Consider the following 52,743-nt stretch of genomic DNA (forward strand, 5'->3'; position numbering starts at 1 on the left):
GGCTGCCGCCATGCCCGCGCGCACCGCCTGGGTGGCGAAAAACTGGTGGTCGAGATTGAGCGCCAAAATGCGGCGCCAATAGTCGGGTTCGACGGAATTGAAATCGTGCCGGTCGTCCTTGCCCGCATTGTTGACGAGCACGCGGACTGGCCCCTCCTCCGTCTCGATTGCCGCGAGCGTCTGGCGCAGGGCGTCGATGTCGGTCAGGTCGCAAGCATGAAATCGCGCGCCGGTTCCGTCGGCCACAACCTGCCCTGCGTCCCTGTCGATATCGAGAAAATCGACGCTGGCTCCTTGAACCCGAAAGGCGCGGACCATTTCGGCCCCGATGCCCGAGGCGCCGCCCGTAATCACGACATGGCGGCCCGAAAGGCTTTCGTAGCGCACGGTTTCATAAGTCATTTCAAGCCTCCGGATCGAAGGGGAGCCTGGGCAGGCCGGGGATTTCAACACGCATTGCGAACACTCCGCCCGATTCCGGATGATCGGCAAGTTGCGCGTCGCTGCAACCGTCACGGGCCGAGGTTACGAACAGGGTTCGCATGTCCGAACCGCCGAAGCACGGCATGGTAGGCGATTGCGCCGGGATGGGGTAGCTGGCGAGCAGTTCGCCGCTGGGCGCGTAGCGATTGACGCGCGCGCCCTGATAGAGCGCCGACCAATAGCAGCCTTCGGCATCGACCGCGGCCCCATCAGGGCGGCCGGTATCGGTTTCCGAGGGTTCGAGCTGGACGAAGACGCGCCTGCCGGTGATTTCGCCCTCGTCGGGGTCGTAATCGTAAGCGTAAACGACAAAGCGCGGCGTATCGGAATGATAGAGCGTGCGGCCATCGGGCGAGAAGGCCAGCCCGTTCGAGGTCATCAGCTCATCGACAAAAAGGGACAGACCGCGCCGGTCGAAGCGGTAGAGCGCGGCGCGGCCTTTCTGGTCCGGATCGATGGTGCCCACCAGCAACCGTCCCCGAGGATCGGTGGCGCCATCATTGAACCGGCTTCCCTCATGGGCCTCCGGGTTGGCGGCGAGCAATTGCCGCGCTCCCTTTTCATCCATGCGCCAGATGCCGCTGCGCTGGGCGGCGACGATCGATCCATTGGTGGAGGGTGCAAAGCAGCCGAGCTCTTCAGACAGTTCGAGCGTTTCGAGCGCGCCCGTTTGCGGATCGAAGCGGTGGAGGCGCTTGCCCGCGATATCGGTAAAGCGCAGTGTGCCCCGCCCGGCCTCCCAGACCGGCCCTTCGCCCAGCCGGGCGCGCAGATCGCATACGCATTGGAACGGGCTGTCCATGGATCAATAGGCCGATTGCGAAGGCGCGGCGGGAGTCGCCTTGCGCAATTGGGCCAGCCATTCGGCAGCGCGGCCCGTCATCATGCCCATGTCTGAGGCAATAGCGGCGAAGGAATAGCCATAGTCGATAAACCGTGCCACCATCTCCGGGTTTGGCCCGACGATCCCGATGGGCTTGCCGGCTTTCCGGGCTGTTTTTGCAGCGTAGGCGATCAAATCCTGCACTTCGCTGTGGCCGATATCGCCGATGTGGCCCATGGCCGCCGAAAGGTCTCCCGGACCGACAAAGAGCGCGTCGACCCCATCGACGGCGGCGATCGCATCGAGATTGGCAATCGCCTCGGGCGTTTCGAGTTGCAGGATGGAACAGGCGCGCTCATGGGCATTGGCCAGATAGCCCGGCAGGGTGCCGAAACGCGAGCCGCGATGGACGGCGGCGACCCCACGCACGCCATGGGGCGGATATCGCATATAGGAGACGGCACGCTCTGCCTCTTCGGCCGTTTGGATGAAAGGCAGCATCAGGGTTTCCACGCCGGCATCCATGGCCCGCTTGACCAGCACCTGATCGCTCCAGGCGAGGCGCACGACGGGGACCGAGGGCGTGCAGCCGATGGCGCGCAGGATATGGGCGAGATCGGAAAATTCGATGGTGACGTGCTCCATGTCGACCACCAGGAAATCGAACCCCGCGTGCCCCAGTGCTTCGGCGGTGTTGGGTGCGCCGGCCATGAGCCAGGTGCCCAGCGGGGTCTTGTCGGTCATGAGGCTGGTGAAGGTTTTCATAGCGCGTCTTTCAATAGATGACCGGATCGGGGACCAGGGCAGTGCCTTCGAGGAAGTCGAAATCGCAGCCCTTGTCGGCCTGGCTGACATGGCGCTGGTAAAGAGCGGCGAAGGAGCGCTCGTAAAGCGGCGCGTGCGGCGTCCATTCGGCGCGACGCCGGTCGAGTTCGGCGGCGTCCACTTCCATGTCGAGCTTGCCGGCGGGGATATCGATCGAAACGATATCGCCGGTTTTGAGCAGGGCCAGCGGCCCGCCGATGGCGGCTTCGGGGGCGACGTGCAGGATGCAGGTGCCGTAATGGGTGCCCGACATGCGGCCGTCGCAAATGCGCACCATGTCGCGCACGCCCTGGCGCAGCAGTTTTTTGGGGATGGGAAGATTGCCCCATTCGGGCATTCCCGGCGCGCCGACGGGGCCGGCATTGCGCAGGACGATCACCCAATCCTCGGTGATATCGAGATCGGGGTCGTCGAGCGTGCGGTTCATCTCGGCGGGGTCGTCGAAAACGATGGCCGGACCGCTGTGGCGCAGGAATTTGGGATCAGCGGTCGACGATTTCATCACCGCGCCATCGGGCGCCAGATTGCCGCGCAGGAGTTGCAGCGTCTTGCCCCGTTCGAGCGGGACGACGGGATTGGCCTCGTCGCGGATGATTTCATCGTCCCAGCATTCGGCGTCCGCGATGGCCTCGCCCAGCGTCCGACCCGAAACGGTGGGCCGGTCGAGCGTCAGATGGGAGGCGAATTTACCCATCAGGGCAAGGATGCCGCCAGCGAAGTAGAAATCCTCCATAAGGTACTGGCCGGAGGGGAAAAGGTTGGCCGCGACTGGTACGCGCCCGGCGACGGCCGAAAGATCGTCCAAGGTCAGCTCCACACCGGCGCGGCCCGCCATGGCGATCAGATGGATGGCGGCGTTGGTCGATCCGCCCATCGCCATATAGGCGACCGCGCCGTTGAGGAAACTTTCGCGGTTGAGGATCGTCGAGGGGCGCAGATCTTCCCACACCATTTCGCAAATGCGAACGCCGCAGGCCGACGCCATGCGGACGTGGCCGGAATCGACGGCGGGAATGGAACTCGCGCCTGGCAAGGTCAGGCCCATGATATCGACGATGGACGTCATGGTGGAGGCCGTGCCCATGGTGTTACATGTGCCGAACGAGCGCGTCATGCGGCTTTCCAGATCCACCCAATCCTCCGCCGTTATCGTTCCGGCGCGCAATTCGTCCCAATATTTCTTGGTATGGGTGCCTGCCCCCGTTTTCTGGCCGCGCCATTGTCCGTTCGACATCGGGCCAGCTGGGCAGAAGATCAGCGGCAAATCCATGGAGATGGCGCCCATCAGCAGGCCGGGCGTGGACTTGTCGCAGCCGCCCAAGAGCACTACGCCATCGAGCGGGTGCGAGCGCAAAATCTCCTCGGTCTCCATGGCCAGCATGTTGCGGTAGAGCATGGTCGTGGGCTTGACCATCACTTCGCCCACCGAGAGCGCGGGCAGTTCGACCGGATAACCGCCGGCCTGCCAGACGCCGCGCTTTACCGCCTCTGCCCTATCGCGCAGATGCGCATGGCACGGGCTCATGTCGCTCCAGGTGTTGACGATGCCGATCACGGGGCGGCCCATGAATTCCTCGCGGCGCATGCCCATCTGCTGGGTGCGCTGACGGTGCGCGAAGCCGCGCATATCCTCGGACGCGAACCAGCGCTGGGAACGCAGCTCGGCCAAGGACTTGCGCGGCGTCTCACGGCTCATCGTTTTGTGCCTGTCTCCGGTTGCGGCAATTGTGTGCCGTCGCGTATAAATAATAGCGCTACGAAATTGGCATGGTAATGCTGAGCTTGCAAGGTTGAACGGCGGAGAACGAAATTTGGCCAGATCGGAGACGCCTCGCAGGCGCCGCAAGATACAGGGTGTGACGATGATGGACGTCGCCGAAAAGGCCGGCGTTTCCCCCTCCACCGTATCGCTGTTCCTGCGCAACCCCGATGCAGTATCGGCCAAGGCGAGCGAGGCCGTGAGGGCAGCGGTCCGCGAACTCAACTACGTTCCCAATATGATGGCGGGCGGGTTGGCGGCGGCGAATTCGCGGGTGGTCGGCGTTATCGTGCCTTCGGTGCGAAACGCATTTTTTGCCGAAACGGTCGCGGCATTGCAATTCGAGCTTGGGCGCGCCGGACTGCAGATCCTGCTCGGTCACACCGAATATGACCGGGTCGCCGAAGAGGCGCTGGTGCGTACCACATTGTCCTGGGCGCCTGCGGCGTTGGTTATCGCCGGGACGGATCACAGCGCTGCGACGCGTGGCTTGCTTGGCGCCTCGCCGGTTCCCATCGTCCAGATATGGGAGCTTGGAGGCGAAGCGCCTGTCGATATGGCAGTGGGGTTCGATCACCGGGCGGTCGGCGCGGCCACCGCTCGTCACCTGGCATCACGCGGCAGGCGTTCGCTGGTCTTTTTGAGCGGGCGTAGCCATGAGGACAAGCGGGCAGCCAGCCGGGCCGAGGGATTTCTGGCAGCGGCGAAAGAAATGGGTTTGCCAGCCCGCCATTTCGACCACCCTGCCCCGGCCACGAGCGAGTTGGGAGGTATTCTCTTCAACCGCGTCGTTTCGGAACTGGGCGGCCAAGAGGCGGTGGGAATCGGGTGCTCGAACGATGCGATCGGGCTTGGTGTGATCTTCGAAGCGCAACGGCAGTCGAAATCCATTCCCGGCGATTATGCGGTAATGGGTTTTGGCGATCTCGAATTCGCCGCGTCGTGCAATCCGCCTCTCTCGACCGTCCGCCCGTTCGGCGATCTCATTGGCAGCGAGACGGCCCGGCTGATCGCAGCCAGGCGCAACGGGTCGGACGAGCTTGCGGGAACGACCGTCGACACCGGCTTCGGGATCGTGCAGCGGCAGACGACTTGAGCGCCGCTAGAGCGGTTTTTTCAGCCAGCGGGCGAGGACGCCCACGATCCCCTCGCGGAACAGCAGGACGGCGATGACGAAGGTTGCGCCCTGCAGCACGGTCACCCAGGCGCCGAAGCTGGCAAAGTAGTTTTGCATGGTGACGATGATTGCCGCGCCGATAATGGGACCGAAGACCGTATGCATGCCTCCCAGAAGCGCCATCAGCACCACCTCGCCCGACATGGCCCAATGCACGTCGGTCAGCGATGCGAGCTGGAAAACCAGGGCCTTTGTGGCACCGGCGGTTCCCGCAAGCGTTGCCGAAATGACGAACACCGCGAGCTTGTAGCGATTGACCTGATAGCCGAGCGAAACCGAGCGCGCCTCGTTTTCGCGGATCGCCTTGAGCACCTGCCCGAAGGGGGAGTGGATGATCCGATAGATGAGGAACAGGCAGGCAAAGACGACAACGAAGACAAAGACGTAAAGCGCGGAATCGCGCGACAGGTCGATCAGCCCGAAAAGGTGGTTGCGCGGCACGGCCTGGATACCGTCCTCGCCGCCCGTGAACGGGGCCTGGAGCGCGATGAAATAGACCATCTGGGCAAAGGCCAGCGTGACCATGGCGAAATAGATGCCCTGGCGGCGAATGGCGAGGCTGCCGATGACAAGGCCCAGAAATGCGGCAGTTGCAGCACCCAACAGCACGCACAGCTCCGGCGGGAGCCCCCAGACCTTGGCGGCGTGAGCCGAGACGTAGCTTGCCGAGCCGAAAAAGGCGGCGTGGCCGAAGCTCAATAACCCGCCATAGCCGAGCAGGAGATTGAAGGCGCAGGCGAAAAGCGCAAAACACATCACCTTCATCAGGAAAACCGGATAGAGAAAGAGCGGCGCGACGGCGAAGAAAACCAGCAAACCGGCAAAGATCGCAAGGTGCAGCCGGGGAACCCCGAGTTGGCCCGGGGTCGCTGGTTTGGCCGGTGCGCCGGTCAATGTTTGGTCGCTCATTACACAGCCCTCCCGAAAAGGCCCGTGGGCTTGACCAGCAAGACAATGGCCATGATGACGAAGATGACGACAGCCGATGCTTCCGGATAAAAGACGCGGGTCAGGCCTTCGACGATTCCCAGCCCGAAGCCGGTGAGAATGGCGCCCATGATCGAGCCCATGCCACCGATCACCACCACAGCGAAGACAACGATGATGAGATCCGCTCCCATATTGGGATTGACCGAATAGATCGGGGCGGCCAGCACGCCGGCCAATGCCGCCAGGCCGACGCCAAAGCCATAGGTCAGCGTGATGAGGCGCGGCACATTGATGCCGAAGGCTCCAACCATTGTGGGATTTTCGGTGGCGGCGCGCAGATAGGCGCCCAGCCGCGTCTTTTCGATCAGGAACCAGGTGCCGAAACAGACGACGACCGAAGCAAAGATCACCCAGCCGCGATAATTGGGCAGGAACATGAAGCCCAGATTGGTGCCACCCTGAAGCTGGGGCGGAATGGAATATGGCAGGCCGGAAACCCCGTATTGATTACGGAACAGCCCCTGGATGACGAGCGCCAGACCGAAGGTCAAAAGCAGGCCATAGAGATGGTCGAGATGATAGAGCCGCGAAATCATCAATCGCTCGATCACGATGCCGAACGCGCCCACGATCAGCGGCACGAGGATCAGCGCCCACCAATAGTCGAGCCCCAGATAGGTCAACAGCATCCAGGCGACGAACGCCCCCATCATATACTGGGCGCCATGGGCGAAATTGATGATGTTGAGCAGGCCGAAGATGACGGCCAGCCCCAGGCTGAGCATGGCGTAGAACGAACCATTGATCAGCCCGAGCAGTAATTGCCCGAACAGGGCGGCAGTCGGGATGCCGAAAATCTCGGTCATGGGCGTGTGCTTTCAAACGGCTTGAGGCTTGGAAATGCGCCGGGACCTCCGGCGCATCTCCCAGTTGGAGAACCGATCCTATTGGACCAGTTCGCATCCGCCCTGATCGAGCGGACGGAACGCCGCTTCGGCGGGGATGGTGTAGCCGAGCTCGTAATAATCCCAGGGGCCCTGCGACTGTTCGGGCGACTTGACGCGGAACAGGTACATGTCGTGGATCTTGCGCCCATCGGCCCGCACTTCCCCCTCACCGAACAGCGGATCGGAGGTGGGCATGGATTTCATGGCTTCCATGACCGGACCGGCTTCCACCGATTGGGTGGCCTCGATGGCCTTCAGGTAGTGCAGAACCGAGGAATAGACGCCGGCATGGACCATGGTGGGCATATCCCCGCCATTGCGTTCGGCGAAGCGTTCGGACCATTCGCGAGTGTTCTCGTTGAGATCCCAATAAAAGGATTCGGTCAGCACCAGCCCCTGCGACGCTTCGAGCCCGAGCGCGTGCACGTCGGAAATGAACATCAGGAGCGCGGCCAGCGACTGGCCCGACTGGGTGATGCCGAATTCGGAAGCCTGCTTGATGGCGTTGACGGTATCACCGCCCGCGTTGGCGAGCCCGATCACCTTGGCGCCCGAGGACTGGGCCTGAAGCAGGTAGGACGAAAAATCCTGTCCCGGGAAGGGGTGACGCACGGTGCCGAGAACCTCGCCGCCGGCCTCCTCGACCACGGCGGCGGTATCGGTTTCCAGCGCATGGCCGAACGCGTAATCGGCGGTCAGGAAGAACCAGGTGTCGGCGCCGGTTTCCACCATCGCGGTGCCGGTGCCGTTGGCCAACGCCCAGGTGTCATAGGTCCAGTGAATGGTGTTGGGCGAGCATTGCGCGCCGGTCAAATCGGTCGAACCCGCGCCGGAATTGATGAAAATCCTGTCCTTTTCGCGCGTCACTTCGTTGACGGCCAGCGCGGCCGAAGAGGTGGGCACGTCGAAAATGGCATGGACGCCCTCTTCGTCGTACCACTGCCGCGCGATGGTCGAGGCCACGTCGGGCTTGTTCTGGTGATCGGCCGAAATGATATCGACGTTGATGCCCTTGTCGGCGGCGCCGAAATCCTCGACCGCCATCTGGGCGGCAAGCACCGAGCCTTCTCCCGAAAGGTCGGCGTAAATGCCCGAGCGGTCGTTGAGCACGCCGATCTTGACGTCGATGGCATAGGCCGAGCCGGCCATGGCCGCGACCATCACGGCTGCCAGTATTGGTGTTGCATGTCTCATGTCATTTCCTCCCGTCATGAGCATGATGGACGCAAGGCGGAGGCCCGGCGCCCGGTTTGCGGCTACACCCCCAGATAGGCGTGCAGTTTCTCCGTATTGGCGGCGAGTTCGGCGTTGGGGATCATGTCGATCACCCTGCCCTGCTCGACGATGTAGTGCCGATCGGCCACCGAGGCGGCGAAATGGAAATTCTGCTCGACCAGAACGATGGTGAAGCCTTCGGATTTGAGGCGCGAGATCATGCGGCCGATCTGCTGCACGATCACCGGCGCAAGGCCTTCGGTCGGTTCGTCGAGAAGAAGCATCTTGGCGCCGGTGCGCAGGATGCGGGCAATGGCCAGCATCTGCTGCTCGCCGCCCGAGAGCTTGGTGCCCTGGCTCGAAAGCCGCTCCTTGAGGTTGGGAAACATCTCGTAGATCGTCGCGATGCTCAGCCCGCCGGGCCTGACGGCGGGCGGAAGCATCAGGTTTTCTTCGACCGACAGCGACGAAAAGATCGCCCGTTCCTCGGGGCAAAACGCGATGCCGGCCTTGGCGATGGTCCGCGTGGGCGCGCCGATCAATTCCCTATCCTCGAAACGCACCGATCCGCTGCGCTTGGACAGAATGCCCATGATCGCCTTGAGGGTGGTCGTCTTGCCCGCGCCGTTACGGCCCAGAAGCGTTACCACTTCACCCGGCGCCACATCGAAGGTCATACCGTGCAGCACATGGCTTTCGCCATACCAGCCTTGAAGGTCGCGGACGGCGAGAAGCGCGGGGGAAATCTGGGGCTGCGGATTAGTCATGGCCGACCCCGATATAGGCTTCGATCACACGCGGGTCCTTGGAGACGGTATCGTAACGGCCTTCGGCGAGAACCTGCCCGCGGGCCAGGACGGTTATCGTGTCCGAGAGATCGGCGACCACCGAGAGGTTGTGTTCGACCATCAGGATGGTGCGCCCCTTTGAAATGGCTTTGATGAGCCCCGAAATGCGTTCGACATCGGCCTGCGTCATGCCGGCCATCGGCTCGTCGAGCAGCAGCATTTCAGGCTCAAGCGCCAGGGTTGTGGCGATCTCGAGCGCCCGCTTGCGGCCGTAGGAGAGTTCCTGGGCGGTGTGATGGGCGAGATCGGAGAGCCCCACCTCCTCGACGCGGCGCATGGCCTCGGCGTCGAACTGGGCCAGCACTTTCTGCGTCCGCCAGAAATCGAAATTGGAGCCCCGCCGCCGCTGCAGCGCGACGCGCACATTTTCGAGCACTGTAAGCCTTGGAAAAACCGCCGAAATCTGGAACGAGCGCACCATGCCCAGCCGCGCGATTTCCGAAGCGCCCAAGGTGGTGATATCGCGACCGTTGAAGCTGATGGTGCCCGAAGTGGGCTGGAGGAATTTGGTCAGGAGGTTGAAGCAAGTCGTCTTGCCCGCGCCGTTGGGGCCGATGAGCGCGTGGATCGACCCGCGTCTTACGTCGAGATCGACATTGTTGACCGCCATGAACCCGGCGAACTGCTTGGTCATGCCCTTGGCCGAGAGAATGAAATCGCCACCGCTCATTTCGCCGTCCACCCCCCATCGATCGAAATCGCGGCTCCGGTGATCGACCGGGCGAGATCGCCCGTCAAGTAGTGAGCCATTTCGGCGATTTCTTCCGGTTGCACGAAGGCCTTGGTGGGTTGGGGGGCGAGCATGACAGTGCGGATGACGGCCTCCTCATCCATTTTGTGAGCCATTGCCTGATCGGCGATCTGGGCGGCGACCAGCGGGGTATAGACATAGCCGGGGCATATGGCATTTACAGTGATGCCCGCTTCGGCCACTTCCAGAGCCACCGTGCGGGTCAAACCCACGACGCCGTGCTTGGTGGCGACATAGGCCGATTTATACGCCGAAGCCCGCAATCCATGGGCCGAAGCGATGTTGACGATCCTGCCCCAGCCCTTTCGCTTCATTTCCGGCAAGGCGGTGCGGATGGTGTGATAGGCGCTATCGAGGCTGACGGCGATGATGCGGTGCCAATCGGCGGGCTCGAGCTCATCGACCGCCGCCACCTTCTGGATGCCGGCATTGTTGACGAGCACGTCGATGGTGCCGAACCGCTCGATCACCCTGCCGACGAGGTCCTGACTCTGAGTGTCGTCGGCGAGATCGGCATGGAAATAATGCGCGGTGCCGCCCAGAGCATCGATTTCAGCAATCACGGGAGAGGCGTCGGCGTCGCTTTCGAGCCCATTGACCGCCACGGAATGACCGGCCGACGCAAAGCGCTTCGCAATCGCCAGACCGATTCCGCTGGTTGCACCGGTGATCAGCACAACGCGAGGTTCAGCTCGTTCGGACACAGCGCCTCCATCCCTTTATCGTTCTTGGGCCGTTTTGGCCGTTTGTTGCCGATAGTCTTTCAAGGATCGTGCCAATCGGGCGGGGAAAGAAGAAAGATCAATCTTCATAAAGGATTATGGTGACGGCTGTCCCGTGTCGGGGCGGGGATAATGTCCGGACCAGTGTCCAGCAGTCCGGATGATTGTCCGGAAATCCGGACGCTTAATGCAGAACCTTGCCGATCTGTCCGGATATCTCTACGCTTTAGCTGGGAGGAGATACGCCATGGACACCGAAGCTCTCGCTACGGCGAGCACGCCGCCGGCCCTGGTGTCGGCGGCCATGGGCGCTTTCGACATGCTGCGCGAATATTTCGAAGGCGCCATCATGGTCGATGCGGAGGCCCGGATCATCTGGCTGGACGGGCGCTATCGCCGTCTGCTCAAGCTCACTGATGATTTCGATCCCGTCGGACGGCCGGTCGAGGAGATACTGCCCCATTCGCAATTGCGAGACGTGGTCAAGACCGGACGCCCTATCCTGCTCGACCTCATGCAGTTCGGCGACCGCCAGTTCGTCGTCTGCCGCATTCCGCTCAAGGATGAGCAAGGCGTGGTCAAGGGTGCCATCGGGTTCGTTTTTTACGACAATGTCGATTATCTGGCGCCGATTCTGAAAAAGCTCGAACAGTTGCAGCGCCAGCTTTCGCGCGCCCAGGCGGCGCTGACGCGCGAGCGGCAATCGAAATATTCGCTTGCCAGTTTCGTGGGCACCAGCGAGATCGTGCAGGATCTTAAATCGCAGATCCGGCGCTTTGCGTTGCGCGACGGCCCGGTGCTCATCATGGGGGAGACGGGTACGGGCAAGGAGCTTCTCGCCCACGCTATCCACCAGGCCTCGGATCGCGCCGAGGGGCCGTTTGTGGCGGTGAACATGGCGGCAATTCCCGAAACGCTGCTGGAGGCGGAGTTTTTCGGCGTGGCGCCGGGGGCCTACACGGGGGCGGAAAAAAAGCCGCGCAAGGGCAAGTTCGAACTCGCCCATGGGGGTACGCTGTTCCTCGACGAAATCGGCGACATGCCGCTCTCGATCCAGGCCAAGTTCCTGCGCGTGCTGCAGGAAGGGGAGATCGAGGCGCTGGGATCGAATGCGGTCAAGAAGGTCGACGTACGGATCATCGCGGCGACCTCGCAGGACCTCGAAGCGCTGATGGAAGAACGGCAATTCCGCTCCGATCTTTATTACCGCATCGCGGTGCTCACCGTGAACGTGCCGCCGCTGCGCGAGAGGCTAACCGATATCGGGGTGATTTGCGAACGGCTGCTCGAGACCATTCCACGCGCCGAGGACATGGCCGATTGGACAATCGATGACGAGGCCGTCGCGCTTTTGGCCAGCCACGATTGGCCGGGCAATGTCCGTGAATTGCGCAATGCGCTCGAGCGGGCTGCCGCGATCGCGCCGACCGAATTGCTCGATGCCGACACCATCGCCCGCGCCATGCCGCGAATGCTCGTGCGGGCATCGCGCGCCAGCGTCGAGCTTCCCGACCTCGCCGACGCGCGGGCCAGGGCCGAGCGCGACGCGATGGTCGACGCGCTCAAGCGTGCCGGCGGCAAGAAAACCACAGCGGCGCGTCTTCTGGGCGTCTCGCGCAGCCAGTTCTACGAGAAGCTTAAGCGCTATGCGCTGACGTGAAACTCAGGGATTTATGGGAATGCTGGCTGGGGCGGCAGGATTCGAACCTGCGAATGTCGGTACCAAAAACCGATGCCTTACCACTTGGCGACGCCCCAAAAGCGGGTTGGTTCCTACACTGTTTGACCCCACGCCGCAACACTGTCGAACAGGCTTGAACAGGTGCGCGGCGCACTATATAAGGCCCCGAAACGGCGACGAACGCGGCAATCGGAATTTTCCGGCAGCGCTTATCGCGACGATTATCGGAGTATAGCGCAGCCTGGTAGCGCACCTCGTTCGGGACGAGGGGGTCGGGTGTTCGAATCACCCTACTCCGACCAACAAAACCGGGGGTTTCGGCCCCCGGTTCTTTTTTCCACCGACAGGGTTACCGACAGGGTTAGGCTCCAGGACATGGAACCGAACGTGAACGAAGTGTGGCTTCCTTACCACCCCTTGGGAACGTTCGGCGACTTGAGATGCACGGTCATCGGTCGCTCGCCGCAGTCGTTGCAGCGGAAACGCCCCAGGAAATAATCCCGATTGCGGACGATGGAAAAGTTCTCCCCAAAAATCTCGATCAGCTTCGGAATGGAGAGATCGAGGCTATGGCCGCACGAGCAGAACAGCGTCAGGCCATAGCCGTAGTCGAGATGATCCTTGAGCGTGGATATCGTGACCATGATCCGTCCTCAGAAGGAGAACGAATTAAGAACATAACATCCGAAGAGTCAATTCGGATTGATCTACCATACCGGCTCTACAGGCCGGCCAGACGCCGCATGACCCTCAGAGCAGCGATCATCTTGCCGCGTTCGATTTCGGAAAGCGCACCCTCATAGATGGCGTGGCTCTCGTCGGAGAGCGCCTCAGCGGTCGCTTCTGCGATTTTCAAATGCTCTCCATCCCCGGTCAGATAACGCTGCTGAAGGTGATAATAGATGCGTTTTTCAGGAGTGTCGGCATCCGCCAGTGTGATCGTCTCTGATTCCTTGAGGACTGGCAGAGCACCGCCGTCAATCACGAGGATCGTGTAGCCGCCGTCATGGACAGCGGTCACCTTCGTCGTGCCGAAATAGACGCTTTCGCCATCCTTGAGGTTAATTTTTAGCGCCATATCTACCCCCGAAAAAGAAAAGGCGGCCCTTCTGGACCGCCTTCCCGATTAGATGATTTGGTCGTCTTAGAACAGACGGAGCACGGCCTGGTCGGACTGCGAAGCCATCGACAGAGCGGTTGAGGACAGCTGCTGGCGGGTCTGCAGGGCCAGCAGGTTGGCGGCTTCCTCATTGGCATCGGCCAGGGTGAGGTTGGACGCGCCGGTCTGCAGCGTGTTGATCATGTTCTTGGAGAAGTTCTGGCGGTTTTCAACGATCGAGAGCGAAGAACCGAAGGCCGAAGCCTGCGAACGGACTGTGTTGATGGCCGATTTCACCTGAGCGAGGAAACCATCGATGCCTTCGTCGCTATCAAGCTCGGCGGCCGACATGTTGGTGTCGATGCCCAGCGTGGCCGAGTTGATCGAAACGCCGTTTTCGCCATCGATGCGCGACTGGATTTCGAGGTCCGACGTACCGGTTTCGTTGAAGGTGATCTTGAGATTGTCACCACGAAGCAGGTTGATACCGTTGAACGAGGCGTCGTCGGCCAGCTTGTCGAGCTGATCGCGCAGTTCGTTGTACTGGGTGGCCAGGTCGGCGCGGACATCGTTACCGCCGATTTTGGCAGTATTCGTCGTTCCGCCTGTAACGCCGGCCGAGCTGGATGCACCGGTGATTTCCAGGTCCTGCGTGGACAGGTTCTCGATACGGAGCTTGCCGTTGTCATTGGAAGCCCTGATGCTCTCCGAGAGAACCGCATCGCCGTTTATGGCGCTGACGATATCGTCAGCCGTATAGGCAGTGCCGGTAATAGTGGCAACGCTTAAGTCGACATCGGATGTGGTGCCGGTGGTGGCGGACACCACCGTAATCGTGCCACTCGCGTTAGTAGCCGTAGCTCCGCTGAGCTTGGCGTTCAGGAGTGCGGTGAATTCATCCGCATCATCGATCATGTTATCGTTGTTGCCAATGGCGAGCACATCGTCTTGAGTAATTTCGATGCTCTGAGCAACACCATCGATGGTTGCGGTAAACGCTATTTTTGCACCGCTGTTCACCTCGACGGCCTCGGTGGCCCCCCAAGTAATATCGGCCGAGCCAGCGGTGGCAGGGGGGCCGGCTGTGCCCGCAGTGCCGTCGATTGCGGTATCCATGCCGAGCGCTGCGTCTGTCAACGTGGTATTTCCGACGGCAACAGTTGCCGTGGAATTCCCGAATGCGCCCTTGGTGAAGGAAAGTTCGCCCGTGGCCGTGGAGGAAACGTCGAAGGACGCAGTCTCGAACGACTTGTCCTGGCGCGCCTGGCGGAGCGTGGACTGCATGGATTCGAGGGTCTTGGTGATCGCCGTCAGGCCATTGTCGGCGGCTTCCAGGGTCTGGATGCCGTTGGCCATGTCGTCGAGCAGGGCGTTCATATCGCCCGCGCGGCTGTTCAGCGAGGAGGCGGTGAAGAAGTTGACGGGATTGTCCAGAGCCGAGTTGACCTTCTTGCCGGTGGCAAGGCGGTTCTGAGTGGACGCCATCATCTCGGCGGTGTTCTGGAGGGAGAGCAGGTTCGAACGAACCGCTTTGGAAAGCGTGATATCGGACATTATGGCACCTTGTTCTTAGGGCACTGGAAAAGCTCGGGCTTCTGCCGAGGTCAGGCGACTATGCCGGGCATGCTCTAACAAGCCGTAAATAAGGCGCTGCAAATTTGAGGATTGCCTGCGGCCTCTCAGCTTCGGACCAGTCGGACATGGAGTGACCGAAGAGTAGCAGGAACCTTGGCGACGACCGCTCGTTCTCCTCATGAAGGAGGAGATTGCCATGCCGATCGACCACCACGTCGCCGCTGAACGCCGGAAGGAAATCGAAGGCGGCACCGACCCATTCGTCGTCGTAGCAGGACTGATAGCGGCAATCCTTCTGGGCTCGTGGCTTTTGTGGATGAACGGCCACGAAGAAATCAGCAACATGCAGCAAATTTACGGGGCGGAGCGGCCCATTGGCGAACATGAGAAGCCAGAGCTGCTATTCAGTTTTTGGACAGTGTCGGATACGGAATAAGTCGCCAGGCGGCTGCCCCCTTTTGAAGCAAATGCAATGGAATTGCGCTACCTGCCGCAAACCACTTCACCCTCATACGCTCAACCATATCTCTCGCTCGCGATTCCTCCCACCAGAGGCAGCACATGGAGGAACTGATGCTCAGCGCATATCGCATCGCGATGGAAAAAGTCGAACAGGCCCGGGCCATAATCTCAGGCGAAGTCTGGCACGATGACGAAATAGCACTGCTGTTTGATCTGGCCGAAGAGCGGCTGCAAGAACTCTATCACGGGATGGGGCGCAAAGGCGCGCCGGAGAACGTTGTGCGCTTGCACGCCGCCAGCAGCGGCCGTTGACACGCTCAGCAGCTTCCCGTTGCGCCGTCACGGCCCTCCGCTCCACTTCTGCACGATAACGTCCCAAGCCCATACGACCACGCCCGCAATCGACGCCCCGGCAAAACCAGCCATGGTGATCACTGTCACCCCGGCCACCTTCCAGCGCCGGACCTCATTGATGGTCGGCATCACCTCGTCGGTGAGCTTGGTATCGAATGCGTCCAGCCGTTCTCGGACCTGCGCGTCGATCCCGGCGCTGATCTTGATGTCGGTCTCAATCGCCCCCACCCGCTCATAAAGCGCCTTGCGGCTTTCGCTCGAGGCAACGTTCTGTTCTTTGAGAAGCTGGTGGATGGCCGCGAGTTGGTCATCGATGCCGTCAAGGCGGCCTTCGACCCGCCCCAGATCGCGTTGCGTTGAATCGTCAGCCATGTCGCCCCGTCGAAGTCAGAGAAGAGATCGGCCGCAGCGGAGCGCGGCCGGCGGAGATCAGCGGCGTGGGATATGCGTCTGTTTAATGCCGGTTTCCCGCTCGTTGAGGGCAAGGGCTTCCGCTTCGGTTAGCACCGGCACCTCAACCCGCGTACCGCGCTCTGTGACCGCCTGCGGCTTCACCGTGGCACGCCACGAGCGCCACTGGCTCAGAGCCCAGACAATGAAGCCGACAGCGCCGCCGAGCGTGATCTCCTGCCACCGTCCCTGGAGCACAGTCAGGATGATGCCCTGGGTGACAGGGTCGAGACTGGCAAACAGCGCCAAGAGCGAGCCGAGCGTGCCTCCGATCCAGCCGCCCCAGTCCCAGATGCGCCGGGCCAGCCAGCCCAGCTTGGCGTTGGTTTTGATGGCCGTGAGAATGGCGGTGATCATGGTGTTTCCTTTTAGGTGCACAAAGAAAAAGCCCCCGCAACGGCGAGGGCTTAGTGGATTGGAGGGTGAGGTCTGGTTGGATTAGCGGGCGGCGAGGAACACAGCCACGGCCACCACGACAACGAGGATGATGACCACGATCACAACGGCAATCGCATCGGTCTCATCCGTGGGGGCCGGGATCGGATCAGAAGGCTGCTGCACTCCCCTGCCCCAGCCGGCAGCAACCAGAGCGGCGTGGAAGGCCCGATGATACCTGGCCACCTTGGCATCGGTGCCGTCCTGCCCGTTGACGATGCGACGTGGGTTCTTCGCGGGAGCCGCATCGAGGGCGGAGGGGAACACATAGTCCGACAGCTTCTTGCCCGTGAACAGCCCATCCCTCATCCCGACCACGGCAATGGATGCGCCGATGTTGCGATCCAGCGCCAGATCACGATCCTTGACCAGGTCCACGCCAATGCACTTGCCGAGCTTGTCGTAGTTGGCCCGGTGGGTGATTTGCAGCGGGCCACGACCGAACCAGCCATCGCGCCAGTACGGCTTTTTCACCCACGGCAGCTGCCCCTTTGCGAAGGCGGCATCAAGGCGCGAGATTACCGTCGCATCGGACGGGCTCTTATCCTTGTGGTGCGGCATCACCGTTTCTTTGATCGGGCACATATAGGTGCCGGTCTCGTGGGCGACCTGCGCCAACACGTTGGCCATGTGGTGCGCATCAACCAGCCCATAGCGCTTGCCGGCGTCAAGCAGCGCGTTCATGCCGTCGACCTGATCCTGTGTCAGCTTCTGTGCGAACACGGTTCCCCGCACGGCGTCAAAGAAGGCGGCGTTCATAGTTCACCTGTGGGTCGAAAGCCTAGAAGGGCCGCCGCATAGAACGGCATTGGAAAACGGCGCACGAGCGCTTCATGCGAGGCGAGTTCAAGCGCCGCGCGTGCGGTTAAGGCCATCGTGGCCTCCTTTTGTCTAGTTGAGTGGAACAGTCTCGAACCGCTATTGATGTCGTGCTCGTCTCAAAGCGGGTGAGCCACCGGCCTGTTCGTGCCCAGCAACTCGTCATGGCCGGTGGCGCCTCATATAGACCTTGGTCCACTGGACACCCGATCGGCCTCTATGCAGCAATGGTGCCCTGGCCTTTGTCACTTTTGGCCAGTTTCACCCTGTCGGGAGATACGGAGGCCCGGCGTAAACCGGGCCTCTTTTCCCAGAACAAGAAAGGCCAGACACGCGTTATCCTGCGCGGAAGTTTGGTACGCCAATCACCGTGAGCCGTCTGCTAAATGCCCCCAAGCCAAGCAGGTGGCTCTTGCATTTCCTGCCGCTGTTGGATTGTCAGATGTGAAACGGAACCGAGGTCGTCGCCGGGCGTTCATCCGGTGCAACTATCGCGGTTGCGTCATACCCGAGCCGCTCACCTGAGCGTCCCCCGCTGGTGGGCGGCTTCTTCTCGGCTAGTTCGACCGCTCGCCCCATGGCATAATGGGGCCACAACTGCCTCCAAGCGTTGTAGAGCCGCCTGTGGGTCCTCAAGCTCCAGCAGGCGGCTCATCTCATCAGCCCCTTGCCCTCCCCATCGAAATGGACAATGGTGATTGCGCGGGTGCGGCACGTGCGCCACACCGCACGTGACAGGGACCTCGTCAGCGCCGCCCCGCAACCTCATCGTCTAAGATGGAATTTTGCGCCCCCGCTGGACGGAGGGGCGGGATCGTGGTGTCATCAGCCCATTGATTGGGGGATTACATGGACATTCTGAGCTTCTTGATGGGCATTCCCGTGGGCGGGCTTCTGGCCGTGATCACGCTGGCGCTGTTGCACAATAACCGGGATTAGCGACAACCCTGAGTTGCGCTCGTCATATTGCGCCCTTAACGTCCGGACGGATCATCGAGGGACGCAATGAAATACCTACTGCTCGCGACATTGGCTGCCACTTGCCTTGCTGCATGTGGGCCGACCAGCAACGTGAACCACTCCGTTGGCTCGCTGCAATTCAATGGCGAGACCGAGCCCTACCCGGAAGATTATGCCGAAGTCGCCGCGCAAATGGTGCGTGGGCGCGATGCCGTTGCCCCGCTCACAGTTTCCGAACCGCAGACGATGCGCGGTGAAGGGCCGTTCTCGCCCAAGCGCTGGTTTGTCTGCGTGAGAGGTGTCAAGCCGGTGGGGAACCCCACTCGGGCTCCATTGCAACGCCAGTTTGAGGATTGGGTAGCCCCGCCGGCGAGCACCGGAAACTATGATGTGATCCTGGTGTTCCGCGACAAGTTGCGGCCGGCCGTAGTTGAGGGGCACGACGCAAGGCTGTGCCGGTTTGTCGAGTTTAATCCGCTTCCGACCGAACTTTGACTAAATTAGAGCCATATAACGCTTTTGCTTGTCACTCACCAAGCGCCAAACAAGACGGATACAATGACGTTTGCCGCCGAATTGCTGACTACGAGACCAAAAGCCCTGAAATTTGGCAGAGACGTTCGCATCCTCGCGTGGGTCACGCTCTGCCTCGTTGTCTTTACCGTCTCTATGTTCCTGAACCAAGCATATGTAGACGGCGACCAGAAGCATTACCGAGCCTTCTACCAAGCGATCGCTGGACTCAATCTTAAAGATGCCTACCTTCTGCAGGGCAGTATGCTTAATAGCGGGGAGCCGCTATATGCTGGTTTCATGTGGGTTGGCGCACATCTTGGAATAAATAAAGATGTCTACGTATCAATTGCCAATGTGGTTCTAGCGCTAACCATGGTAAAAGCGTTGCACCGGTGGGGCGCATCGGTGCTCGTTATATCGCTGTTCTTGGGTAACTTCTACTTGCTCGTGCTTATGACAGGCGCGGAGCGCCTAAAGTTCAGCTACATCCTCTTATTCGCCGCCGCTGCATCGTCCGGTAGGTGGCGATATCCCTTTCTGACCTTAGCGCCCCTCGCCCATTTCCAGACGTTTTTCAACCTAGCAGCACTGGCGCCGAACATCGTTGTGCGGGGACTTCGAGCTCGCCTAAAAGCAGAGAGGTGGATGCTCAACCTATGCCTATCGGTTGTCGCCGTAGCCGGGTTGATTGTTGGAGGCTTTTATCTGGAAGGCATTCTGCTGACCAAGCTCGAGTATTACGGCACCGGCCTGCGCGGCCCCACCGCGCTTGCTCAATGGGCCATGGTCACGGTTTGGGCGGCGTTGATTGTTCGCAGAAAACAGCGCCTTTTTTTTCTGATGGTGCCCCTCGCAATTGCGACTCTGATAGTTGGGGGCGAGCGCATCAACATGATCAGCTTCGTCATGGCGTTTTATGCCATAATGACCGATGGTCGCGCGAACCATCTATTGGTGTACCCGGTGCTTGGATATTTCTGTTTCAAATCAATCAACTTCGTCCAAAACATCTTGCAGAATGGGCATGGATTTGGCTGACGATCACTATCGCCCCGAGATTGATGGCCTTCGCGGATTTGCGGTTGCGGCCATCATGCTGGCCAATGCTAAGGTTGGAGACTTCAGCGGAGGCCTGATTGGTTTCGACGTGTTTTTCGTCATCAGCGGTTTTCTGGTGACGCAATCTATTCTCCGCAATGCAGGAAGCGGCCGCTTTTCCTTCGTGAATTTCTACGCCCGCCGAGCACGCCGCACGATGCCGATGGTGTGGGCGACAGTGATTGGCGTGGTATATCTCGCCTTTTTTGTGCCGGGGACCGAACCATTCGAGCAACTTCTGGAAAGCGCAGCGGGCACCGCGCTCCTCTATAACAACTTCCTGCTGGCAACGACAGTTGGGGACGGTATGCCAGCTCTTTACGCCCCACTTGCCCATACTTGGGCAATCGCTGCGGCTGCCCAAATATACCTTGTACTGCCGTTCATCATCGTCTTTGCCTTGGCCCGCTGGCCCGACCGCATTGTCTACGTCCTGGGAGGGATGATGCTGGCCAGCCTAGCGTTAGCGGTACTATCGCCTCCTACCCCGCAAAACCTCTTCCTGCCACAGTTCCGCGCTTGGGAAATACTTGCCGGTTCGATGTGCGCACTGTTGGCGCCAAACATGCGTCCCAACACATGGTTCGCAGCTATAGGGTGCTTGCTCGTCGCTTTGTCAGTTCTCCTGATCGGGCGCCTTCCGTCGCCCTTCCTGTCTCTAGTCCCTGCCGTGGCCGGCACCGGCATCATATTGATCTTCACATGCAAGGACGAGTGGGTCGGGCGTGCCCTTTCGACGAGGCCATTGGCAATAGTGGGCACCATTAGCCTGAGTGTTTTCCTCATCCACCAGCCCGCTTACGAACTTGCCAGATTGGCATGGGGCGGAAGCGCGTCGGTGGATCAGATCGCCGTGATTTCGCTGATGGTCTTCTTCACCTCATTTGCGACCTGGCGGATCATCGAGCGCCCCTTACAGCCACCGGACCACATCGCCGCCCCCGAAGACGAGGACGACGAAGCCTGAACAAAGCTTGTCGAGCCTGATCACAACATCAACGGAACCCGGCAGCGCCGGTAAACTAGTTGCCAAAGATGACGTTTTCGACTTGCGCGCCCACTGTGGCGCGATCCCTAACCTTGGTAGCCGGTGTTGATGTAATAGCTCATTGACGGCGGGTCCGAGTACCCAATTCTGATATTGTCACCGGGACGCAGCGTGTATTCAACGTTTGTCTCGGGAGCAAGAGTCCAGGGACTTACACCAAAATTTCTGACAACCTCCGCCACCGTTCCTGCCTGAAGCACCACATGAACAGTCATCCCGGTGTTGTTGCTCCACAGGAATGGTGATGCCCCAACTGTGATACCCTGACGGGCGGGCTGTAGCGTAATGTAAGCACCTGCATCGCTGTCATAGATGTTTTTATACGTTGATGTTTGGCTTGCGTTTACCAAGCCGCCACCACCAGTATTCCAGTGGTTTACCTGCAAGTCTGTGGCGGAACAACGAACAGCACTTGCAGCAAAATCCACACGCTCAAAAAAGCCGCCCTTGACAATAGTTCCGCGCCCTTGCATCAGGAAACCTTCTGACGAATAGCAATTAATATAGTGACTGAATATCCCGCTATCGGACACGTCTCTCGTAGCGCCCAAGTTCTCAAAGCCGACACCCATAAAGGTGTTGAACCTGCAAGCTGATTGGACAATCAGCCCATATTGTGAACACGCTTCCGGGGAACCTCCGATCATTAGGTTGCCATCAGCTTGGTGGTAATTTACACCTACTGTTAATCCTTCCCAATAACAGTGCATTATGACGTTGTTTGTGGACTGCCCAATCGAAATGCCATTGCGCCGCCCCTCTGTGACGTATACTCCACCAAAAGGCACCGCTGACATCGGCTGTAAATTCGTGGATACATAAACACCTACGAAACGGTTCAGCATACAGCCCTGCAAGAATATAGCGTGCCGGTCTGTAGCAGTTCCACCTACGACAGTAACACTGCACTCCCGAACGTTGATGTCTTCCAGAACTGACCGAGATAGGCCCTGCGCACGGATACCGTGGCTGACATTTGAATGCGCTTCGATAGTTAAACCTGACCAGTGTTGATGCTGGATAAACGGGTTCACTTCCGATCCGGGGAATGCGTCCATCAGTAACGCCGCTGAACGGACACCTCCCGCACCAGCATAAGTGAGGATGGACGACATCATCCCAGAACCGACCACCTTAAACCCATCGTGGCGCAGATTGCCCAGCCCCGTGTAAAAGTAGTTGCCCTTGGGGACAAACAGCACATTTGGAAGCGTGGCTACGGTGTGGGCGATTGCAGCCAACAGCGCATCCGTATCATCCGTCCCGTACCGGACTAGCGTCTCGGTTGCCGTGATCGTCGTGCCAGCATTATCCGTGAGCGTGATGTTTTCCGCATTGGTGCAGGCGGCAATCGCCGTAACCAGATCGGCACCCGAGGCTCCCGCACCTGAGACGATAATCAGCTTGCCAACATCGTCAGCGGTGAAATCCGCCCCGACTACGGTCAGATCGGGCGAACCGGCTGAAATCGTCGCATCTGCCCAGAGACGCTTCCCGTCCCCTCTGGCTCGTTGGCCATCAGCGTTTTCAAAATCCTTGACGCTGACCATTTCGCCAAGCTTGTCGGCCAGACTGCGGGTCGCGGCATCGGCTGCCGCGAGCACGTAAGCGATCTTGGATGCCGCAATACTCTCATCCGGGATCGCGATAAGCGATGACTGCTCCGCCCAGAACTTCGCAGACCTATCGCTTACCCCATCCCCTCCAGCCTCTACGCTGATGGGGTTAGGGGATTGAGCCCATTCTTGGGCGTAGGAGGCTTGATCTTCGGCATCGCCAACCGCCTCACCCGCCCCTTTCAACGTGGCCTTCATCGCGTTGCGCAGGTTCTTCTTCTTCGGGTTCCATACGCCTGTGGTTGGATCGCCCACCGGCAACGGTGCATTCACCGGCTCCCCAGGCAGACCATCGCCTGTATAGCGTTTGAATTCGCGAAGCTCGCGGTCAACGATTTCCTGTGGCGTCTCGGCCATTGGGCACCTCAACAAGAAAAAGCCCGCTCAACGGCGGGCGGATAAACGGAATTGGCTTTGATTATTCTTCGGGCTCGGGCACCGGGATGGTAATTTCGGCCAGCGGGAAGCTCCACCCCGAAACCACGTTCTGCGGCCCCAGCCAGCGTGCCTGCGCCTGATAGGCTCCATCGGCAAGCTGCGTTTCCCGCGCCGTGGTCTGGCTCTCGGTGTCCATCGTAACCCAGTTGGCGCCCGCCCCTGCCCTGATCTGGACTTGGAGCGTCAGCCCCTCGCGTCCCGGTGCATCGACGGTGGCGAGAACCACACCCGGCGCGGGATTGGAGAGCGTCAGGTTCTGCGGGATCGGGAATTCGAGATCGGGCGAGGTATCCTGCGGAATGGGCGGGTTCTCACCCTCTTCCGCCGTGGTCCAGCTATAGGCGGCCTGATTGATCGACAGCACGTCGATCTCGACGCTCGCGAGGTCTGGCGACGGTTTGATGCCCGCGACATAAAACGCATCGTCGATCTCAAGCTCGGGCAGGATGGCCCGCACCGTCCGTTCGCCCAAGGCATTGAGGCCGGAGATATTGTGCTGCAGCTTGCCCTTCCAACGGGGATTGGCTTTGGCCTGGTGGATTTTCGCCAGTCGCCGCGCCTGGGTCGGGCTGGGCACGAAGTCCAGATCGAAGTCGGAAACAATCGGCCCGCGCTCGGCTTGGTCGGCAAGATCGATCCACGCCGTCGCCTCCATCGTCTGATAGTCGTGCTGCGGCGATGTGTACATGATCTTGAGTTCGTTGAACGCTGCGAACCGATTGTTCCCCTGGTCCATCGAGTGCCCGAGATTGTCCTTGGCCTCGAGCGTGACGGTCGGCGCATCCCACTTCCCGCCCCGGATTGCAACCTTGCCCTCTGGGGTCTGATAGAGCTCCCCGTCGCAGGTGTTGAGCATTTTGCGCAGGACAGCGTGCGGCTCTTCGGTGAGCTGATAGACGCCCCAGAGGCGATATCGCTTTTCGGTCCCACCTGCTTTGAGCGGCACCGGTTCGTCGCAGGTATTGGCGAACGCGGCAAAGCTCGGCACATCGATGTCATCGATCGTCAGCCGATAGCCGTCTGCATGGCGCAGATAATCGAGGATGCAGAGCGAGGAATTATCGCTCCAGGCTGTGTTGCCGCTGCGCGGGTCCCAGACCTTCGACAGCCGACAAAGCCCGCGAACCGGCGTGTTGTAGCTCTCGGGGAATACCTTGGAGACTTCGCTGGTCGAGCGAAATCTGACAACCGAATAGGCGATACCGCGCAACCGGTGGGCGCTGGTCCATTGCGGCCAAACACTGGTCATGAGGCTGTCCGCCGCCTGGTTCGCCGTTCCCAGATGCGAGCGGATACGCACGTTCGACGTGCTGGTGATGAATTCGCTGTTGGTCACATCGCCATTGCTGTCCAACGAAACGATCCGATCCCCGACGCGGAAATGCTCGATGGCATCGACTTCGCCGTGATGCATCATAATCACCTGGTAGAGATAGCCATCCTTGGTATCGAAGAACGCACGGGTGCCGCCGAGCAGCGCGCGGCCATACCCACGGATGCGCGGCCCAACCGACTGGTTGAGAACCGCTTGAGCCTGCGGGGTCTTCATCGAAGGCGCAGTTGCTCGGGCGAACAGCGTGTAGCCGCCGAGAAAGGCCGCGCCCAGCACGACATTGGCGAATGCCGTGGCCGCCGCCCACCCCGCCGCCGTCGCGCCAAAGATGTGCAGCCCCAGCCCTACCAGGGCCGAGGAAATCGCAGAAAAGACCGCCATCAGATTGCCTTGACCCAAGCGAGTTCGGAGACGAAAAAGCCGCGCCTCCGAAGGATTTGCGCGGCTCGCTCATTGTGTGGGGGCGTGGACATCCGGGCGATCCGGCACCCTCGCGATTTGGCCCAACGTTCATAGTGCACCAGCAGGCGCAGACCAGTGCCCTTAGCCTCCGGCCCAGCCCACCATCCAAGCTCCATCCCGACCTGTTCGAACGATATGGGCGTCACGCCTACGGTGGCGGCCAGAAAACCCTTTAGGGTGCCTCCTGCCTCCACGACCAGCAAAAGCCCGTCAGGCGAGCCGACAAGGCGCCGGAGCATCCCCATTGTCGCAGCGGGATCGATCGGCAGCGCCATTTTTGTCGATGCGTGAAGATCGCTCACCATGGCCAGTACGGCTGGCAGGTCTTCCGAGATGGCCGACCTGATCACAGTACCGGCCACCGGGTCGTTTTCTGAACGAGATCAACCACCTGCTCCAATCCACGGTCGCCGGGGTATCGCGCATTCTGATCCCGGTCGGTGAAAAACCCGTAAGGTGGGTTCTTGCGGTTCACCCACACACTTTCGGCAGAGAGCTTCACCGACCGCGTGCTCGCGCCCTGGGCCGAGTAAGACATCTGGTCCATCTTCCCCGACCAGATCGCATAGGGCTGATCGAGCGGGACCATGTCCGTCAGGTCCCAGAAGTTCACATAGACCGTGATCCGGCGATCTTTCACCCGATTAGAAGCCTGACGCGCCATCTGGACGATCGTGGCGTCGACACCAGACAGCGTCAGCGTGGTCTTGGGCGCCACGGTGCCGATCGGCTGCTCTAGCCCATCGATGGCCACCCACTCGCCAATGCCCATCCAGTCATGGCCGCCGAGGCGCACAGTGCCGAAGCCATTCCACCAGCGCCTTTCGGTTTCCCGAAATTCAGCGTGCGTGAGAAGCGCCGCCGATACCTCGCGGCCCTCCAGCTTGGCGGCTATGGTCTCACTAAAGAACCCCATGCCTACCACGCCTCTGTGAATTCAAGACCGCCGCTACCCCACCTGCCAAGGTCAAGCTCAAGCTCTCCCGTCTGATCCTGCGCAAACCGCATCAGGCAAACCGGACGGTCGATAATCACCGTAGCACCCGCCGCCACATCCTCGCGCAGCCAAGGCGTGAACCTGATCTGTGTCGGCTCACCCTCATCCTCCTGCCAGGTCTGCGTCACCATGTAGAGCCGCTGCCCGATGCCGAAATACTGGCCCGGCCGAACCCCATCGATTCCCGGCGCATAGTTCACCGCGATCTGGGTGGCGTTGAGCGCGGCATCGTCGGCAAGCGTGGCATAGACCTGCGTATCGTCCTGCCCCCAGCCGGATAGGTCGAAGGCGCCATTGTCATCGAAAAGCTGGTCGCCCCATTGGGCCGTTGCCAGTTCCTCGATCCGCCGACCGTTCATGTCGCGCGGGCCATAGGCCTCCCACTTCGGCACCAGCACCGTCCCTGCCCGGCCATACATGCCGGCAACGAACGCACGCCACGCCAGCACCGAGGTTTCGGTCACCACCGGCATGGAGAAGCGAGCACCCCAACGCGCCGATGGCGCCACGGTCACCTGCTCGTTTCCGAGGATAGAGACGCCGCCCGACCGGCTCTGGTTCTCCAGATAGAAAGCGCCCGAGCGCGGAAAGACCGTGGCCGGCCAGGAGGCGGCATTCAGCACCATCAGCCGTTCCTCTGGTTATAGTCGGCCATCATGCCACCGAAGTTGCGCTCGATGGTCTTGGCAACCTGCACGTCGCCCTCGCCGGCGATGCGGCGGACCCTCGTATCGAAGAGAGCGCCTTCCTGCACCTCCAGTTCAACGCGGACTGGCTGGGCCATACGCGCCTCTTGACCGGGCTTGGTGACGGATACCGTTTCGTTGGGGCTGGCCTTGAACGCGACGAGCTGGCTGTCGATGCCGCCCGAGCCCCCAACTTGGAAACTGCCGCCCTGAGCGAAGCCGAACAGCTTGCCAATGCCAGAGAATAGACCGCTGAGCAGACCGCCGCCTCCTCCTCCGCCGCCAACTGGCGAAGGCATGAGGATGGAGAAGATGTTGTTGGCAATCAGTTCCATCCACCGATCGAGGATTTTGTTGAGCGCGCTGCTGGCCGCTTCGCCAAACGACTGCCAGAAGTTTTTGCCTTCGGAAAGACCGCCGCGCAGGTCAGAGAAGAACCCCGAAAAGGTGGAACGGTAGAACTCCCACTCCTGCTGTGCCGCCTTGGCGGCCTCGCTGAGCTTGTCTCCCAACTCCTTGGCCTTCCCGCCGGCTTTGCCGGTGGCATCCTCAAGAGCCTCCATTTCCGCGCGGGTGCGAGCGATGTCTTGAGCACGCTGCGACAACGCCCCAAACGCTTCGCCGAGGTAGTCTCGGCTCATGGCATTAGAGAACGCGCCTGATGCGGCCTTTCCCGCGCCAGAGGCCGCCCCGGCAAACGGATTGGGGATTTCCCCACCTGCCAAACTGATCGGATCGACGCGGATGCCCAGCGTGGGCATGCCTGCATCCTGCAGCATCTGATCGAGACCGCCGAAAAACTTGTTGAACTCGACCTGCACCGACCGGATCATGTATTTCACATGCTGGATCACGGTGTTGGCGGCCTGAATGATCAGATCGCCCATAGCTGCCGGCAGCTTATCCCATGATGCAACTACAGCGTCGAAGGCGCCGACAAACGTGCCGATGATGCCATTACCCACTGTCTTGAGTACTGGTGAAATCACGCCCCACATCTGACCAAACCAGATGAGAAGCTGATTGATGGCTGGTCCGACAACCCCCATGATCTGCTCTGAGATAAGCGAGAATCCAGCCTGCACCACATCAAAGAACCCGACCTGCACTTCCGCAGATTGGTTAATCTCGTGCGTCAGCCCGGCGACGCCGGCGGCGACAGCGCCCACGGCGAGAGCCGCAGGCCCCAGATACCGCGTGAACCCTAGCAATTGCCCACCTACGTCCTTAAGGGCCTGGCTGAGCCCGCCCTGCCCCATGTAGAGCTGCGAAATCTGGGCGATCTGAAAGCCCAGGTTCTGCAAGCCGTAAAGCGGCGACTGGAACATGAGCGGGATGCCCTGCCCGATGTCGATGAGCTGATAGGACAGGTTGCGGGCATTGGCGGCGGCCAGCCGGCTCGCGCCGCCCATCTGGGTCAACGCAGTAGTTCGCCCCTTGAGGGCGCCGATGCTGGCAAGAGCGGCGGTGCGCTCCCGGTTGATCGCCGCAGTCATTTCCTCGGCCGAGATCGCGCCGACCGCATGCGCTTGCCGGACCTCGGCAACGGTGTCGCGGTACGTGCGGATCACGCCATAGAGCGGATTGAACTTGGCCCGCAGCCCATCCATTGCCGCGCCATAGGCCTGAATGTCCCGCTCGCGCATTTCGCGGGTCATTTCGCCCGCCGCCTTCGCCACCCGAGCGGCTCCGCGCTGGAACTGCTGCATGCCTTCCTGCGCGCGCTTGATGCCGTTCTGGAAGGCAATGGTGTTCATGCCCAGATCGACGCGAACGGCGCCTACAACTGCCCCGGCCATGACCTACCTCTTTGCTCTGGCCGCCATGATGCCGCGCGTTATCTCGAGTTGGGCTTGCCAGCTCTGTTTCGGGCGGTGCCTGGGGGCGTTTTCGTCGGTGAGCAGAAGCTCTTTGAGCTTGATGAACTTGTCGGATTTCGTCGGAGCGTAGGCGTTGAGCCGGGCGATGTGCCAAGCCAGCCATGCACGGTCGTTGTGCTCTCGTGCCCGGCGCCGGGACGCGCCTTTGACGAGGATGGAGAACTCGCGCGGGGTCAGCCGCCAGAACCGGTCAAGGTCTGGCTCGCCGTCCCAGAGCGAAATGTAATCGGCTAGGAGGTTTTGCCAGTCCCAGCCTTGCTGGCTTTCGGAGGGTTTTCACTGGCGTCCGACTTTGGGAACGCCGCCTCCATGGCCTTGCTGATCGCCGCGCCGATGGCTTCCGCCCCGAGCTCATCGACAAGCTCACCGATGTTCGAGAGAGATGGGCGCGGCTGGTTCTCGCACATGGCTCCCCATAGAACCCCGCGCAGCGTGGTCAGACGAGGATGCTTCGTGTTGAGCGACGACATGACCTCATCGAACGACTTATCGAAGTGCTCCTCGATCTCGCACATGGCGTTGAACGAAAAGCGTAGAGTAAGGGTGCGGTCGAATGCTTCGATCTCGACCGCGCCGCGCTGACGATTGGCCATTATGCGATTACCTCGTCACCTTCCCACACATCTTCGCCGGAAATGGCGACTGTGATGGTGGCCGTCATACGGTCATCGAGGGGGACAGCCTTAGAAAAGCCCGTGATGGCTCCCGTGTAGGTCACAGAGACTGCGCCGGGGAAGGTCATCTTGTGAAGACGGCGCTCGCCGCTCTTGAGCAGCCCACGCAAGAACTGGTCAGTTTCGTTGCCGGGAATCCAGTTGACGACGAAACTGGCTTCGCCCGGATCGATCAGGCCGGCAATACGCTCGCGGCGGCGACCCGGCGATTGCATATGGGTCGCTTCGACCTGGTCCGCTGTCTCCTCGCCCGGCGTCACTTCCGTGACCTCGCCAACCTCAAAGAACGTGCCGCTGCCGGCGGCGTCCTCGATCTCGTATTTCGTGCCATAGCCGATCTGGGCTTCGGTGGCGCCCATAGGGTCCGACATAGTGTCACCTCAATGTGAGTGGAGCGCGCCAGCCCACGGCGCAACAGGGCTATGAGGTCTGGCGGTGCCACACCTGAAAATCGATCGAGAACCGATGATAGAATGCCGTATCGGTGTCTTCCGACGACTGACGCTCGGCGAGGATGCCGATCATTTGGAATTGCGTGCCGCCAATCGTTCCCTTGAAGCCGGAGAGCAGTGCTTTGATCTGCGCCGCAATCGCGAAGGCCGCGCTATAGCCGGACCCTGGCGCGTTCTTTGGGTCCGAGCAGCGCACGTCGACCTGAATGCGGCTTTCCTCCAGTCCGTCGGGGCCGTCCATCACATAGCCGGGCACGCCGCTGACACGATAGATGGCCACAGCCTTCGCGCTCGCCCCCTGCGGGATGAAATTGAGCCGGATATCGGATGCCGGGACAAGCGCGGTGATGGCGCTGGCCGAAACGATCAGCGATCGGAAATCCGCTTCCATCATCTGCTACCGTCCTCGGCGCGCGGCGCGCTGCACTGCTCGATCGACGCCGACCATCAACTCATCCGCGATGCGCTTGACCACGTTGTGCTTCTGAGCGTCGAACGCGGGCCGCATATACGCCTGCGGCGGGTGAAACACCGTTCCGAATTCCTGCGTGACGGCCTGCGGGCGGTTGTCCGGCCCGACAAAAACTTCCTGCTCGGATTCTTTCTGATGCTGCGCGGCCTGCGAGGGGCTAAGCGTTCCCGAAACCTTGATGCTCTCGTGGAGACCCCACGTGTCACGCGGCACCATTGCACGGGCGTCCCTGGCAATCAGTTCGCCACCGGCCTGCAGCGCCTTGCGCGTCACGCTGCGAGCCGTCGCCGCCTTCAATTCGCCCAGGCCCTTTTCGACCTCGCGGAGGCCGACCACATTGAAGGTGACCCTCATGGCGCGGTTTCCTCGATCGCTTCGGCACGGGCGCTCGCCGTAATCTCGATCCCCTCGCGCCGCCCCAATTCCTTGACGCCCGAAATATCGTACACACGCCCCTCGAAGGTCAGCCTCCATGTCGGATCGACGCTTTTCACTGCCTGGCTCCACCGGATGCGGAAGCGCGCGGTATAGGAGGCCGACACCTCCATCGCCGCGAGCCGCTCACGGTCGGATACCGGCAGATACTCGGCCCAGCGCGTGAGATTGATATCCTCGCCGGGAATGGGATTGCCGAAATCATCCTCGCCCTGTGGCTCGCCTGCCTTGTGCAAGGTGATGCGGCGGTCAAGGTCGCCGGCGTCCATTAGATCGGCAACCAGCGATACGGCCAGACCAGAGCGCGAGCAGCGGCAGGAATGCCATCCTCACCCTCGTTCATGAGCCGGTTGTCGTAGAACGCCGAAACCGTGATGAAGCCGGCCGCCTTGAACACCGCTTCCTGCTGATACGGCACTAGCGTCAGATTACAAAAGCGCAAGAGTGCGCGCTCGGCTGCATCCATGTAGGCGGCGATCAGGCCATCCTCGTCGTCACCCTCGACGCGCAGATGCTCTTTAACATCGGCCAGCGTCCAGAGCGGGCCAAGCTGGGTGATGACGATATCGGCCATGGGTTATTTCCCCGCCTTCCGGGCGCCGCCTTTGCGGCCATCGCCGTCATGGTCTAGCGGATCGCGCTTGTTCGCCGTCGCCGGTTCGGCCTTGTTCCTGGCCGCAGGCTCGGATTTCGCCTTATGCTCGGCAAGAATGCCCGCCTCGACCAGGTGAGCCACGTCGCGGGGTTCGGCCTCACGCACGTCTCCCCTGGCATAGCGTTTGTCGCCAGTGTGCTGGCGCAGAACATCGTATTTCATGGGGTTGCTCCTTTCGGTTCATAGAGAGGGCGGCGCAAACCGCCCTCCTTGATGAGCCGAACGAAATCACCCGGCGGGCACTTCGACCGGGTTGATATCGCCGGTGATGAACGCCTCGGGGCGGTAGACCGCGAGCGCAAGGCGTTCTTCAGCCAGGATGGTCACCAGGTTGCGGGTGAAGTCGTCGTTGACATAGCCAACCTCCACACGCGCGTCCCAGCGGTCGAACAGCTGGGCGCCGAGACGGAACGCGCCGGTGAGGAAGGTGCCGACGTCCATCGCCTGAGTGGAGACCACCGGCAGGCCCCACATGGTCGGCTGCGCCGTGCCCTGCGGGTTACCGATGATGTAGCGACCATCGCCGTCCTTGGTCAGTTCGATGTTTGCCCAATCGATCGGGTTCAGCACGTGCCCGGTAGCAGGATATTCGGCCAGGGCCGCCTGCAACATGGCGATGCGGAGGGTGTCGATCGACGTGAGTGGCGTTGGGGCTACCACGCCAGCGGGCGTAGCAAATGCCGTAGCCTGGGGCAGGATGCCGTTGAGGTTCTGCCCGGTGCCATCACCGTTGAGCAACTGGTCTTCCTCGACATAGGCGAGACCATAGAGCAGGCGCTGGTCGATGACCGAACGAAGCTGGTTGAAGTCCGAAAGGATCTGCTTCGAGGCCTTCATCCAGTGCGCGATGACCTTCGCCGAGGTCGTAATAAGCTCGAACTGGAGATCGGAGCCCGGCTTGGCGGCACCTTCCGCAACAGGAGCGGCAGCATTCGTGAAGCCCTTCTCGCGAACATATTCGAGCGTCGAGCCATCCATCCGGCCTTGCGAAAGCAGATCGCGGACGGTGAGACGGCGCTGAGGGAGTTCCACAAGACCCGGTAGACGGGTGTTCTGGACGCCGGAACCAGCCGACCCGGCGGCATCGGTGGTCGCGCTGGTGATGGTCGCCTTGACGTTCATATCGGCGCGACCGATCATCTTCGAGAAACCCGACGCCTCGAAAGCCTTGAAGCCCTCGGACTCGACAAACTTCTCGCCGATGGATTTCTGCTCATCGTCACCAGTACCACCACCGGCGGCAAACTGCTGATCGATTTCGGCGAACTTCTCATCGAGGGTCGCGTTGAGCGTGGTCAGCGCCTGGTCGATGTCGCCCTTGATCGTCTCGGACAGCTTGCCGTCCTTGGCAGACTTGCCGATGAAGTCCTCGAACTCGCCGCGAACCTTATCGACTTCTTCCTTGACGATTTTGGACTGCGCAGCCTTGATCTCGTCCGCGAGCTCTTCGCGGGTTTTTTGTTCCGACATGGGAACCTCCAATAATGTGTGGGAAGGGCCTAGCGACCCAGGATTGCCCGCATAAAAGCGAGGCGTTCATCTTCCGCATCGGCAGGTTCCCCCTGCCCTTTCAGGTGGACGCGCGCGGCACGCTCCGCCTGCGAATTCGAGAAGCCCAATCCCTTGAGCCATGTCTCGAATTCCCGCTCGGTCAGCCGGTCCCCGGCCTTGAGCTTGTCCGTAAGTTCGTATGCGGCCTTGGCCGCCTTGACGCTGGAGATCGTCGCGTTGTCGTTTGCGCCGATCGAGACGATCGAAACCTCCTTGAGGTCGAGCTTTTCCAGCGTCCAGACACCTGTATCGGTATCGACCGAATAGGACTTGATGCGATAGCCGATCGAGAGGCCGTCGATGTCGCCTTCCTTGAGCAGCTCATAGGCCTCACGGGCGCGCTGCACGCCCATATTGAGCTTACCCTTGAGGTAGAGGCCCTTGTCGTCTTCCTTGGCCTCAACCCATTTGCCGATCGGCTCATGACGATCATGCTGCCAGAACAGCTTGGGCATGGTGCCATTGGCTTTATGCTCGGCGAGACTTTCCTTGAAGGCGCCTGCCGCGATCACGTCGCCATAGCTGTCCGGCTCACCGCCGAACGTCGAGCCATAGCCCTCGAATTCGCCCGTCTCGCGCAGTTCCTTGATGTCGAGGACCGGAGCGGTGCGGGTCAGATCGACAGCGGCGTCCTTAAACCTGAGCATTGTCGTTTACCTCATTGCCGGATTCCGTGATCGGCACGTTCTGCATCTGCATGCGCGGAACATCGCCGCCCTCGACGGGCGGTAGGTTTTCGAGTTGGCGGATCTCGTTGATGGTCATGGCGCCGATCTGGCTCATGCCGCGATAGAATTCGGCGCGTGCCTTACTATCCCCGCGCAGAAGGCCTTCGAGGCTGAATTCGATAGTTACGCCCGCCGCCCGGTCTTCGGCCGTCAACAACTGCTTGCGCATGGCCTGCTCAATACGAGCCAGGCGACGGCGAAGCGTGAACTTCTGAAACCCCAGCGTCTGTTGCTCAAGGCCTGTGCCCCAGCTGGTCGCTTTCTCGGTATGACCAACCATGTGGGGCGGCACGCCGAAGAAACGACAGACTTCCTCGACCGAAAAAGCCCGCGATTGCAGCATCTGCGCGTCTTCTGGCTTCATCGATAGCGGCGTGACCGTCATTCCGCCTTCGGCAATGAACGGCCGGCCCGCGTTGACCGCGCCGAGATACTTTTCCTCGAGCCGACCCTCAACCAAATCACGCTGTTCCTGGGTCAGGAACTCCTTGTAAGCAATTATGACCGAAGGGCGCATGCCGTTCGCAAAGGTGCCCCCAGAGGCTCGTTCGATGGCCTTGGCCAGCCCGAACGTCTGCCGCCCGTAGGTAAGCGTCGAAAGGCCACCGAGAGGCCCGCCTCCGAACCCACGAACATGCAGAACATCGTCCTGGTCAAGGTCGAAACGCTGTCCATTCTCCGTCCAGGAATACCGAAGGCGGCCGCTGGTTTGGCGCTTGACCGAAACGATATCCCACGCCACTGGCGTAAGGGCCACGACCTGGCGCTGCGCGTTCCGGGTCTTCCGGGCCAGTCCATTACCCTGCAATTCGATGCAGGCGGAGACGAACTCCAGAAAATCAAGCGCCGTTTGGTGGACATTCGGGCTGTCATGCAGCAATCGGTACAGAGAATGATCGCGCGCCACAGTCCTGCCACCGTCCTCGTCGGTGCGATACACCATCAAAGGGAGCGCGCCGATCGTGCCTGCAATGAGATTCACGCACGCCCACGCCGTAGAAAGGGCCAAAACGTCCTGCGTTGCGACCGTCTCGCCGGAAAAGGACGGCTCGATCCCCCAATCTCGCGGGTTGGTCAGCGACAGCATGCGCGGCTGCTCGGTCAGCTCCGATTTCGCCCGAAAGGGAGCGAGCATCTTTTGCAGAAGGTTCATGCTGCCCCCACAAGGGATTTCAGGTAGTCATCAAGGTGACCAGAGGCCTTGGCCGCCTCTGGGTTCCGCATCATCACGGTCACCGCGTTGAACATCGCCATCACCGGGTCGATCTTGGCGTCACCGGCGTTCTGTTTCGTTGCCCGGATCGCCGTGGCGGTCGGCTCGATCTTCAAATTTCCGACACACCAGTCCATGAGCGACTGGTCTGCGTGCCTGAGCGTCCCATTGGCCAGCTTCCGTTCCGCCGTCTTGATGGCGTTCATCATCGCGTAGCCTTGGGGGGCGCCGATCAACAGCCCCGCCTCCTGCGTGACGCCGATTTCGTCCAGCGCTTCGAGCAGTTCGCCAAGCCCAGCCGGGTCAACAGCGACCGGGCCAAGCATATTCCGCGCCTTGATTTCGCTGATGATCTCGATGATGGCTGAGATATCCTCCAGCTCGTCATCGACAATCGTCAGTTCCTCGGCCTTCTCGAAGTCCCGAAGCCGCGCCGCGATCGATTTCCGCCGTTCCAGAACGCCCTTGTGGCACCAGGCATGGGACCAGCTCAGCCAATCGCGCGTAACCTTGTGCCGACCGATCAGCGTCAGCCCGAACAAGTCATCGAGGCCGCCGCCGTCGATCCCCGGCACGATCACTTCGCACTCATCCAGCAAGACCTGATACGAAATCGAGCCCTCTGCCCTGCCCGGCCAGAAATCGGCGCCCGGCCATCTATTGGCCCGCAGGTTCATGCCGATCTCGACGTTCAGATGCTTGGCGAGGAACGTCTGGGTTCCCTTGCCAGCCTCTTGGGCCTTCTGGTGCTCTCGGATGAGCCAGTCTTGGTTGACCGACCGCCCAAGGTTCGGATTGGTGACGTAGAAGTTCGCTGGGTCGGTATACGTCCCCGCATCGATCATCGCCTGCGGGAACTCATAAAGCACCGGCAGGAACTTCCGGTCCTCGATTAGCCCGTCCCGAACCTTGCGGGCATAGTCGAGCTTGTCCTTGAACACACCTGCCGGCGGCTCGTCGCTCTGCGTCGAGAGGTAGATCACGAAGCCCTCTGGCCTCGAAACCATACCGCCCGTCGCTTCCTGCAACATCGTGTCGGCGTTCTTGCGCTTGCCGAACACCCAAAGCTCATCGATCAGGATGCGGCCCGACTTCTTGCCCGAAACCGTATCAGTATCGGCGGCCACCACCTTGAGCGCCGCCTTGGTCGTCCGGTGCGTGATCGTCCGGATATGATCCTGAACGTGCAGCAATTCCTCCAGCTCAGGATCATTGCGCACCATGGAGGCGGCTGGCTTATAGCTGTTCTGCGCAACTTCGATCGTCGGCGCCAGGATCAGGATTTCCTCATCCTCGCGCCAGTTGAGGATCAGCGCTGTGAGCATGATCCCCGCGGCGATGGTCGACTTTGTGTTCTTCTTGCTGATGAGCAGGAAGAACTCGCTGATCAGCTGATCGCCAGTCTCGGGGTCATTGGCCCCAAAGATCGCCGCGACGTAATCGAACACCCATTGATCGCAGACCTCGCCAAAGGTCGGCTTGCCCGGCAGGTCCACTACCTTGAGCGATTTGAAAACCGACAGCGCATGTTCCGCCTCAGTCGGGAACAGCGGCGAGAACGGGATCAACGACCGCCGTGCAACAACCCGCGTCTCCCAGTCTGGGCACGCCGTACTCCAGGCACGCATCAGCTATTGTTCACCGCAAGGCGCGGGCCCGTCCTTGGCGCGAACTTGCTGCCAGACTTGGCCGCATCCTCCGCCGCTACTTGCCGCTGCTGTTTCTTGCCACCGGCCGCCGCTGTCTCGCCCATTGTCTTGAGCGCCAGCGCAAGCGTCTGCAATGTCTTAGCGCGCACCGGCAAGCTCACCGCCTGCTTGAGTGCCGTCTGCCGCGCCGGATCTTCCTCGCTCATCATGATGATGGTTTCGAGCTCGCCCCGCTGGAGCGTTTCGGCATCCAGCTCATCGAGCAGACGATCTGCGATATTGCGCCCGCGCCCGATCACTTCCTCGATCTTGGGAACAGGCTTTGACCCCACCGGGTCCGCATTTGCGTCCGCGCGTACCACCTGCGCACCGCTATCCTTTGCCGGGCGCTCCCAGCCGTCTTTCTTCGCTCGCTTGCGGATCGCGCCTTCGGAGATGGAGAACCATGCCGCAATCTCCCGGATACTGCGGGTTGAGCCGCGATAATCCTTCTCGATGCCGGCCCAATCGATCGGCTGTTTTGTGTCGGTCATGGCTTGGTTCGCACTCGGTACGCACTGGGCGCTTTCTGAGGGAGGATTAAATCTCTGCGTGAGGGGAGCGCGGGTGTCCGCTCGGCCCGGTTCTCAAGGTTTTGACCGCCCCCCCCCCCCGCCTGATGAATGGCCGGCTTGTCAGGTTATTGGGGTTTTGTGGCCACTATCGCTTGCTGTGATCTATCGGCTGCGGCGGTATCGCTCGGGCGTCGGCTGGTGGCTGTGCCCGAACTGCTCGGCTGTTACCTGCCTATGGTGTTCATCGCAGAGGTTGCGGGTGTTGCTGTCGTCGTCTGTACCGCCAAGGGCAAGGGGAACGACGTGATCCACCACTGTGGCGATGGTGATGATGTCTTTGGCTTGGCAGAGCTCGCACATGTAGTTGGTGCGGAGCATGCGGCGGTGACGCTGCTTTACCCCTGCCCTGCCTCTGAGGCGTGGTGTCTCGTGTTGGACCGTAGCGGTTAGCGTCGGTTTGAGCGTTGCCACCATGGGGCGAATGGTCTTGAGGCGGGCCATATTACTCCTGCTGGTTGCGCTGCCGGTCATAGGCGCGCCGCTGGTCTTGCCTGCTCTGTTGGGCAGCGGGCTTGCGTGCCATGGCATTGCCTTTCCGCCGGGCTTGCGCGAAGCTCTCATGACGAGGATTGGGGAGAATGGGCATGGCGCTCGATTTTTATGACAGGCACGGTCAACCGCGGTTATATTCTGAAGACGGGGAGCACCTGTTCGACTGGGCTGGCAATCCCGTCGCCTATCTAAAAGACGGGCACATTTACGGCTATAATGGCGCCCACCTCGGTTGGCTTCACGACGGATGGCTCGTGAATAATTCGGGACATCGGCTTCTGTTTAATGACGGCGCCACAGGCGGACCGATGAAGCCAATGAAGAAATTGAAGCCGATGAAAAAACTTAAGAAGCTCAAGCCGTTGAAAAGCTTGCGGAAGCTCGCCCCCATTAAGCCTTCAGTCAGCTCTCATTGGGATGACTTTGATTGGTGAACTTTGCAGCGCTCGGTTTTGGAGACCGGCGCGCGACCATCGCTCACCCGCTGAATTGTTGCCGGTCGTACCCCCGTCCGCGTTACCCCGTCTCCCCTGATACGCGAATGCGATAGGGCTGAGCGCTCTCCCGAGCTTCCGGCGCGTCCCACCTCTCCACACCGGCTCGAGGTGGCCATATCTGAATTGGTGCCGGACCTCCGCCGCCCGGCTGACGATTACTTGTTCATTCAAGGCGGCTTAGCTATGGTCCTGTCGAACAGGGGACCATACCTATGCCGAACAAAAACCGATCAATTACCGTCACCATCCGATCCGGCAAGGACGGCCATTGGGTCGACTGGTCCAAGGACGGCGAATCTGGGTCGCTTGGGCCTTATCAAGAGGTTCAGATGGCCGAAGACGTCAGAGAAGCCAAAGAGCATGAGCTGACGGAAAACGAAGGCCACATAGACGAAGTGTAGCCAACGCGATGGGCTCACTCTGCGTTGGCAGAACTGCGGCTGGCGGCTATGAGTTGCCTAATCTACTTCATTAGCAAAGGGCCGGTCAGCGAGGCTGTGGAATAGCCCTCGTGATGGATCGCTTGCTTTATCTCGCCGAGGGTCGCATAGCGACCGGTCTTTGCCAGATCAAAAGCTCGCTCAAGTGCTGTAGGTCTGAGTGTCATACGCGCAGTGTAGCAATATATTGGCGAGCGAGACCATCTCTATAATCGATATTCCCGACCTCAGCATCCTGGAAAGCACCAATATGCGGCGGATCTTGCAATGTGCTGTCTGCGGAGCGCCCTTCATCTACGAAGAGCGAAAGCTGACCACTGCTGGCGATCCCACGCCTGAGGAAATACCTTGCGCCTACAATTCACATATCGCCGGAAGCGACTTGACCGATGGCTGGTGGCAGCCGTTCGCAATGTCCCCTGATGACCAACACGAATGGCATAAAGATCCAGAGGTCGTCGTTGCGCGGCTGACAGATCGGTCTGAGGTTTAGGATAAACGCAAAAGGCTCCGCCAAAGCAGAGCCTTATTAATTGGCACAGAACACCAACATATCCGGAACATATGATGATTTGGCCCGGATTGCAAGCAGGCCAGATCAGGCCACCTCATCCATCTTGATCAGGTTGCCTTCCTCGTCGCGCAAGATCTTCGCCTTGCTGCCGTCACCCCAGTGGTGCGTTCGGCTCTTGGCCGCAGGATCGAGCTTAAAGCACGTCACCAGCACGTCGATCCCGTCGAGCAGTTCCTTCTCTGCCCGCTTCCGACCCTGGCCGCCCTCTCCATGTCCGAGTTTGGCCGCCAGAGACCGAACCGATGCACCGCCGATCACCACCATGTCGATGATGCCGGTTGCTCGCGGGCCAAGTGCCTTCCGAGCGTCCGCTAGTTCCGCGCGCGCGTCATCCTGGGCAGCGCTGATCTGATCCTGTTTCGGGCCTGATGTGTCCACCTTGACCTGAGTGTAGTCGGTTGCCCGAGCCCCACCGATCTGTGCGCGATCAAACAGATTGCCGTAGCGAATGGCTGCGAGGATCTGCGCCTCACTTTTGGTCTTCACCCGTGCCAGTCCGCCGATCAGGATGACCATGTTGTGGGGGGTGTTCTTGCGCTCCTTGTGCTGCGTCTCGACCTCGCCGTTGGCCACCGCCTCAAGCAACCCCTTCGTGACAGACGGATCGTCGGCCAGGCGACTATCGATCATCCGTTTCAGGTCCGGCTCGCCTTTATCGACGACCTTGCGCAATTCGTCATACCGGCGATGCGCAAGGATGGACCTCGCCCGCTCTCTGGCCATGACGTCGTGGAGCTTGCGCAGCTCGCGCACTGATTGCTCGTAGGCTTGGGAGTATTCAGCCGATTCCGCCCGCATCGCCTTCTCGGCGGCGGGCAGTTCGGCAATGGCCTGCTCATAGGTAAGCGGCTTGGTCTTCGGGCCCGAACGGGGCTTGGACATAGATCGACCTCTCGGTTGAATGAGAGGTCGGGCAGTCGAAGTGAGATGGAACGGAATATGCCTTCACAAATCCGAAAGGTCAAGTTTTCCGCACCCAAGATGGGTGATATCGTTTCCCGAAAGAACACGAGGGAAGTCATGAGCCAAATCGATGATTTGAAAACCGAGGCTGTTAAGATCATTAAGATCGCAAACCGTCTGCGTACGGCTGTACGCGAGGAGCGAGAAGCAAAAGGCGGACGCGCCTTCCGCACAGTCTCTGCCGCCGAGCTCGCCTCCAGCGTCGCTTTAGCAAGGGGTGAGCCATCACCCAATGACACCGTCGACGAAGCCTTTGAAGAAGCTATTCGCTTCTGGGCCATGCGCGTCGCGCCTCTGGTCACCCACGAACAATGGGACGAGATCGTATGGCACGCGGTAGATGCGGTTCCCGATTTCAAAGGCGATGTCATCCGCTTCTTCGAGAATCGTTTTGAGATGCTGCACCTCAAGGACGGAACGCTCTGCGTACCATGATTACGCCGCCTTCCGCTTCTTCCGCGTCCGCCGAAACCATACCGATACCATCGCCTTCCATTTCGGCAGACGATGCGTCGCCGCGAACGCGGCCGCTTCATCGTCCAGCATCAGGGCATGGCCCCGGATCGCATCGGCAATGGCATCGGGCTCGATCTGGACGCAATACTCCGGATCGAGCATCAGCGCCTCGCACGCCTTGATCTGGAGCCCGGTGATCGGGTGCAATTCGGCCTTGGCTAGAACTTCAAGGATCTGACGCGCCCGCATGGCTCCGCGCTTGTCGATGAGCGTGCGCAGAGCCGCGATGGCGACGGTCTGGCCGGGCTTGTAATTTCCGTTGCTGCCGGGATAGCGCAGGATCTCGACGCCGGCCCTGTTCGTCACCTGGGCGACGGTCAATGCCTCTGGGTCATCGGCCGCCAGCTCGGCCCAGTACATTTCCAGCGGCGAGACGTTTTTGCGGTTTGCGTTCACCGTAACGAAGGTTTCAGCCTCGGCAACCGTCCCGTCCGCCTCGATGATCGTGCAGGGCACGAGCGTGACGCTGGGGTGGCGTTTCGCGGCCTCAAGGCGATGTTGGCCGTCGATGGCATGATATCGTCCGTCCTCAGCCTTGGCCAAGGTCAGCGCGCCGAAGCTACGCCAGGAGAACCAGTCGAGAATTTTGGTGACGCGGTTATCATCGAGGCCGCGTTGGTATGTCGGGTCGACGTCGATCAGGCTCACGTCGATCCAGTCGAGATCGGGCAGCGGGCCGGGGTCGCGGAATGTCGGTTCATCTTCCATATCGTATCCTTTCTCTGATCGTTCGTTTTGCAGGATTGAGAGGGGTGGTTGCTGGGCATACGTCCCCCCATCCGAGTTTCGGGCGGGGGGACGGGTCATGCAGGACCGAGCCGGGTATGGCGCGTAGAGCATGAGCGGGGCTGCCGGATTTCCTCTTGGGAGGAGCGCGCTGGGGTTACCCTGTCAGCGCTACCGGTGCGTCACGAGCAGCGGATCACAAACGTCAGCCAGCCAGCCGACCGACGCGTGAGCGGTATCCCGCTTCCATGGACGGCGGTATCCCGCTTCGTTCATCATTGGTGCCTTCCGTAGCCTCCGCTTTCGCTTGGCCGGAACCCCGACGGACGGGCTGGGCTTATGTCCAAATCAAACTATTCGGATCGCTTCTTGCGGCCTCTCGCTGCTGTGCCAGTCCATGCGCGGGACTGGGATGCACTCTTGGCGGCGCGCCAACCTGACGCCTTTGCGCCCCGGAAGCCCTGGACCGTGAGAGCCCCTTTTGCCCTTCCAGGCGGGCACACGGTTACCCACGCCTGCAACTGTTCGTCGAAGTATCGCTCCGTCATTTCGGCACCCATTCGAACCGGTTGTATTTGTTCACCCGCGCGATGCCGCGCTTGACGAAATGAAGACCAATCTTCACGCCGAGGTCGCTCGTGGCCACTGGAGATCGGCGGTGGACCTCACCCGCGATAGCCGCCGCACCCAGATCGCCGGCAGATACGCACCGGCGCGACATGAGATATTTCAAGGCCCGCCGCTCCCGATTGTCCCGCAACCTCATGGCCGAGCCTCCCGGATCAGCTTGGCCAGGACGCGTTGGACGGCGAAGATGCCCTCCGACTGGTGCATGTCGTTGAAGTCGTCGCCGAGCTCAGGCGGCATGGTGTAGGGTTTGCCCGACTGCATGGCGAAATACTCACCGGCCCCCATGCCGCCGAACTGGTCCGGCTTGGCCTTCGGAGGGGCGTCATGATCGGCGGCGATATAGCAACGGCCTTCGACGGCCCGCGCAACCTTGACGATGTTGGAAGCCGAAAAGCACACGACCACACCATCTCGGCGGCTTAGCCCCGATAAGGCGGTGCGGATCGAAAGGGCGGTGGCGTAGCCCTCGCAAAGCCATGTGGCCCTGCCCGACGCGATCCGATGGGCGGCTCCGGACATACTGCCACCGAACAGGAACTTTTTCTCCCCGCTCTCCCAGATCAGCTGCAAACTGGAAATTCCGCTACCGCCGCGCGCCGGGACGATAATCGCCTCCTGCCCGCCGGTCGGCACGAGATAGCTACCGGCTATAGACCGAACCTTATCGGCCCCGATGATGGGCGCTTTTTCGCCCGCAAACCCCTTGGCCGCGAGGTATTGATGCGTTCCCATCCGGCTGACGGAAAGAAGGGAGTTGGCCAACTCAGCAGCCTTTGCGGCACGCTCACGTTCTTTGCGTCCGTCATCGGCGCGACGGCGTGCAATCTTCCTGCGTTCCTCGACGGTGAACTCGTTCTTGAGCCATACGGTCGTGTTGTCGCCGGTCTGCCAGTTGTAGGCCGTGACGCGGTCCTCGTCGAAGATGACGCTGCCGTCGCCCTTGCCGTTCTTGCCTTCGGTATCGGTGCGATGCCATTTGCCGGCCTGTTTGGCGCGCGGCGGAACGATCCCCACCGAGTTGCACGCTTGGACGATCGCGTCATCGAGTGTCATGCCGCACTCCTCCGGTTATTCTTCCGAAAGCGCTTTACCTCTCGCTCGATAAGACCGTATTCATCGACCGAAACCCTATGGGCCTCATGCTTCATGTCAAAAAGGCCGTGGGGCAGTTTGCTACCGGGATAGACGCCGGCCCAAATGCCATACGCCCATTTCCGGGCAACTTCTGGCCCCTTCCGCGAGTTGGCAAAGCAGTAGGTCAAAGCCGCATTCCACACCCGGCGGGGGTCTTTGAGACAGTCGGCTCGCAAGCCCTTTCGTGGTTGGAATGCGGTTTTTGTCGACAGCTCGAAATCGATGAGCGTGCCTTCCACAGTTTGGATTTCGCCCCGCGCTGGCCTTTGCCATCCGCACTCGCAACGCTCCGCGCCGGGCTCCATCTGGGTGCCACATTCCCCACAGAATCGCTCGCGCTTTACCTTCTCGGTCGGCTCGCGCGTGACGCTGTCTTTCTTCTGGGCGTTCGACAGGCGGTCGACCCCGTAGTGGTAGAGCCACGACGTGTCGTCGGCGAAGGATATGCAGTTGCCGGAATGGTCGAGCCAAAGGCCGAACTCCTTGCCCGGCGCGGTGCGCATGACGCGCCCCATCTCCTGAATGTGTGAGGAGAACGATTTCGCGTAGGGGCGGCACGAGATGCCACACAGAACGTCCGGCACATCGAAACCCTTGGTCAGAACCGCGCAGGACACGAGACCATCTATGGCGCTGTCGGCCTTGCGGAACTCGGCGATCTTCTCGCGTCGGTCGTCGGTGCCGCCATCGAGATAGCTGATCTGGTGGAAATTATAGCCAGCGTCAGCGAACTGACGGCAAAGCTCTGCGCCATGTTTGACCGAGGGCGAAAACACGATGGTCTTGACCGGGCCACCGAAGTGCTTGGCGGTCTGCGAAATCCACGTCTGGACGACATCGCCGATAACGGTGATGCCGCGCTGGCCGGCTTCCTCTTCCTCGTACTCGCCGTTGAATTTCTTCTTGGCGTCTTTCATGTCAGGCGTGACGCAGGCCTTGATCCTAAGCGGCGCGAGGTAGCCCTGGGCGATCAATTCGTTGACGGTGATCGAGTTGACCAGTCCGTCCCAATCTTCCGCCATACCGGCGGTGAAAGGCGTTGCCGTAAGCCCGATGACTTTGGCGCGGTCGACGCGCGCGATCAGATCTGAAACCGCCTTGTATCGGGAATGGCACTCATCCCAGATGATCAGGTCGGGCAGGTCGTAATTGGACCGGCGAGCCAAGGTCTGAGCGCTGACGATCTGGATCGGCTTGGAATAATCGGTCAGGAAGTGGTCGGCCTGGATGACCCCGTGATCGATGCCGTATGATCCGAAGCGCTCCGAAGTCTGGTCAATGAGGGTTACGCGGTCGACGATGAACCAAACCCGAGACCCTTTCGCCTCGGCCTCCTGGATGATCTTCATAGCCATTTCCGTCTTGCCGGCGCCGGTCGGAGCGACCACCACCTGCCGGCGAAGGCCGAGCTTGATCCCACCGCGGGCATTGTCGAGAACATCGGCCTGATATCCGCGCAGGAGGATTTCCTTGTGGGCCAGCATGTTCATGCCACTGCCCTCGGCGCTTCATCGATCATCCGGCCGCAGGTGGTGATGAACCATGACCATTCGATCTCATCGACGCCCTTCGGCTTGGATCGGATAAGGAACTTGGCGAACGCCTCAGCCCATTCGCGCGGTGCGCCGGCGTCGAACTCGATAATTGCGGCCCGCTCCTCGAGCGCATCCTCCCGGTCTCGCCGCAGTAGGTCGGCGATGGCTTCCCGATGCTCCGCAAGATGCGCCCTCGCCTCCGACGGCAGCTTGCGGCTGTTGATCAGGCGCAGCTGGTCACCGTCGAGCACGATGTTCGCGCCGTAGAAGCGGACCCGATCAAGGATGGCGGCAGGGTCAGCCATTGCCACCGCCTTTCTTCGGGGCGAGTGGGATCAGGTCATCGTCGCCATACCCCAGCTTCTCGGCTTCCGCCTTCCAGAATTTCGAGGAGTTCATCCATTTGACCTTGTCCGCGCTTTCGGTTTCGACGCGCGTCAGCAGGACACGGATTTCCTCGTCCTTGTCGGCGATGACCTTTTCGAACCCGCCCCGCTCGAACTGGACCTTCATGTCCTGCCATTTGCCGTTGTCGACCTTGAACGCGGCGACCTCGGCTTCGAGCGAGGCGTTGGCTTCGCGCAGTTCGTCGTTCTCGGCCAAGAGGAATTCGATCCGTTCGGCGTCGTCAGCCTTGGTGGCGCCGCGCGCCGCGATACGCTCAACCTTCCGCGCATTGTAGGCCTTGAGGTGGTCGGGCAGGTTTTCTTGGTTCGCTTCGCGCTGGCGGTCGAACTCGGCTCTTTCGTCCTGACGCTGTGCCTTCTCCGCCTCTCGCCGCTCCTTTTCGGCGGCGACACGCTCAGGGTTCAGGGCGCGCTCGACGGTGGATTTGGAGAGACCCGTTTCATCGGCAACCTTGGAGGCCACGCCTTTCGGTCTGTGTCCCTTTCCGTCCTCCCTCTGACTTTCAATCGCGTCAATTTGCGGCGATTGATGCTCGCGCAGTTCGATCAATTCCGCGTATCGCCGGATTTGTTCGTCCCGTTGCTGCTTCGTCAGGCCCGCCCGATGCAGGTTCTCCGCGAGGGCCCACATTTCGGTCAGCACATCGATATCGCCAAGTTCCGGGATCGCCCCGTTTTCTTCGAACCGGATGGTTTCGATTTCCGTCCAGCCTAGTGTGCGAGCAGCGGCGATGCGGTGGCGGCCAGTGACCACACGATAGATGAGCCGGTCGTTGCGACCTCGTTCGTCCGTATCGAACCGCTCGAGCGTCACGACAACCGGAGTATGCATCCCGATTTCCGACATCGATCGCGCCAATCGCGAAACCGCATCAGGCTCAATAGGACGCGGACCCTCGTCGAGGACGATATCGGCCAAAGGAACAATCGTGATCTGCCGAGACTTGATCATAGCCGCGCGACCCCGCTCGCATCGCAGAACCGGTTGAGGGCGCGGCGCAGTTCCAACTTGGAAAAGGTGCATTTGGCAAACACGCTGATATGACGCAGGCCGCCGTTCGGCCCAGGAGCGTCGGCGCACGCATCGATGAACTGCACAAGTGCCGCCCTGAGTTCCATCGCCCTGGCCTCACGTGGCGCTATGATTTTCGGCGCAGCTTCGCCGGTCGTGATCTCGTCACGCATTTTCTCACCTATGTTTGGGGTCTGGCGCGGTTCTCACTTCGACTGCCCGACCCGGTTAAATTCGTGTCAGGCGGCCTGCTCCGGCATTGGGATAAAGTCGGGCCAGTCCGTGTTCTCGGGCCAATTTTCTGCAAACCACCGCACTGCCATACGATATCGGCCGGTCGTCAGGTCGGACCCGCTACGCAAGAGGGAAAGCTTCTTGCTTTCACCGAACAATCGGTTGCTCAAAGTCGTCTCTCTTAAGCCCGTGGCGACCAGCCAAGCGTCGGCCAATGCGATGATGTGCGAAACATGCGGCATAGCTCTTTATCGGTTATTTAACCGATTATGTCAACGGTCTTTAAACCGATGGCGGTTTAATAACCCATGGGATAATTTGAGGTCGCCATGTTGAAAGATGTTCTCGACAGAATCGAAGCCCGCCTAGAGGCACTGAGCATGTCCGCAACCGCGGCCTCCAGAGAAGCTGGGCTTTCATTGGATGCCATACGCAACATGCGCCGCAAAGTGCAGGCGGGTGACATAAATGCCGGCGTGAATTCGCGAACGGTCGATGCCTTGGCTCCCGTTCTCCAAACCTCGGCATCGTGGCTCCTGACGGGCGAAGGCCACGGCCTAGGTGAGGAGCGCACAAAAGGCGATCCTGTCTCCATCATTCCAGGCGCGTCCCTCGTCACCCAGGATAAGAGCCTTCCGGTTTATGCCGCCACGATGGGTGGGGACGGACACGTCATCATCACATTCGACCCGATTGAATATGTGAAGCGGCCGGCAGTCTTAGAGCATGTGAAGGACGGGTACGGAGTTCTGATCGTGGGGGAGTCGATGATACCGGCCTACCGTCCCGGAGACACGGCATTGATCAATCCCCGCCTTCCGCCGCAACGGGAAACGGACGTGGTCTTGTTCCACAACCCGCCCAACGATGAGGCGGAATGCATTATCAAGCAGCTGAACGGCTTCAACGATCAGGTATGGCACCTGGAGCAGTTCAACCCGGCCAAAACCTTCGATGAGCATCGGAAGGAGTGGCCGATCTGCCATCGGGTCGTAGGGAAGTACAATAGGCGATGACCCCCGAACGCTACGCCCAATGCCTCGAAATCCTACGCTGGACCAATGAGACGCTCGCCGAGGCGCTGGGATGCGATGAAAGCCTAACCGAAGCCTATGCGCTGGGACTGGCCGAGATACCGCCCAAGGTCGGCGCGTGGCTCGAAGTGCTGGCGCTGGCGCACCAGGCGGCGGAGAGCGGGAAGCCGACAGGGCTCAAGGGGAAGCGTTTTACCGAGGGGGATTTATGACAACAGAGACGGATCATATTGAACACCGCAAACCGGCAACCGCCGAACAAGTTCAGAACTTCATCACGGCTAAAGGGATTGAGAAGGACTGCCACGACTGCGGGAAGAACGAGTGGTCAATCCATGCTGAAGAAGTTGGGGCTAATATGCTGGCCGCGAGAGGTCGGCAAACGCATGTTGACGGCACGCGATACTTCGCGACCTATTCGCTCCATTGCATGAATTGCGGCGTCGTGAAGTTCCTCATGGCCGATGTTGTCGAAGAATGGGCATCCGAAAATGGCTAAGCATCTTTCCCTCGTCTCAAGCTCGCCCTATATTGAAGGTAGCCAAGGCGGCGAGCCGCCAAGAGGTGATGATTTGGAAGCCCGCGTTACACTTCTCGAAAAGCAGTTTGAAAAGCTCGACGGAAAGGTCGACCTTTTGTCGCGCGATGTTGCGGAAATTAAGGGCGAGATCAAACGCCTGCCGGGGTATCCGGGATTGTTTGTGATCTGCGCAGCGCTCGTGGGCGTTGTGGGCTTGCTGATACGCTTCCTTTAGAACCCATCAATTCACCCCCACCCCTAGCTCAAACTCCCTGACCCCCATACCCCGCTCCGGCGGGGTTTTCTTTTCCCCAAGCCGGGCCTAGTTTGAAGGCATGAGACACGAACACGATCATCTCCACATCATAGCCGGGCGTCATAGGGGCGCACCGGCTTTGACCGGAGATCGATATGCACCACAAGAGAAAAGGCCCGAAATCCACTCGGGCGGGATGCCTGCTCTGCAAGCCGCATAAGCGCCAGGGCACAAAACGCACAGCTCGGCAGCGCCATTCGATAAATCGGCGTATTGCCGCAGCTCAGCAACAGCTTTCCGATATCTAGACCGCCCCGAGCGGACCGACCTGCCGAAGCTTGGGGGCTTTCTCGACAGGCCGGCCCGGCCCCGTGGCTGGGAAATCCGCCGCAACAGGGCATGTCACAAGCTCGTGAGTGATTGTGGCTTTGGTGGGGCTCAATTCAGCCCGGGCGCCAGCTCGAACTCCTTGAGCACTTCCTTGATGGCTCCCAGGAGCCACTTCGGCGGGTATCTATCCCGCAGGGTCTCGCCCGGCTCCAGCGGCGCGGTCCCTTCCCCCACTACCCCCATCATCGGAATGACGCTGAACTCGTCCTCTTGAACGAAGGGGCCGAAGGGCTCGATCTGAAATGAGTAGCCGGGGAACGATCGTGACAGGCGCGTCAGAATCCGATCTTCGGCATATTCCACGGCCTTGCCCATGGTCGCCGGCGCGATCACGACGAACTCTGTGACTTCCTTGGACATTCCCTACCCCGCCATTTCCATAAGCTCGTCGGGCAATGGACCATACTGAGCAATCAACTGGGCGTCCTCCCAGTCACCGGTTGTGGGGTCGCCTGCCCGCGAGAAAGCGACAACCGCGTGGCAAGTTTCTGCGAGTCTTTCGGCGAGCATTTCGCAATGATGCTGGTCCCTCGCCTGCCGGGATTGGTCCGGCAACAGGGCGCCCCGCTTACCCCTCTTGAACGACTGCACCACGTAATAGGTGACCATTTTTGCCTCCAATGTTCCTATTATGTTCTCATAAAGGACCAGAAACGGAATCGAGTCGAGTCTCAAAAGGCGGAAAAATCATAATCGGTTTTTTAACCTAATCGCATTGACTTCGGTTAAAAAACCGATATGGTTACTGCAACGTCAACCGTTGGAGGCACACATGACGCGAACCATCATCCGGCTCATAGCCGATCACGTAGCTGCCGTCGCTAGGCTTGAGGAAGCCCCCGACAGCGTGGACCCAGACGGCACGGTAAACCCTGTTTTCAGCGCGGCCAGCGACGCCGAAGAACGTGCGCTGTTCGACTTGATCGATGCCAAGCCGCGCAACACAGTCGACCTGCAACGCAAGGCCGCGTACCTGCGGCCGCACAACATGCACTCGCCGGACAGCTTTGATCGCGCGGCGATCGAGGCGCTGCTTCTTTCCCTCATGGAACTGCGGCTGCACGCTGCCTGAGACGAAAACGGCTCGGGCAGGCTGTCACCTTTTCCCGAGCCTTCAACCAAAGACCGTTGGAGGTTCATATGGTCAAAACGATTCATACATCAGATCACCCCGCCGCTCAAATCCCCGGCCAGACCATCGCGAACTTATTCGCGGAATGGCTGGAGGTCCGCGAGCGCACTGACGAACTATGCCGGGCCGGCGACGATGAAGCCCTACAGATTTCCCATGCTCGCTACGTCGAATTGCAGCAGATCATCACTGACCACATGTCGCCGGTCACGGCAAAAGACCTCGCCATGCAGATCGTCGTCGAGATGGCGGAGATGGAGTCGGATGGGCGCGACGAGTTCTGGGCGCGTCTTCTGGCCTTCGCCAAGCGCCCTTCCGTTCACCCAAGCGAGGACGAGCGCGAGGCGAAATTTGAAACTGCGCTCACCGCCTTCCGGGACGCAGCAATAGAATACGACCCCACCATTCTGTCGTTTTGGGTTTCGCGTTCGGAGGGCGACCAGCCCGGCCACTTCACGAACGCAGATGGGGTCATGTTCTGCCGCAGCCGGGCTAGCGAAAATCGCACGGCCCAAGCGCGGGGAGAACTCGCATGAGCCAGCACATGGAAGATGCAGCCTGCAACGCGCGGAACGACCTCGTAGTGATCCAGGCGCTCGCCGAGGCGCTTGCGGCAAAGCTTGAAGACATGAATTTCGGCGTCGACCGTTCGTCGCCCACTGTCCAGGCCGAAGACACCATCACAACCCTGGCGTATGCCGTAACGAGCCGCACCGAAAAAGCGCTCGATCAAGTCGTGGACCGCATAGCAAAGCACGACGCGGAGCGCACAAAATGAGCCCCGACAAGAAAATCCTAGCGGCCTATCAGGAGTGGGCAGCGGCATATGACAATCTGGCGAAGGCAGAAACCGAAGCCGAAAATAACGTGGCCTACGAGAAATTCCGAGACGCCGAAGCGAAGATTCTCAGCTTCACTCCTGCCACGGCGCGGGGTCTAGCTGTTCAGATCACGGTGTTTACCAGCTTCTACGAGTTCGGTTTAGAGGCGAGCAACTCCTTCGATATGGAGGCTTTTGTCGCGGAGCTTGCGGCTGTGGAGCGTCCAGCTACGTTTCCGGCCAATGAAGGGAGTGCAGCATGAGCACCGATGTTTTCCCTGCCGGCGAAAAAGTCGTCAATGCGCTGTTCACCCTCCAGCGGGCGGCGGCGCGGTCCATCGGCTACCACGACGACGCGCTGGTCGAAGCCATAATGCACCACTGCGCGCTTAGGACGGCCGCAGCCACCGCTCCGAGCGATCATCAGGTCGGGCGGTACAGCGAGGCCGAAGAACGCGCGATCAAGCGGTTACTGACGATGAAGGTCACCGATCTGGACGGCATTGCCGTGAGAGGCCGCTACCTGCGGGCATTCGCCCAATATGACCCGGGGTGGCTGAACGATGCCGGGGTGCCGGAAGCCCTTCTGGCCGGACTGGCAGGTGCCGCATGAACCGGCCTGACGATATTCCGCAAGACGTGTGGGACGCTGCTGAGATAGCTACCATCGGATGGGTGCGCACGGAGGACGACGGCTCCCCAGAGGCGACATTTGACAACTTCGTCGGTGCCATCGCCCGCGCCATCCTTGCCGAGCGTGAGCGTAACTCCCGAACAATCGTCGCCTTGGAAAGGCGGTTGCACCTGTTGGCCGTTGTGGCTGACGAGGCCATCACCCTGATCGAAAACGCGATCAATGACGATGGCTCCATGACCGACGCAATTACGTCGCTGCGGGGATCCATGGCAAAGGTTTCACCGGGTGGGGCGGCATGAGGATCACATGGACATTTGCCTGCGCCTTAATCGCTCTGGGGTGCGCCAGGAGCGCTGTCGGAGCGGGTGAGCCGTTTGGCTTCAACCTGACAGTCGCATGGCTCTGGTGGGTCGCTGTGGCCTTCTGGGCCATTGCGGCGCTGAGGACGGCGGCGGGATGGTACGATGACTGAGGCGCTCGGTACTGTGTTTCCGCCGCGTGACGAATGGGACGTTGCCGCCTATCCGACCGATGACGTGGTGGCGGGCTACCGCGAACACCGCCTTGACGATATCGAGCCCGGCCCTAATCGGTCCCCAGGGTATCGGTCGGGCTGGATAAACGCGAGATGTGACGCGACACATGCGCCCGATGGTTTCGAGCTGATCCGGGCTGCGTTCATTCAAATGTCGAGGATGATACAATGAACCATCCTGACGTCATCACGGACGACACCGCCCTCACTCTTAACGAAGCGTGCAGGATCTACTTTCGGGACGCCATCAAACCTGCTTCATTGCGGGCCGAGGCCCGGCGCGGGAACCTCACGCTGCTGCGGATCGGGAAAAAGGATTTTGTCACGCCCGCCGCGATCAGGGAGATGAAGGAACGATGTCAGGTCCAAAGCCCAAGGGCCCTCGCCTCTGGCTCCAGCCCGAGCGCACAAACAAGAACGGCAGCGTCGAGGCTTCCGTCTGGCTCATCCGCGACGACGGAGGATTTAGGAAGAGCACGGGCTGCGCTCCAGATGACCGCGCGGAGGCTGAGCGACAGCTTGCCGACTACATCGCGGAAAAGTACCAGCCCGCGCAAAGGCATGGTGATCCCACTGTCGTCTACACGCTAGACCTGCTCAACCTCTACCTATCAGACGTAGTGCCGGGACATAGCCGGCCCTCCGAGGCGAAGGCGCGCATCCTTCGCCTCGCGTCTTTTTGGGGTGACCCCGATGCGATGCGGGCGACGTTGCGCTCAATGAAGCGCGGCGGCGAGGCAGTGACCGGTCACGCCAGCGACGTTCGGGCGATCACCTGCAAGGCGTATGGGCAGTTCGTGGGGAAAGGAAGCGCGGCCAGGCGAGACTTGGAGGACCTGCGCGCTGCGATCAACCACGCCTACAAGGAAGCGGTGATCGATCGGCCGGTGCCAGTGACACTGCCGGAGAAGGCCGATCCACGTGACCGCTGGCTAACTCGGGAGGAAGCCGCAAGGCTCGTCTGGACGGCATGGCGCGCGCGGCGCAAGAATGGAAAGACGGGGGAGATGGACGACTATAGCCGCTGGAAACACGTCGCCCGGTTCATCCTGATGTCGCTCTACACCGGCACCCGCAAGTCAGCCACGCTCAAGGCCGCCTTCACCAAGATGACCGGCGCCGGATACATCGATTTGGAGGCCGGGCTTTGGTATCGGCGTGCCGAGGGCCAGAGGCGCACCAAGAAGCGGCAACCGCCTGTGCCGCTGCCAGACCCTCTGCTGGGTCATATGCGGCGCTGGAAGGCCAATGGGCAGACCTATGCAGTAGAATTTCATGGGGAGAACGTCGATAGGATCGACAAAGCGTTTCGGGCGCTCGTGAAAGAGGCCGGGTTGGGCGCTGACGTCGTCCCGCACGTTCTGCGCCACACCGCGATCACCTGGGCGATGCAGCGCGGCATGGATATCTGGGACGCCTCGGGCTAT

67 protein-coding genes and 2 tRNA genes (2 of these 69 cut by a window edge) are annotated in these 52,743 nt (G+C 60.6%); 23 read left to right on the forward strand and 46 right to left on the reverse strand.

The window, feature by feature from the left end:
• The 4 genes in view from V4T21_RS12565 to araD are tightly spaced (at most 10 nt apart) and all read right to left on the reverse strand, a layout consistent with a single transcriptional unit that may run on beyond the window.
• Positions 1-402: the 5' portion of an SDR family NAD(P)-dependent oxidoreductase gene (locus V4T21_RS12565; RefSeq protein WP_332717256.1), read on the reverse strand. 357 nt of this gene lie to the left of the window's left edge; 402 of the gene's 759 nt are visible here — the first part of the coding sequence; the start codon lies at positions 400-402; the stop codon falls past the left edge of the window.
• 1 nt (position 403) lies between these two features.
• Positions 404-1,285 carry an SMP-30/gluconolactonase/LRE family protein gene (locus tag V4T21_RS12570; RefSeq protein ID WP_332717259.1) on the reverse strand — a complete coding sequence of 294 codons (882 nt, stop codon included), beginning with the start codon at positions 1,283-1,285 and terminating at the stop codon, positions 404-406.
• A gap of 3 nt (positions 1,286-1,288) precedes the next feature.
• Positions 1,289-2,071 (reverse strand): HpcH/HpaI aldolase family protein, encoded by a 783-nt coding sequence (locus V4T21_RS12575; protein WP_332717262.1) that lies wholly within the window; start codon positions 2,069-2,071, stop codon positions 1,289-1,291.
• Positions 2,072-2,081: 10 nt separating this feature from the next.
• Complete coding sequence (araD, locus tag V4T21_RS12580) at positions 2,082-3,827, reverse strand: L-arabinonate dehydratase (protein WP_332717264.1); 1,746 nt, start codon at positions 3,825-3,827, stop codon at positions 2,082-2,084.
• Positions 3,828-3,993: 166 nt separating this feature from the next.
• Between araD and V4T21_RS12585 the strand changes: the two genes are divergently transcribed.
• Entirely contained in the window at positions 3,994-4,986 is a 993-nt protein-coding gene (locus tag V4T21_RS12585; protein ID WP_332717267.1) for a LacI family DNA-binding transcriptional regulator, read from the forward strand.
• A gap of 6 nt (positions 4,987-4,992) precedes the next feature.
• Here the strand turns inward: V4T21_RS12585 and V4T21_RS12590 are convergent, their stop codons facing one another.
• The 6 genes from V4T21_RS12590 to V4T21_RS12615 form a co-directional block, all read right to left on the reverse strand.
• Positions 4,993-5,976, reverse strand: a complete 984-nt coding sequence (locus V4T21_RS12590) for a branched-chain amino acid ABC transporter permease (protein ID WP_332717270.1) — start codon at positions 5,974-5,976, stop codon at positions 4,993-4,995.
• On the reverse strand, positions 5,976-6,863 hold the full coding sequence (locus V4T21_RS12595; protein WP_332717273.1) for a branched-chain amino acid ABC transporter permease: 888 nt from the start codon (positions 6,861-6,863) through the stop codon (positions 5,976-5,978). Before V4T21_RS12595 ends, V4T21_RS12590 begins: the two co-directional genes overlap by 1 nt.
• A gap of 78 nt (positions 6,864-6,941) precedes the next feature.
• Positions 6,942-8,138: an ABC transporter substrate-binding protein gene (locus V4T21_RS12600; RefSeq protein WP_332717276.1), complete on the reverse strand. Its 1,197-nt coding sequence runs from the start codon at positions 8,136-8,138 to the stop codon at positions 6,942-6,944.
• A gap of 62 nt (positions 8,139-8,200) precedes the next feature.
• A complete protein-coding gene (locus V4T21_RS12605) occupies positions 8,201-8,926 on the reverse strand; it encodes an ABC transporter ATP-binding protein (RefSeq protein WP_332717280.1) in 726 nt (241 codons plus the stop codon).
• On the reverse strand, positions 8,919-9,677 hold the full coding sequence (locus V4T21_RS12610; RefSeq protein WP_332717282.1) for an ABC transporter ATP-binding protein: 759 nt from the start codon (positions 9,675-9,677) through the stop codon (positions 8,919-8,921). Before V4T21_RS12610 ends, V4T21_RS12605 begins: the two co-directional genes overlap by 8 nt.
• Positions 9,674-10,462, reverse strand: coding sequence for a 3-hydroxybutyrate dehydrogenase (locus tag V4T21_RS12615; protein WP_332717284.1), 789 nt, complete (start codon positions 10,460-10,462; stop codon positions 9,674-9,676). Before V4T21_RS12615 ends, V4T21_RS12610 begins: the two co-directional genes overlap by 4 nt.
• 265 nt (positions 10,463-10,727) lie before the next feature.
• On the opposite strand from V4T21_RS12615, the gene V4T21_RS12620 reads away from it, so the two are divergent.
• Positions 10,728-12,140 (forward strand): sigma-54 interaction domain-containing protein, encoded by a 1,413-nt coding sequence (locus tag V4T21_RS12620; RefSeq protein ID WP_332717287.1) that lies wholly within the window; start codon positions 10,728-10,730, stop codon positions 12,138-12,140.
• Positions 12,141-12,163: 23 nt separating this feature from the next.
• Here V4T21_RS12620 and V4T21_RS12625 read toward each other — a convergent pair.
• Positions 12,164-12,238: transfer RNA gene (locus tag V4T21_RS12625), tRNA-Gln, on the reverse strand.
• 148 nt (positions 12,239-12,386) lie between these two features.
• On the opposite strand from V4T21_RS12625, the gene V4T21_RS12630 reads away from it, so the two are divergent.
• Positions 12,387-12,463 (forward strand) — tRNA-Pro (locus V4T21_RS12630).
• Between the two features lie 105 nt (positions 12,464-12,568).
• On the opposite strand, the gene V4T21_RS12635 is transcribed toward V4T21_RS12630, so the two are convergent.
• The 3 genes from V4T21_RS12635 to V4T21_RS12645 form a co-directional block, all read right to left on the reverse strand.
• A complete protein-coding gene (locus V4T21_RS12635; protein ID WP_332717290.1) occupies positions 12,569-12,805 on the reverse strand; it encodes a hypothetical protein in 237 nt (78 codons plus the stop codon).
• 77 nt (positions 12,806-12,882) lie between these two features.
• Complete coding sequence (locus V4T21_RS12640) at positions 12,883-13,239, reverse strand: flagellar biosynthesis repressor FlbT (RefSeq protein ID WP_332717293.1); 357 nt, start codon at positions 13,237-13,239, stop codon at positions 12,883-12,885.
• 66 nt (positions 13,240-13,305) lie between these two features.
• On the reverse strand, positions 13,306-14,814 hold the full coding sequence (locus V4T21_RS12645; protein ID WP_332717296.1) for a flagellin N-terminal helical domain-containing protein: 1,509 nt from the start codon (positions 14,812-14,814) through the stop codon (positions 13,306-13,308).
• 217 nt (positions 14,815-15,031) lie between these two features.
• Between V4T21_RS12645 and V4T21_RS12650 the strand changes: the two genes are divergently transcribed.
• Positions 15,032-15,271 (forward strand): hypothetical protein, encoded by a 240-nt coding sequence (locus tag V4T21_RS12650; RefSeq protein ID WP_332717298.1) that lies wholly within the window; start codon positions 15,032-15,034, stop codon positions 15,269-15,271.
• 125 nt (positions 15,272-15,396) lie between these two features.
• The gene (locus tag V4T21_RS12655) at positions 15,397-15,609 is read left to right on the forward strand and encodes a hypothetical protein (protein ID WP_332717301.1); all 213 of its coding nucleotides are present in this window, start codon (positions 15,397-15,399) and stop codon (positions 15,607-15,609) included.
• 27 nt (positions 15,610-15,636) lie between these two features.
• Here V4T21_RS12655 and V4T21_RS12660 read toward each other — a convergent pair whose 3' ends face one another.
• The 3 genes from V4T21_RS12660 to V4T21_RS12670 all read right to left on the reverse strand — a co-directional run bounded on the left by V4T21_RS12660 (position 15,637) and on the right by V4T21_RS12670 (position 17,295).
• A complete protein-coding gene (locus V4T21_RS12660) occupies positions 15,637-16,023 on the reverse strand; it encodes a hypothetical protein (protein ID WP_332717303.1) in 387 nt (128 codons plus the stop codon).
• A gap of 57 nt (positions 16,024-16,080) precedes the next feature.
• The gene (locus V4T21_RS12665; RefSeq protein ID WP_332717305.1) at positions 16,081-16,458 is read right to left on the reverse strand and encodes a hypothetical protein; all 378 of its coding nucleotides are present in this window, start codon (positions 16,456-16,458) and stop codon (positions 16,081-16,083) included.
• Between the two features lie 81 nt (positions 16,459-16,539).
• On the reverse strand, positions 16,540-17,295 hold the full coding sequence (locus V4T21_RS12670; protein ID WP_332717308.1) for a glycoside hydrolase family 19 protein: 756 nt from the start codon (positions 17,293-17,295) through the stop codon (positions 16,540-16,542).
• A 1,065-nt stretch (positions 17,296-18,360) separates the two neighbouring features.
• On the opposite strand from V4T21_RS12670, the gene V4T21_RS12675 reads away from it, so the two are divergent.
• The 3 genes from V4T21_RS12675 (at position 18,361) to V4T21_RS12685 (ending at position 20,896) form a co-directional block, all read left to right on the forward strand.
• On the forward strand, positions 18,361-18,810 hold the full coding sequence (locus tag V4T21_RS12675; protein ID WP_332717311.1) for a hypothetical protein: 450 nt from the start codon (positions 18,361-18,363) through the stop codon (positions 18,808-18,810).
• A gap of 63 nt (positions 18,811-18,873) precedes the next feature.
• On the forward strand, positions 18,874-19,869 hold the full coding sequence (locus V4T21_RS12680) for a hypothetical protein (RefSeq protein WP_332717314.1): 996 nt from the start codon (positions 18,874-18,876) through the stop codon (positions 19,867-19,869).
• Entirely contained in the window at positions 19,856-20,896 is a 1,041-nt protein-coding gene (locus V4T21_RS12685) for an acyltransferase family protein (protein ID WP_332717317.1), read from the forward strand. Before V4T21_RS12680 ends, V4T21_RS12685 begins: the two co-directional genes overlap by 14 nt.
• A gap of 107 nt (positions 20,897-21,003) precedes the next feature.
• Here V4T21_RS12685 and V4T21_RS12690 read toward each other — a convergent pair whose 3' ends face one another.
• The 19 genes from V4T21_RS12690 to V4T21_RS12780 all read right to left on the reverse strand — a co-directional run bounded on the left by V4T21_RS12690 (position 21,004) and on the right by V4T21_RS12780 (position 37,273).
• Positions 21,004-22,950 carry a hypothetical protein gene (locus tag V4T21_RS12690; RefSeq protein ID WP_332717321.1) on the reverse strand — a complete coding sequence of 649 codons (1,947 nt, stop codon included), beginning with the start codon at positions 22,948-22,950 and terminating at the stop codon, positions 21,004-21,006.
• A 61-nt stretch (positions 22,951-23,011) separates the two neighbouring features.
• Complete coding sequence (locus V4T21_RS12695; RefSeq protein WP_332717323.1) at positions 23,012-24,745, reverse strand: phage tail protein; 1,734 nt, start codon at positions 24,743-24,745, stop codon at positions 23,012-23,014.
• Positions 24,745-25,188: a GNAT family N-acetyltransferase gene (locus V4T21_RS12700; RefSeq protein ID WP_332717325.1), complete on the reverse strand. Its 444-nt coding sequence runs from the start codon at positions 25,186-25,188 to the stop codon at positions 24,745-24,747. Before V4T21_RS12700 ends, V4T21_RS12695 begins: the two co-directional genes overlap by 1 nt.
• Positions 25,173-25,742: a hypothetical protein gene (locus V4T21_RS12705; RefSeq protein WP_332717328.1), complete on the reverse strand. Its 570-nt coding sequence runs from the start codon at positions 25,740-25,742 to the stop codon at positions 25,173-25,175. Before V4T21_RS12705 ends, V4T21_RS12700 begins: the two co-directional genes overlap by 16 nt.
• A 2-nt stretch (positions 25,743-25,744) precedes the next feature.
• On the reverse strand, positions 25,745-26,449 hold the full coding sequence (locus V4T21_RS12710) for a hypothetical protein (RefSeq protein ID WP_332717330.1): 705 nt from the start codon (positions 26,447-26,449) through the stop codon (positions 25,745-25,747).
• Positions 26,449-28,266: a hypothetical protein gene (locus tag V4T21_RS12715; protein WP_332717333.1), complete on the reverse strand. Its 1,818-nt coding sequence runs from the start codon at positions 28,264-28,266 to the stop codon at positions 26,449-26,451. Before V4T21_RS12715 ends, V4T21_RS12710 begins: the two co-directional genes overlap by 1 nt.
• A 353-nt stretch (positions 28,267-28,619) precedes the next feature.
• Complete coding sequence (locus V4T21_RS12720) at positions 28,620-28,982, reverse strand: hypothetical protein (RefSeq protein WP_332717337.1); 363 nt, start codon at positions 28,980-28,982, stop codon at positions 28,620-28,622.
• Positions 28,982-29,434 carry a phage tail tube protein gene (locus V4T21_RS12725; protein WP_332717340.1) on the reverse strand — a complete coding sequence of 151 codons (453 nt, stop codon included), beginning with the start codon at positions 29,432-29,434 and terminating at the stop codon, positions 28,982-28,984. Before V4T21_RS12725 ends, V4T21_RS12720 begins: the two co-directional genes overlap by 1 nt.
• Positions 29,435-29,483: 49 nt before the next feature.
• Entirely contained in the window at positions 29,484-29,909 is a 426-nt protein-coding gene (gene gp17 / locus V4T21_RS12730) for a tail completion protein gp17 (RefSeq protein WP_332717343.1), read from the reverse strand.
• A 3-nt stretch (positions 29,910-29,912) separates the two neighbouring features.
• Positions 29,913-30,341 (reverse strand): HK97-gp10 family putative phage morphogenesis protein, encoded by a 429-nt coding sequence (locus tag V4T21_RS12735; protein ID WP_332717345.1) that lies wholly within the window; start codon positions 30,339-30,341, stop codon positions 29,913-29,915.
• Entirely contained in the window at positions 30,338-30,691 is a 354-nt protein-coding gene (locus tag V4T21_RS12740; RefSeq protein WP_332717347.1) for a phage head closure protein, read from the reverse strand. The genes V4T21_RS12735 and V4T21_RS12740 overlap by 4 nt, the downstream gene beginning before the upstream one ends.
• Positions 30,691-30,996, reverse strand: a complete 306-nt coding sequence (locus V4T21_RS12745) for a head-tail connector protein (RefSeq protein WP_332717350.1) — start codon at positions 30,994-30,996, stop codon at positions 30,691-30,693. The genes V4T21_RS12740 and V4T21_RS12745 overlap by 1 nt, the downstream gene beginning before the upstream one ends.
• Before the next feature lie 3 nt (positions 30,997-30,999).
• Positions 31,000-31,239, reverse strand: a complete 240-nt coding sequence (locus tag V4T21_RS12750; RefSeq protein WP_332717352.1) for a hypothetical protein — start codon at positions 31,237-31,239, stop codon at positions 31,000-31,002.
• A 66-nt stretch (positions 31,240-31,305) separates the two neighbouring features.
• Positions 31,306-32,547: a phage major capsid protein gene (locus V4T21_RS12755; protein ID WP_332717355.1), complete on the reverse strand. Its 1,242-nt coding sequence runs from the start codon at positions 32,545-32,547 to the stop codon at positions 31,306-31,308.
• Between the two features lie 29 nt (positions 32,548-32,576).
• Positions 32,577-33,275 carry an HK97 family phage prohead protease gene (locus V4T21_RS12760; RefSeq protein ID WP_332717358.1) on the reverse strand — a complete coding sequence of 233 codons (699 nt, stop codon included), beginning with the start codon at positions 33,273-33,275 and terminating at the stop codon, positions 32,577-32,579.
• Positions 33,262-34,509, reverse strand: a complete 1,248-nt coding sequence (locus V4T21_RS12765) for a phage portal protein (protein ID WP_332717360.1) — start codon at positions 34,507-34,509, stop codon at positions 33,262-33,264. Before V4T21_RS12765 ends, V4T21_RS12760 begins: the two co-directional genes overlap by 14 nt.
• Entirely contained in the window at positions 34,506-36,197 is a 1,692-nt protein-coding gene (locus V4T21_RS12770; protein WP_332717363.1) for a terminase large subunit, read from the reverse strand. The genes V4T21_RS12765 and V4T21_RS12770 overlap by 4 nt, the downstream gene beginning before the upstream one ends.
• Positions 36,197-36,751: a hypothetical protein gene (locus V4T21_RS12775; protein WP_332717366.1), complete on the reverse strand. Its 555-nt coding sequence runs from the start codon at positions 36,749-36,751 to the stop codon at positions 36,197-36,199. The genes V4T21_RS12770 and V4T21_RS12775 overlap by 1 nt, the downstream gene beginning before the upstream one ends.
• A 183-nt stretch (positions 36,752-36,934) precedes the next feature.
• Positions 36,935-37,273 carry an HNH endonuclease gene (locus tag V4T21_RS12780; RefSeq protein ID WP_332717369.1) on the reverse strand — a complete coding sequence of 113 codons (339 nt, stop codon included), beginning with the start codon at positions 37,271-37,273 and terminating at the stop codon, positions 36,935-36,937.
• Between the two features lie 143 nt (positions 37,274-37,416).
• On the opposite strand from V4T21_RS12780, the gene V4T21_RS12785 reads away from it, so the two are divergent.
• Both V4T21_RS12785 and V4T21_RS12790 read left to right on the forward strand, forming a co-directional pair.
• Positions 37,417-37,758 carry a 4-fold beta flower protein gene (locus tag V4T21_RS12785; protein WP_332717371.1) on the forward strand — a complete coding sequence of 114 codons (342 nt, stop codon included), beginning with the start codon at positions 37,417-37,419 and terminating at the stop codon, positions 37,756-37,758.
• A gap of 275 nt (positions 37,759-38,033) precedes the next feature.
• Complete coding sequence (locus tag V4T21_RS12790; RefSeq protein ID WP_332717374.1) at positions 38,034-38,222, forward strand: hypothetical protein; 189 nt, start codon at positions 38,034-38,036, stop codon at positions 38,220-38,222.
• A 637-nt stretch (positions 38,223-38,859) separates the two neighbouring features.
• Here V4T21_RS12790 and V4T21_RS12795 read toward each other — a convergent pair.
• Complete coding sequence (locus tag V4T21_RS12795) at positions 38,860-39,717, reverse strand: hypothetical protein (protein WP_332717376.1); 858 nt, start codon at positions 39,715-39,717, stop codon at positions 38,860-38,862.
• Positions 39,718-39,855: 138 nt separating this feature from the next.
• Here V4T21_RS12795 and V4T21_RS12800 point away from each other — a divergent pair, with 138 nt between their 5' ends.
• Complete coding sequence (locus V4T21_RS12800; protein ID WP_332717378.1) at positions 39,856-40,233, forward strand: hypothetical protein; 378 nt, start codon at positions 39,856-39,858, stop codon at positions 40,231-40,233.
• Here V4T21_RS12800 and V4T21_RS12805 read toward each other — a convergent pair whose 3' ends face one another.
• From V4T21_RS12805 to V4T21_RS12835, 7 genes are all read right to left on the reverse strand, one after another.
• Complete coding sequence (locus V4T21_RS12805) at positions 40,234-41,022, reverse strand: DUF6551 family protein (protein ID WP_332717380.1); 789 nt, start codon at positions 41,020-41,022, stop codon at positions 40,234-40,236.
• 562 nt (positions 41,023-41,584) lie between these two features.
• Positions 41,585-41,806, reverse strand: a complete 222-nt coding sequence (locus tag V4T21_RS12810) for a hypothetical protein (RefSeq protein ID WP_332717383.1) — start codon at positions 41,804-41,806, stop codon at positions 41,585-41,587.
• The gene (locus tag V4T21_RS12815; RefSeq protein ID WP_332717386.1) at positions 41,803-42,723 is read right to left on the reverse strand and encodes a toprim domain-containing protein; all 921 of its coding nucleotides are present in this window, start codon (positions 42,721-42,723) and stop codon (positions 41,803-41,805) included. The genes V4T21_RS12810 and V4T21_RS12815 overlap by 4 nt, the downstream gene beginning before the upstream one ends.
• Positions 42,720-44,294, reverse strand: coding sequence for a DEAD/DEAH box helicase (locus tag V4T21_RS12820; RefSeq protein ID WP_332717388.1), 1,575 nt, complete (start codon positions 44,292-44,294; stop codon positions 42,720-42,722). Before V4T21_RS12820 ends, V4T21_RS12815 begins: the two co-directional genes overlap by 4 nt.
• Positions 44,291-44,644, reverse strand: a complete 354-nt coding sequence (locus V4T21_RS12825) for a hypothetical protein (protein ID WP_332717391.1) — start codon at positions 44,642-44,644, stop codon at positions 44,291-44,293. The genes V4T21_RS12820 and V4T21_RS12825 overlap by 4 nt, the downstream gene beginning before the upstream one ends.
• Positions 44,637-45,698, reverse strand: coding sequence for a ParB/RepB/Spo0J family partition protein (locus tag V4T21_RS12830; RefSeq protein ID WP_332717394.1), 1,062 nt, complete (start codon positions 45,696-45,698; stop codon positions 44,637-44,639). The genes V4T21_RS12825 and V4T21_RS12830 overlap by 8 nt, the downstream gene beginning before the upstream one ends.
• Positions 45,695-45,931 carry a hypothetical protein gene (locus V4T21_RS12835; RefSeq protein WP_332717397.1) on the reverse strand — a complete coding sequence of 79 codons (237 nt, stop codon included), beginning with the start codon at positions 45,929-45,931 and terminating at the stop codon, positions 45,695-45,697. The genes V4T21_RS12830 and V4T21_RS12835 overlap by 4 nt, the downstream gene beginning before the upstream one ends.
• Positions 45,932-46,321: 390 nt before the next feature.
• Here V4T21_RS12835 and V4T21_RS12840 point away from each other — a divergent pair, with 390 nt between their 5' ends.
• Genes V4T21_RS12840 through V4T21_RS12855 form a run of 4 tightly spaced genes read left to right on the forward strand, consistent with a single transcriptional unit; the run spans position 46,322 to position 47,781 of the window.
• Entirely contained in the window at positions 46,322-47,008 is a 687-nt protein-coding gene (locus V4T21_RS12840; RefSeq protein WP_332717400.1) for a S24 family peptidase, read from the forward strand.
• Positions 47,005-47,238, forward strand: a complete 234-nt coding sequence (locus V4T21_RS12845; protein WP_332717403.1) for a hypothetical protein — start codon at positions 47,005-47,007, stop codon at positions 47,236-47,238. Before V4T21_RS12840 ends, V4T21_RS12845 begins: the two co-directional genes overlap by 4 nt.
• Positions 47,235-47,525 (forward strand): hypothetical protein, encoded by a 291-nt coding sequence (locus tag V4T21_RS12850; protein ID WP_332717406.1) that lies wholly within the window; start codon positions 47,235-47,237, stop codon positions 47,523-47,525. The genes V4T21_RS12845 and V4T21_RS12850 overlap by 4 nt, the downstream gene beginning before the upstream one ends.
• A complete protein-coding gene (locus V4T21_RS12855; protein WP_332717409.1) occupies positions 47,518-47,781 on the forward strand; it encodes a hypothetical protein in 264 nt (87 codons plus the stop codon). Before V4T21_RS12850 ends, V4T21_RS12855 begins: the two co-directional genes overlap by 8 nt.
• 459 nt (positions 47,782-48,240) lie before the next feature.
• Here V4T21_RS12855 and V4T21_RS12860 read toward each other — a convergent pair whose 3' ends face one another.
• Both V4T21_RS12860 and V4T21_RS12865 read right to left on the reverse strand, forming a co-directional pair.
• Complete coding sequence (locus tag V4T21_RS12860; RefSeq protein WP_332717412.1) at positions 48,241-48,552, reverse strand: hypothetical protein; 312 nt, start codon at positions 48,550-48,552, stop codon at positions 48,241-48,243.
• A gap of 3 nt (positions 48,553-48,555) precedes the next feature.
• Entirely contained in the window at positions 48,556-48,801 is a 246-nt protein-coding gene (locus V4T21_RS12865) for a hypothetical protein (protein WP_332717415.1), read from the reverse strand.
• A gap of 163 nt (positions 48,802-48,964) precedes the next feature.
• Here V4T21_RS12865 and V4T21_RS12870 point away from each other — a divergent pair, with 163 nt between their 5' ends.
• From V4T21_RS12870 to V4T21_RS12905, 8 genes are all read left to right on the forward strand, one after another.
• Entirely contained in the window at positions 48,965-49,264 is a 300-nt protein-coding gene (locus tag V4T21_RS12870; RefSeq protein WP_332717417.1) for a hypothetical protein, read from the forward strand.
• Between the two features lie 68 nt (positions 49,265-49,332).
• Positions 49,333-49,860 carry a hypothetical protein gene (locus V4T21_RS12875; protein ID WP_332717420.1) on the forward strand — a complete coding sequence of 176 codons (528 nt, stop codon included), beginning with the start codon at positions 49,333-49,335 and terminating at the stop codon, positions 49,858-49,860.
• Positions 49,857-50,102, forward strand: a complete 246-nt coding sequence (locus V4T21_RS12880; RefSeq protein WP_332717423.1) for a hypothetical protein — start codon at positions 49,857-49,859, stop codon at positions 50,100-50,102. The genes V4T21_RS12875 and V4T21_RS12880 overlap by 4 nt, the downstream gene beginning before the upstream one ends.
• The gene (locus V4T21_RS12885) at positions 50,099-50,407 is read left to right on the forward strand and encodes a hypothetical protein (protein ID WP_332717426.1); all 309 of its coding nucleotides are present in this window, start codon (positions 50,099-50,101) and stop codon (positions 50,405-50,407) included. The genes V4T21_RS12880 and V4T21_RS12885 overlap by 4 nt, the downstream gene beginning before the upstream one ends.
• Positions 50,404-50,757 carry a hypothetical protein gene (locus tag V4T21_RS12890; RefSeq protein ID WP_332717429.1) on the forward strand — a complete coding sequence of 118 codons (354 nt, stop codon included), beginning with the start codon at positions 50,404-50,406 and terminating at the stop codon, positions 50,755-50,757. Before V4T21_RS12885 ends, V4T21_RS12890 begins: the two co-directional genes overlap by 4 nt.
• Positions 50,754-51,080: a hypothetical protein gene (locus V4T21_RS12895; protein ID WP_332717432.1), complete on the forward strand. Its 327-nt coding sequence runs from the start codon at positions 50,754-50,756 to the stop codon at positions 51,078-51,080. Before V4T21_RS12890 ends, V4T21_RS12895 begins: the two co-directional genes overlap by 4 nt.
• 165 nt (positions 51,081-51,245) lie before the next feature.
• Positions 51,246-51,488, forward strand: a complete 243-nt coding sequence (locus V4T21_RS12900) for a hypothetical protein (RefSeq protein ID WP_332717435.1) — start codon at positions 51,246-51,248, stop codon at positions 51,486-51,488.
• A gap of 184 nt (positions 51,489-51,672) precedes the next feature.
• Positions 51,673-52,743, forward strand: the 5' portion of a protein-coding gene (locus tag V4T21_RS12905) for a tyrosine-type recombinase/integrase (RefSeq protein ID WP_332717437.1). The gene runs 192 nt beyond the window's last position; the window shows 1,071 of its 1,263 coding nt (coding positions 1-1,071); its start codon is at positions 51,673-51,675; its stop codon lies off the right edge, out of view.

The organism is Pelagibacterium mangrovi, from assembly GCF_036662815.1.
Lineage (GTDB): Bacteria > Pseudomonadota > Alphaproteobacteria > Rhizobiales > Devosiaceae > Pelagibacterium > Pelagibacterium mangrovi.

Bases quoted from the DNA above. Each gene is read 5' to 3' on its own strand.
- V4T21_RS12660 (WP_332717303.1), bottom strand. From the start codon at position 16,023: ATGGCTGACGATTCAACGCAACGCGATCTGGGGCGGGTCGAAGGCCGC.
- V4T21_RS12760 (WP_332717358.1), bottom strand. From the start codon at position 33,275: ATGCTCAGGTTTAAGGACGCCGCTGTCGATCTGACCCGCACCGCTCCG.
- V4T21_RS12900 (WP_332717435.1), top strand. From the start codon at position 51,246: ATGACTGAGGCGCTCGGTACTGTGTTTCCGCCGCGTGACGAATGGGAC.
- V4T21_RS12815 (WP_332717386.1), bottom strand. From the start codon at position 42,723: ATGACACTCGATGACGCGATCGTCCAAGCGTGCAACTCGGTGGGGATC.
- V4T21_RS12740 (WP_332717347.1), bottom strand. From the start codon at position 30,691: ATGGACGCCGGCGACCTTGACCGCCGCATCACCTTGCACAAGGCAGGC.
- V4T21_RS12655 (WP_332717301.1), top strand. From the start codon at position 15,397: ATGGAGGAACTGATGCTCAGCGCATATCGCATCGCGATGGAAAAAGTC.
- V4T21_RS12890 (WP_332717429.1), top strand. From the start codon at position 50,404: ATGAGCACCGATGTTTTCCCTGCCGGCGAAAAAGTCGTCAATGCGCTG.
- V4T21_RS12650 (WP_332717298.1), top strand. From the start codon at position 15,032: ATGCCGATCGACCACCACGTCGCCGCTGAACGCCGGAAGGAAATCGAA.
- V4T21_RS12860 (WP_332717412.1), bottom strand. From the start codon at position 48,552: ATGTCCAAGGAAGTCACAGAGTTCGTCGTGATCGCGCCGGCGACCATG.
- V4T21_RS12720 (WP_332717337.1), bottom strand. From the start codon at position 28,982: ATGGCCAATCGTCAGCGCGGCGCGGTCGAGATCGAAGCATTCGACCGC.
- V4T21_RS12855 (WP_332717409.1), top strand. From the start codon at position 47,518: ATGGCTAAGCATCTTTCCCTCGTCTCAAGCTCGCCCTATATTGAAGGT.
- gp17 (WP_332717343.1), bottom strand. From the start codon at position 29,909: ATGATGGAAGCGGATTTCCGATCGCTGATCGTTTCGGCCAGCGCCATC.
- V4T21_RS12645 (WP_332717296.1), bottom strand. From the start codon at position 14,814: ATGTCCGATATCACGCTTTCCAAAGCGGTTCGTTCGAACCTGCTCTCC.
- V4T21_RS12880 (WP_332717423.1), top strand. From the start codon at position 49,857: ATGAGCCAGCACATGGAAGATGCAGCCTGCAACGCGCGGAACGACCTC.
- V4T21_RS12755 (WP_332717355.1), bottom strand. From the start codon at position 32,547: ATGTCGGAACAAAAAACCCGCGAAGAGCTCGCGGACGAGATCAAGGCT.
- V4T21_RS12840 (WP_332717400.1), top strand. From the start codon at position 46,322: ATGTTGAAAGATGTTCTCGACAGAATCGAAGCCCGCCTAGAGGCACTG.
- V4T21_RS12670 (WP_332717308.1), bottom strand. From the start codon at position 17,295: ATGAACGCCGCCTTCTTTGACGCCGTGCGGGGAACCGTGTTCGCACAG.
- V4T21_RS12695 (WP_332717323.1), bottom strand. From the start codon at position 24,745: ATGGCGGTCTTTTCTGCGATTTCCTCGGCCCTGGTAGGGCTGGGGCTG.
- V4T21_RS12790 (WP_332717374.1), top strand. From the start codon at position 38,034: ATGCCGAACAAAAACCGATCAATTACCGTCACCATCCGATCCGGCAAG.
- V4T21_RS12685 (WP_332717317.1), top strand. From the start codon at position 19,856: ATGGATTTGGCTGACGATCACTATCGCCCCGAGATTGATGGCCTTCGC.
- V4T21_RS12835 (WP_332717397.1), bottom strand. From the start codon at position 45,931: ATGCGTGACGAGATCACGACCGGCGAAGCTGCGCCGAAAATCATAGCG.
- V4T21_RS12805 (WP_332717380.1), bottom strand. From the start codon at position 41,022: ATGGAAGATGAACCGACATTCCGCGACCCCGGCCCGCTGCCCGATCTC.
- V4T21_RS12585 (WP_332717267.1), top strand. From the start codon at position 3,994: ATGATGGACGTCGCCGAAAAGGCCGGCGTTTCCCCCTCCACCGTATCG.
- V4T21_RS12775 (WP_332717366.1), bottom strand. From the start codon at position 36,751: ATGACCGACACAAAACAGCCGATCGATTGGGCCGGCATCGAGAAGGAT.
- V4T21_RS12750 (WP_332717352.1), bottom strand. From the start codon at position 31,239: ATGAAATACGATGTTCTGCGCCAGCACACTGGCGACAAACGCTATGCC.
- araD (WP_332717264.1), bottom strand. From the start codon at position 3,827: ATGAGCCGTGAGACGCCGCGCAAGTCCTTGGCCGAGCTGCGTTCCCAG.
- V4T21_RS12820 (WP_332717388.1), bottom strand. From the start codon at position 44,294: ATGAACATGCTGGCCCACAAGGAAATCCTCCTGCGCGGATATCAGGCC.
- V4T21_RS12595 (WP_332717273.1), bottom strand. From the start codon at position 6,863: ATGACCGAGATTTTCGGCATCCCGACTGCCGCCCTGTTCGGGCAATTA.
- V4T21_RS12870 (WP_332717417.1), top strand. From the start codon at position 48,965: ATGACGCGAACCATCATCCGGCTCATAGCCGATCACGTAGCTGCCGTC.
- V4T21_RS12690 (WP_332717321.1), bottom strand. From the start codon at position 22,950: ATGGCCGAGACGCCACAGGAAATCGTTGACCGCGAGCTTCGCGAATTC.
- V4T21_RS12620 (WP_332717287.1), top strand. From the start codon at position 10,728: ATGGACACCGAAGCTCTCGCTACGGCGAGCACGCCGCCGGCCCTGGTG.
- V4T21_RS12605 (WP_332717280.1), bottom strand. From the start codon at position 8,926: ATGACTAATCCGCAGCCCCAGATTTCCCCCGCGCTTCTCGCCGTCCGC.
- V4T21_RS12705 (WP_332717328.1), bottom strand. From the start codon at position 25,742: ATGGGGTTCTTTAGTGAGACCATAGCCGCCAAGCTGGAGGGCCGCGAG.
- V4T21_RS12610 (WP_332717282.1), bottom strand. From the start codon at position 9,677: ATGAGCGGTGGCGATTTCATTCTCTCGGCCAAGGGCATGACCAAGCAG.
- V4T21_RS12735 (WP_332717345.1), bottom strand. From the start codon at position 30,341: ATGAGGGTCACCTTCAATGTGGTCGGCCTCCGCGAGGTCGAAAAGGGC.
- V4T21_RS12725 (WP_332717340.1), bottom strand. From the start codon at position 29,434: ATGTCGGACCCTATGGGCGCCACCGAAGCCCAGATCGGCTATGGCACG.
- V4T21_RS12785 (WP_332717371.1), top strand. From the start codon at position 37,417: ATGGCGCTCGATTTTTATGACAGGCACGGTCAACCGCGGTTATATTCT.
- V4T21_RS12635 (WP_332717290.1), bottom strand. From the start codon at position 12,805: ATGGTCACGATATCCACGCTCAAGGATCATCTCGACTACGGCTATGGC.
- V4T21_RS12600 (WP_332717276.1), bottom strand. From the start codon at position 8,138: ATGAGACATGCAACACCAATACTGGCAGCCGTGATGGTCGCGGCCATG.
- V4T21_RS12680 (WP_332717314.1), top strand. From the start codon at position 18,874: ATGACGTTTGCCGCCGAATTGCTGACTACGAGACCAAAAGCCCTGAAA.
- V4T21_RS12575 (WP_332717262.1), bottom strand. From the start codon at position 2,071: ATGAAAACCTTCACCAGCCTCATGACCGACAAGACCCCGCTGGGCACC.
- V4T21_RS12745 (WP_332717350.1), bottom strand. From the start codon at position 30,996: ATGGCCGATATCGTCATCACCCAGCTTGGCCCGCTCTGGACGCTGGCC.
- V4T21_RS12780 (WP_332717369.1), bottom strand. From the start codon at position 37,273: ATGGCCCGCCTCAAGACCATTCGCCCCATGGTGGCAACGCTCAAACCG.
- V4T21_RS12715 (WP_332717333.1), bottom strand. From the start codon at position 28,266: ATGAACACCATTGCCTTCCAGAACGGCATCAAGCGCGCGCAGGAAGGC.
- V4T21_RS12570 (WP_332717259.1), bottom strand. From the start codon at position 1,285: ATGGACAGCCCGTTCCAATGCGTATGCGATCTGCGCGCCCGGCTGGGC.
- V4T21_RS12590 (WP_332717270.1), bottom strand. From the start codon at position 5,976: ATGAGCGACCAAACATTGACCGGCGCACCGGCCAAACCAGCGACCCCG.
- V4T21_RS12895 (WP_332717432.1), top strand. From the start codon at position 50,754: ATGAACCGGCCTGACGATATTCCGCAAGACGTGTGGGACGCTGCTGAG.
- V4T21_RS12770 (WP_332717363.1), bottom strand. From the start codon at position 36,197: ATGCGTGCCTGGAGTACGGCGTGCCCAGACTGGGAGACGCGGGTTGTT.
- V4T21_RS12885 (WP_332717426.1), top strand. From the start codon at position 50,099: ATGAGCCCCGACAAGAAAATCCTAGCGGCCTATCAGGAGTGGGCAGCG.
- V4T21_RS12800 (WP_332717378.1), top strand. From the start codon at position 39,856: ATGAGCCAAATCGATGATTTGAAAACCGAGGCTGTTAAGATCATTAAG.
- V4T21_RS12765 (WP_332717360.1), bottom strand. From the start codon at position 34,509: ATGAACCTTCTGCAAAAGATGCTCGCTCCCTTTCGGGCGAAATCGGAG.
- V4T21_RS12710 (WP_332717330.1), bottom strand. From the start codon at position 26,449: ATGGTGCTGAATGCCGCCTCCTGGCCGGCCACGGTCTTTCCGCGCTCG.
- V4T21_RS12825 (WP_332717391.1), bottom strand. From the start codon at position 44,644: ATGGCTGACCCTGCCGCCATCCTTGATCGGGTCCGCTTCTACGGCGCG.
- V4T21_RS12830 (WP_332717394.1), bottom strand. From the start codon at position 45,698: ATGATCAAGTCTCGGCAGATCACGATTGTTCCTTTGGCCGATATCGTC.
- V4T21_RS12640 (WP_332717293.1), bottom strand. From the start codon at position 13,239: ATGGCGCTAAAAATTAACCTCAAGGATGGCGAAAGCGTCTATTTCGGC.
- V4T21_RS12875 (WP_332717420.1), top strand. From the start codon at position 49,333: ATGGTCAAAACGATTCATACATCAGATCACCCCGCCGCTCAAATCCCC.
- V4T21_RS12665 (WP_332717305.1), bottom strand. From the start codon at position 16,458: ATGATCACCGCCATTCTCACGGCCATCAAAACCAACGCCAAGCTGGGC.
- V4T21_RS12850 (WP_332717406.1), top strand. From the start codon at position 47,235: ATGACAACAGAGACGGATCATATTGAACACCGCAAACCGGCAACCGCC.
- V4T21_RS12845 (WP_332717403.1), top strand. From the start codon at position 47,005: ATGACCCCCGAACGCTACGCCCAATGCCTCGAAATCCTACGCTGGACC.
- V4T21_RS12810 (WP_332717383.1), bottom strand. From the start codon at position 41,806: ATGAGGTTGCGGGACAATCGGGAGCGGCGGGCCTTGAAATATCTCATG.
- V4T21_RS12865 (WP_332717415.1), bottom strand. From the start codon at position 48,801: ATGGTCACCTATTACGTGGTGCAGTCGTTCAAGAGGGGTAAGCGGGGC.
- V4T21_RS12675 (WP_332717311.1), top strand. From the start codon at position 18,361: ATGAAATACCTACTGCTCGCGACATTGGCTGCCACTTGCCTTGCTGCA.
- V4T21_RS12795 (WP_332717376.1), bottom strand. From the start codon at position 39,717: ATGTCCAAGCCCCGTTCGGGCCCGAAGACCAAGCCGCTTACCTATGAG.